The 57671-nt window shown below is 62.4% G+C and carries 53 protein-coding genes, 1 tRNA gene and 1 pseudogene; 39 read left to right on the top strand and 16 right to left on the bottom strand.

The genetic code is table 11. The features are described 5' to 3' along the window. Positions 1–522: 522 nt before the first annotated feature. Entirely contained in the window at positions 523–1503 is a 981-nt protein-coding gene (locus U0177_RS16690) for a toll/interleukin-1 receptor domain-containing protein (protein WP_409571785.1), read from the bottom strand. Then, positions 1500–2048, bottom strand: a complete 549-nt coding sequence (locus U0177_RS16685) for a hypothetical protein (RefSeq protein ID WP_409571784.1) — start codon at positions 2046–2048, stop codon at positions 1500–1502. The genes U0177_RS16690 and U0177_RS16685 overlap by 4 nt, the downstream gene beginning before the upstream one ends. Before the next feature lie 327 nt (positions 2049–2375). Between U0177_RS16685 and U0177_RS16680 the strand changes: the two genes are divergently transcribed. Genes U0177_RS16680 through U0177_RS16670 form a run of 3 tightly spaced genes read left to right on the top strand, consistent with a single transcriptional unit; the run spans position 2376 to position 3241 of the window. After that, positions 2376–2597: a DUF4160 domain-containing protein gene (locus U0177_RS16680; RefSeq protein WP_409571783.1), complete on the top strand. Its 222-nt coding sequence runs from the start codon at positions 2376–2378 to the stop codon at positions 2595–2597. A 14-nt stretch (positions 2598–2611) separates the two neighbouring features. Further along, entirely contained in the window at positions 2612–2902 is a 291-nt protein-coding gene (locus U0177_RS16675) for a DUF2442 domain-containing protein (RefSeq protein ID WP_409571782.1), read from the top strand. A 24-nt stretch (positions 2903–2926) separates the two neighbouring features. Continuing rightward, positions 2927–3241 carry a hypothetical protein gene (locus U0177_RS16670; protein WP_409571781.1) on the top strand — a complete coding sequence of 105 codons (315 nt, stop codon included), beginning with the start codon at positions 2927–2929 and terminating at the stop codon, positions 3239–3241. A 202-nt stretch (positions 3242–3443) separates the two neighbouring features. Here the strand turns inward: U0177_RS16670 and U0177_RS16665 are convergent, their stop codons facing one another. Next, positions 3444–3839 (bottom strand): pentapeptide repeat-containing protein, encoded by a 396-nt coding sequence (locus U0177_RS16665; protein WP_409571780.1) that lies wholly within the window; start codon positions 3837–3839, stop codon positions 3444–3446. Between the two features lie 524 nt (positions 3840–4363). On the opposite strand from U0177_RS16665, the gene U0177_RS16660 reads away from it, so the two are divergent. Both U0177_RS16660 and U0177_RS16655 read left to right on the top strand, forming a co-directional pair. Then, positions 4364–5911 (top strand): nitronate monooxygenase, encoded by a 1548-nt coding sequence (locus tag U0177_RS16660; protein WP_409571779.1) that lies wholly within the window; start codon positions 4364–4366, stop codon positions 5909–5911. Positions 5912–5934: 23 nt separating this feature from the next. After that, on the top strand, positions 5935–6165 hold the full coding sequence (locus tag U0177_RS16655) for a hypothetical protein (protein ID WP_409571778.1): 231 nt from the start codon (positions 5935–5937) through the stop codon (positions 6163–6165). A gap of 16 nt (positions 6166–6181) precedes the next feature. Here U0177_RS16655 and U0177_RS16650 read toward each other — a convergent pair whose 3' ends face one another. The 6 genes from U0177_RS16650 to U0177_RS16625 form a co-directional block, all read right to left on the bottom strand. Further along, positions 6182–6397, bottom strand: a complete 216-nt coding sequence (locus U0177_RS16650) for a hypothetical protein (protein WP_409571777.1) — start codon at positions 6395–6397, stop codon at positions 6182–6184. 379 nt (positions 6398–6776) lie between these two features. Beyond that, a complete protein-coding gene (locus U0177_RS16645) occupies positions 6777–7856 on the bottom strand; it encodes a fatty acid desaturase (protein ID WP_409571776.1) in 1080 nt (359 codons plus the stop codon). 78 nt (positions 7857–7934) lie between these two features. Then, a complete protein-coding gene (locus U0177_RS16640) occupies positions 7935–8429 on the bottom strand; it encodes a hypothetical protein (RefSeq protein WP_409571775.1) in 495 nt (164 codons plus the stop codon). A gap of 399 nt (positions 8430–8828) precedes the next feature. Continuing rightward, the gene (locus U0177_RS16635; protein WP_409571774.1) at positions 8829–9185 is read right to left on the bottom strand and encodes a DUF983 domain-containing protein; all 357 of its coding nucleotides are present in this window, start codon (positions 9183–9185) and stop codon (positions 8829–8831) included. Positions 9186–9272: 87 nt separating this feature from the next. Further along, positions 9273–10187: a universal stress protein gene (locus U0177_RS16630; protein WP_409571773.1), complete on the bottom strand. Its 915-nt coding sequence runs from the start codon at positions 10185–10187 to the stop codon at positions 9273–9275. 268 nt (positions 10188–10455) lie between these two features. Continuing rightward, a complete protein-coding gene (locus U0177_RS16625; protein ID WP_409571772.1) occupies positions 10456–12489 on the bottom strand; it encodes a hypothetical protein in 2034 nt (677 codons plus the stop codon). Between the two features lie 685 nt (positions 12490–13174). Here U0177_RS16625 and U0177_RS16620 point away from each other — a divergent pair. Next, a complete protein-coding gene (locus tag U0177_RS16620; RefSeq protein WP_409571771.1) occupies positions 13175–14341 on the top strand; it encodes a M20/M25/M40 family metallo-hydrolase in 1167 nt (388 codons plus the stop codon). A 325-nt stretch (positions 14342–14666) separates the two neighbouring features. Beyond that, positions 14667–16580 carry a VanW family protein gene (locus U0177_RS16615; RefSeq protein ID WP_409571770.1) on the top strand — a complete coding sequence of 638 codons (1914 nt, stop codon included), beginning with the start codon at positions 14667–14669 and terminating at the stop codon, positions 16578–16580. Between the two features lie 195 nt (positions 16581–16775). Here U0177_RS16615 and U0177_RS16610 read toward each other — a convergent pair whose 3' ends face one another. The 4 genes from U0177_RS16610 to U0177_RS16595 all read right to left on the bottom strand — a co-directional run bounded on the left by U0177_RS16610 (position 16776) and on the right by U0177_RS16595 (position 23610). Continuing rightward, a complete protein-coding gene (locus U0177_RS16610) occupies positions 16776–20402 on the bottom strand; it encodes a beta-propeller fold lactonase family protein (protein WP_409571769.1) in 3627 nt (1208 codons plus the stop codon). Positions 20403–20929: 527 nt separating this feature from the next. Continuing rightward, positions 20930–22045, bottom strand: coding sequence for a glycosyltransferase family 4 protein (locus U0177_RS16605; RefSeq protein ID WP_409571768.1), 1116 nt, complete (start codon positions 22043–22045; stop codon positions 20930–20932). A gap of 78 nt (positions 22046–22123) precedes the next feature. Next, the gene (locus U0177_RS16600) at positions 22124–22357 is read right to left on the bottom strand and encodes a hypothetical protein (RefSeq protein WP_409571767.1); all 234 of its coding nucleotides are present in this window, start codon (positions 22355–22357) and stop codon (positions 22124–22126) included. Positions 22358–22470: 113 nt separating this feature from the next. Next, entirely contained in the window at positions 22471–23610 is a 1140-nt protein-coding gene (locus U0177_RS16595; protein WP_409571766.1) for a glycosyltransferase family 4 protein, read from the bottom strand. Positions 23611–23957: 347 nt separating this feature from the next. Here U0177_RS16595 and U0177_RS16590 point away from each other — a divergent pair, with 347 nt between their 5' ends. The 5 genes from U0177_RS16590 (at position 23958) to U0177_RS16570 (ending at position 28141) form a co-directional block, all read left to right on the top strand. After that, positions 23958–24566, top strand: coding sequence for a TetR/AcrR family transcriptional regulator (locus tag U0177_RS16590; RefSeq protein WP_409571765.1), 609 nt, complete (start codon positions 23958–23960; stop codon positions 24564–24566). Next, a complete protein-coding gene (locus U0177_RS16585) occupies positions 24563–27142 on the top strand; it encodes a PEP/pyruvate-binding domain-containing protein (RefSeq protein WP_409571764.1) in 2580 nt (859 codons plus the stop codon). Before U0177_RS16590 ends, U0177_RS16585 begins: the two co-directional genes overlap by 4 nt. A 269-nt stretch (positions 27143–27411) precedes the next feature. After that, on the top strand, positions 27412–27843 hold the full coding sequence (gene fabZ, locus U0177_RS16580; protein WP_409571763.1) for a 3-hydroxyacyl-ACP dehydratase FabZ: 432 nt from the start codon (positions 27412–27414) through the stop codon (positions 27841–27843). A 14-nt stretch (positions 27844–27857) separates the two neighbouring features. After that, positions 27858–28007 carry a hypothetical protein gene (locus U0177_RS16575; protein ID WP_409571762.1) on the top strand — a complete coding sequence of 50 codons (150 nt, stop codon included), beginning with the start codon at positions 27858–27860 and terminating at the stop codon, positions 28005–28007. A gap of 48 nt (positions 28008–28055) precedes the next feature. After that, positions 28056–28141, top strand: a tRNA-Leu gene (locus U0177_RS16570). Between the two features lie 84 nt (positions 28142–28225). Here U0177_RS16570 and U0177_RS16565 read toward each other — a convergent pair. Then, positions 28226–28810, bottom strand: a complete 585-nt coding sequence (locus tag U0177_RS16565) for a site-specific integrase (RefSeq protein ID WP_409571761.1) — start codon at positions 28808–28810, stop codon at positions 28226–28228. A 313-nt stretch (positions 28811–29123) separates the two neighbouring features. Here U0177_RS16565 and U0177_RS16560 point away from each other — a divergent pair, with 313 nt between their 5' ends. The 4 genes and pseudogenes from U0177_RS16560 (at position 29124) to U0177_RS16545 (ending at position 32165) form a co-directional block, all read left to right on the top strand. Beyond that, on the top strand, positions 29124–29288 hold the full coding sequence (locus U0177_RS16560) for a winged helix-turn-helix domain-containing protein (RefSeq protein ID WP_409571874.1): 165 nt from the start codon (positions 29124–29126) through the stop codon (positions 29286–29288). Positions 29289–29554: 266 nt separating this feature from the next. After that, positions 29555–29872, top strand: coding sequence for a transposase family protein (locus U0177_RS16555; protein ID WP_409571760.1), 318 nt, complete (start codon positions 29555–29557; stop codon positions 29870–29872). 15 nt (positions 29873–29887) lie between these two features. Next, positions 29888–31213, top strand: a pseudogene (locus U0177_RS16550) (ISL3 family transposase); the annotation flags it as partial. Positions 31214–31415: 202 nt separating this feature from the next. Beyond that, the gene (locus U0177_RS16545; protein WP_409571759.1) at positions 31416–32165 is read left to right on the top strand and encodes an IS982 family transposase; all 750 of its coding nucleotides are present in this window, start codon (positions 31416–31418) and stop codon (positions 32163–32165) included. An 8-nt stretch (positions 32166–32173) separates the two neighbouring features. Here U0177_RS16545 and U0177_RS16540 read toward each other — a convergent pair whose 3' ends face one another. Further along, positions 32174–32515, bottom strand: a complete 342-nt coding sequence (locus U0177_RS16540; protein WP_409571758.1) for an IS3 family transposase — start codon at positions 32513–32515, stop codon at positions 32174–32176. Here U0177_RS16540 and U0177_RS16535 point away from each other — a divergent pair. From U0177_RS16535 to U0177_RS16475, 13 genes are all read left to right on the top strand, one after another. Next, positions 32514–32750: a hypothetical protein gene (locus tag U0177_RS16535; protein WP_409571757.1), complete on the top strand. Its 237-nt coding sequence runs from the start codon at positions 32514–32516 to the stop codon at positions 32748–32750. The two genes, U0177_RS16540 and U0177_RS16535, sit on opposite strands and share 2 nt — an antisense overlap. A 152-nt stretch (positions 32751–32902) precedes the next feature. Then, on the top strand, positions 32903–33847 hold the full coding sequence (locus U0177_RS16530) for a DUF4007 family protein (protein WP_409571756.1): 945 nt from the start codon (positions 32903–32905) through the stop codon (positions 33845–33847). Continuing rightward, entirely contained in the window at positions 33840–37310 is a 3471-nt protein-coding gene (locus tag U0177_RS16525; RefSeq protein WP_409571755.1) for a hypothetical protein, read from the top strand. Before U0177_RS16530 ends, U0177_RS16525 begins: the two co-directional genes overlap by 8 nt. Further along, the gene (locus U0177_RS16520) at positions 37303–38136 is read left to right on the top strand and encodes a phosphoadenosine phosphosulfate reductase family protein (protein WP_409571754.1); all 834 of its coding nucleotides are present in this window, start codon (positions 37303–37305) and stop codon (positions 38134–38136) included. The genes U0177_RS16525 and U0177_RS16520 overlap by 8 nt, the downstream gene beginning before the upstream one ends. 1033 nt (positions 38137–39169) lie before the next feature. Next, positions 39170–40447, top strand: coding sequence for a hypothetical protein (locus U0177_RS16515; RefSeq protein WP_409571753.1), 1278 nt, complete (start codon positions 39170–39172; stop codon positions 40445–40447). Beyond that, positions 40428–40631 (top strand): hypothetical protein, encoded by a 204-nt coding sequence (locus U0177_RS16510; RefSeq protein WP_409571752.1) that lies wholly within the window; start codon positions 40428–40430, stop codon positions 40629–40631. Before U0177_RS16515 ends, U0177_RS16510 begins: the two co-directional genes overlap by 20 nt. A gap of 250 nt (positions 40632–40881) precedes the next feature. Next, positions 40882–41151 (top strand): hypothetical protein, encoded by a 270-nt coding sequence (locus tag U0177_RS16505; RefSeq protein ID WP_409571751.1) that lies wholly within the window; start codon positions 40882–40884, stop codon positions 41149–41151. A gap of 242 nt (positions 41152–41393) precedes the next feature. Further along, positions 41394–41789: a DEAD/DEAH box helicase family protein gene (locus U0177_RS16500; protein WP_409571750.1), complete on the top strand. Its 396-nt coding sequence runs from the start codon at positions 41394–41396 to the stop codon at positions 41787–41789. 69 nt (positions 41790–41858) lie between these two features. Further along, positions 41859–42413 (top strand): DEAD/DEAH box helicase, encoded by a 555-nt coding sequence (locus U0177_RS16495; RefSeq protein WP_409571749.1) that lies wholly within the window; start codon positions 41859–41861, stop codon positions 42411–42413. Further along, on the top strand, positions 42410–43558 hold the full coding sequence (locus U0177_RS16490) for an ATP-binding protein (RefSeq protein WP_409571748.1): 1149 nt from the start codon (positions 42410–42412) through the stop codon (positions 43556–43558). The genes U0177_RS16495 and U0177_RS16490 overlap by 4 nt, the downstream gene beginning before the upstream one ends. Next, positions 43555–44019 (top strand): hypothetical protein, encoded by a 465-nt coding sequence (locus tag U0177_RS16485; protein WP_409571747.1) that lies wholly within the window; start codon positions 43555–43557, stop codon positions 44017–44019. Before U0177_RS16490 ends, U0177_RS16485 begins: the two co-directional genes overlap by 4 nt. 100 nt (positions 44020–44119) lie before the next feature. Further along, on the top strand, positions 44120–44314 hold the full coding sequence (locus U0177_RS16480) for a hypothetical protein (RefSeq protein ID WP_409571746.1): 195 nt from the start codon (positions 44120–44122) through the stop codon (positions 44312–44314). 456 nt (positions 44315–44770) lie between these two features. After that, on the top strand, positions 44771–45298 hold the full coding sequence (locus U0177_RS16475) for a transposase (RefSeq protein WP_409571745.1): 528 nt from the start codon (positions 44771–44773) through the stop codon (positions 45296–45298). Positions 45299–45700: 402 nt separating this feature from the next. Here U0177_RS16475 and U0177_RS16470 read toward each other — a convergent pair whose 3' ends face one another. Then, positions 45701–46393, bottom strand: a complete 693-nt coding sequence (locus U0177_RS16470; RefSeq protein WP_409571744.1) for a hypothetical protein — start codon at positions 46391–46393, stop codon at positions 45701–45703. A 421-nt stretch (positions 46394–46814) separates the two neighbouring features. Here U0177_RS16470 and U0177_RS16465 point away from each other — a divergent pair, with 421 nt between their 5' ends. The 10 genes from U0177_RS16465 (at position 46815) to U0177_RS16420 (ending at position 57571) form a co-directional block, all read left to right on the top strand. Next, a complete protein-coding gene (locus tag U0177_RS16465; RefSeq protein ID WP_409571743.1) occupies positions 46815–47858 on the top strand; it encodes a LacI family DNA-binding transcriptional regulator in 1044 nt (347 codons plus the stop codon). 123 nt (positions 47859–47981) lie between these two features. After that, entirely contained in the window at positions 47982–49151 is a 1170-nt protein-coding gene (locus tag U0177_RS16460) for a histidine kinase (RefSeq protein ID WP_409571742.1), read from the top strand. Then, positions 49148–49789, top strand: a complete 642-nt coding sequence (locus U0177_RS16455) for a response regulator (protein WP_409571741.1) — start codon at positions 49148–49150, stop codon at positions 49787–49789. Before U0177_RS16460 ends, U0177_RS16455 begins: the two co-directional genes overlap by 4 nt. Before the next feature lie 342 nt (positions 49790–50131). Next, a complete protein-coding gene (locus tag U0177_RS16450) occupies positions 50132–50503 on the top strand; it encodes a response regulator transcription factor (protein ID WP_409571740.1) in 372 nt (123 codons plus the stop codon). 24 nt (positions 50504–50527) lie between these two features. Beyond that, positions 50528–51730, top strand: a complete 1203-nt coding sequence (locus U0177_RS16445) for an ROK family protein (RefSeq protein ID WP_409571739.1) — start codon at positions 50528–50530, stop codon at positions 51728–51730. A gap of 233 nt (positions 51731–51963) precedes the next feature. Further along, the gene (locus U0177_RS16440; RefSeq protein WP_409571738.1) at positions 51964–53397 is read left to right on the top strand and encodes an extracellular solute-binding protein; all 1434 of its coding nucleotides are present in this window, start codon (positions 51964–51966) and stop codon (positions 53395–53397) included. A 72-nt stretch (positions 53398–53469) separates the two neighbouring features. Further along, positions 53470–54411 (top strand): carbohydrate ABC transporter permease, encoded by a 942-nt coding sequence (locus tag U0177_RS16435; RefSeq protein ID WP_409571737.1) that lies wholly within the window; start codon positions 53470–53472, stop codon positions 54409–54411. Next, positions 54408–55301, top strand: a complete 894-nt coding sequence (locus U0177_RS16430) for a sugar ABC transporter permease (RefSeq protein WP_409571736.1) — start codon at positions 54408–54410, stop codon at positions 55299–55301. Before U0177_RS16435 ends, U0177_RS16430 begins: the two co-directional genes overlap by 4 nt. A gap of 100 nt (positions 55302–55401) precedes the next feature. Further along, a complete protein-coding gene (locus U0177_RS16425) occupies positions 55402–57210 on the top strand; it encodes an alpha-amylase family glycosyl hydrolase (protein ID WP_409571735.1) in 1809 nt (602 codons plus the stop codon). A 4-nt stretch (positions 57211–57214) separates the two neighbouring features. Further along, positions 57215–57571 (top strand): hypothetical protein, encoded by a 357-nt coding sequence (locus U0177_RS16420; protein ID WP_409571734.1) that lies wholly within the window; start codon positions 57215–57217, stop codon positions 57569–57571. The last annotated feature ends 100 nt before the right edge of the window (positions 57572–57671 follow it).

Below are 57671 nucleotides of genomic sequence, written 5' to 3'. Positions count from 1 at the left end.
AACTTATTTCTGTACTGCCACTATTATGAGTTTTAGTCGGTAGTATAACTCATTCCGTAATTTCAGTTATGGTTGGATGAGAGTAACAACCGCTTTGAGATACCCCGTCAGTTCAGGTCTCCATACTATGATTATACTGGCCATCACTACGAAAAGCCACCACCATTTCTGGGAGGGCAGATCAACGTTAAACTCAAGGTTGACGGACTGATTAACAAGGATGATCCGTAGGGTGGTTCTCTTCAGGCCCTTTCTTGGTGTGGTCATATACGTCCCTCCTTCTTGATATGCGAACGTGTGTTCTGGTGGAAGGATACAGAACATGGGTTCGCATTTCAAGCGGAAGAGTCGAAAATCCGAATACGTACGAATTCGGATGAGACGAGATGCCGTCCAACGAGTGGCGCATCAGCCGCCGCCGAGGCGCGCCGCATCAGAATGCATCAAAATAGCAACGATCTCGCGCGAAGCGGTCAACTGCAATGCCGTGTTGGACGGCAGCTTGATGAAGAGTTTTGTATATTACTCGTTTTTATTTTTTACGAATCGGCGGGTTGCACTAGTGGCTTGAACCTCAGCGAAATCATAAGGACTGGTTCCCAATGCCCGAATAACCTTAATAATACCGTAATCGCCAAGATAGCCTACAGCAAAGTTTATGCGCAGAGGCGGTAGATTGAGATCCCGCGCAATTGTCAGCCCATCTGCCTCTCCTCTTGAGGCTATACACGCCGCTACTTGTCTTACATCCGCATCCGGATCGAATTGATCCCTAAGGAACTGCGCAAACTCATAATAGAGTGCGTATGTTGGTTCGACCCATGCAAAATCAAAGGGATGTGTTCCCATCATTTGTCTTGCCTTTACAAGACCACGCGTGGCTAGTTCATCCACAGCATCATTGATCTGCTCGGGGGTTAGGTCTAAATCATTTTCAATAGCCTTCCCTTCAAAGAACTGCTGTGAAGTTGCTGATGTATCGAGGCTTCTTGCGATAAGTACGCCAATATTAGTCGCCTCCTGAGAAAATCCTTGTTTTGCCGCAATCATTTGTGCAACTCTATCTGGAGCGGGTTGAATAATTGGTTTCCGAGACTTCTTCTTGTAGGCTACATCGACAATGGAGCGGATAACATCATTCATCCCCTCCTTCATATTCAGCCAACGTAGTGCGCGAAGCGCAACAGGTATTTCGCATTCTTCCGCCAACACAGGGATTACTTGAGTAATCTTTCTGATGCGATTAATCACAGCTGTATCTAATTCTTGCTTTACCCAAGGTGACAGCACACTAGCGGAAGATAAAACGATCACAAAAACAGCACAATCTTTGAGACCCTCTTCGAATACTTTTTCGACGAGGGAGTCTCCAGCGTTGATTTCCCAAACGTCTATCCACGGATCAATTCCGTTCTTAGTTAACGCTTCGGCCAAATTGATAGCAAGCTGTTTATCCTCGTGAGCATAACTTATGAATGCTCGTGGGTAAGGTTGATTGGTCACGGCTTAGTTACCTCTTGGGCAAATTGGAGTAAATCAGTTTCAGTCAACAACAGCGAGGCAGATAATTGTGATAGATGCACTTGATTTTGCGAAAGTTCATTCTTGTGGATAGGCGCTATCCACAAGGGCTTACATTGATAAAGCAACGGCCCAAGTACGCGCTCCACTTTTACTATTCCTAAACAGCCTGTGCCTCGCTCCGTTGTTCGTAATACAGTAATTACCTGCCCAGGGTCTAAAGGAACGACCGAACGCACCTTAAAGACTTCCGGATCGGTGGCTGAAGTTGCTGGGATGCATGCCTCGACTGATGGGGAATTATGAGCGTTAGAATACCATTTGTACCCACTTGCCACAACTGAGACTGTTAGGAACAATAGAGCAGAGAATGCAAATATTATCAGAGAGATTTGTCCATTGGTAAGTGTGATAGACGCCCCTGTTAGACCAAATAATGGTAGAAATCCAACAACACCAGTGATCGCTGCCCACCACCAATTAAAAAATACCCTTGTGATATCTCGAAGATACGACCCAACGGTCATGATTACCTCCGTAACTCTGACAGCGATGCGTTGTTAAGTCCTTAAAATTATATCACCAATCGCAGGCACAGTATTGCTACAGCGCTGATGGCTGCCACCCAACATGAATTCGGCGGTTGTCTCTACCCACGAACTGCTTTGTAGCCAAATCATCTCGTCTCCGTGCGGTCCTTCTGCCTACCAGCAAGCTACAATTCTTCATATACTGGTTTGCTTGTTTCTGCTCCTCGCTTCGTCCCTCGCTGTGCGATACTTTTGCCATTAAGATGTTGCGGAGGAGTATGGCTGTATGCCTCGGATTAGTGCTTTTTCGGCATTGTGATTTGGATGTACTACAACGACCATCAGCCTCCTCATTTCTATGCCGAATATAACGGCGAGGAAGTGCTGATTCTGATTGGTTCTGGGGATGTCTATCAAGGCCAGGTTTCTCGTCGGGCGCTTCGGCTTATTCAGGAATGGGAAGAGTTGCACCGTGCTGACCTGATGGAAGATTGGGAGTTAGCGCGGCAACGGCAACCGCTCAATCCGATTGCACCACTCACCTAACCCAGGAGGTAATCATGGCGCAATTCATTCGAGTTCAATCAATCGAGCCGCTAGAACCACCCGTCATGCGGGTGCGGTTTACAAACGGTGAGCAACGCGATATCAACTTGGCACTCTATATTGCGAGCGGTGCGATCTTTGAGCCAGTACGAAACGACGCAGTTTATTTCCGCTCAGCCCAAGTCGAAGGCGGCACCATTGCGTGGCCAAATGGCGCAGACATTGATCCTGATGTCCTGTTTTATGAAGGTACGCCGCCTTGGGCGCAAGAAGATCCGATACAGCCGGGCCAAGCACATCACTAAGTGTAGAGAAAACACCGCTGGAGTGTGCAAAAGCCGATTGAGCGTGCCGCCCAGCCTGATGACGAGGAAATTGCACGCTGGAGAGCGGAAGAATGGCCAGCGATCAAAAAAGCCCACGACGAGCAACGGACAATCTTCTACGTAGACGAAGCAGCATTCTATCTTCTGCCAGCAGTCGTCCGTACCTACGCGCCAGTCGGACAGACGCCCATCTTGCGTGCTCCGAAGCCTTATACGCATCTGTCGGTGATCAGCGGTGTGAGTGAGACGGGCAAGCTGTATGTGCAGCAGCAAGCGTGTGCGTATCGAGGAGATACGATTGTCGGCTTCGCGGTATGAACTGCGCTTGGCGATTGCTCGATTACGGCATAAGGCGAATGTGCTCGCTGGTGTGATTACTCAAACCGGGCTTGAGCACTCAACGCAGAGGTCAGTGCGACGCCAGGCAGCAAAAAGCCCCCAGGCATTGCATCCTGAAGGGCTAAGACGGCGGGTAGAGCAGTTTCAGCCGAACGAGGGCGCCGCAGATGCCGGTGCTGTGCTACTCGTGCGTGGTGCCATCGGGCATGGTGGCCGCCGTCAAGTCGACCCCCGACAGTTGGGCATACGTCACAATCGCTTCGCTCAGGTTGGCGCACATTAGGCTAGCGTCTGTCAGGGTGGCCCCCGACAGGTCGGCCTTTGTCAGGTCGGCACTCATTAGGTTGGCCTCCTTTAGGTTGGCCCCCGACAGGTTTGCCCCTGACAGGTTGGCCTCCCTTAGGAAAGCCGTCGACAGATCGGCCTTCGTCAGGATGGCCGCCGATAGGTTGGCCTCTGTCAGGTCGGCCCCGTGCAAATTGGCCCCCGACAGATCCGCGCCCGACAGGTTGCGTCCCGACAGGTCAGCCCACGACAGCTTAGCCCCCGGCTCGATCTGGTACCCATTGACGATCATGGATGTTCCTTTCATCAAGCGCTAGGATGTGCGTCTCCATTGTCCGCGCCGCTGGCCGCCGCGATTTCGGCGCACACCGAGCCAGCGGACGAAATGCGTTGGTCCGTTCAGGCGGGCTCTGGCCCTGAAAGCTGTTCAGCAGGCTGCGTACAGCTGTAGTATACCGGAAAAACGATAGAGTTCAAGGTGGTGCGTACGCCCTTCTGGGATCGTGTACCGGGCTGTAACCCCATGTGTGGTATACTGAACCGGTACCACTTCGCCCGCCCACCGACCTCTTTGCCCGAGCGACGCGCTCGACCCGATCGCCCAGCGCCTGACGAGCACTCACGCGGTTCGCGATAGCCAGGATCATTCCGGATCGCCGCGCGGTCTGTCTGCTGGTCGCCCGCCGTCGTGCAGGCCGGCGCACGCCAAGCGTTTCCCCGCAAGCAATCATTACCGCCTCGTCTGGGGGTGCCTACGCCCCCGTTTGGTTTGCGTGCCGCACCGCACGCTCCGGCGCAATGCGCAGGAAGGCAACTGTGATGCAGTTCCTCGAGAATATCAGGCTTATCCAGGGCGGCATGGGCGTCTACGTTTCCAACTGGCGGCTCGCCCAGGCTGTCGCAGCAGCCCGCCCCGGCCAGGCCGCCGGCACCGTCTCGGGCACGGCCCTCGACGTAGTCTATGTGCGGCTGCTGCAGCTGGGCGACCCGGGCGGCCATGCCCGCCGCGCCCTGCGTGCCTTCGACGCCGCGTTCGGCGCCGGCATTGGCCAGAAGATCTGCGATCGCTACTTCATCGACGGCGGCAAGGCGCCCGAGGCGCGCTTCGCGCGCGCGCCCATGCAGCTTGTCCACACGCTGCCGGGGTGGTCGGCCCTGCCCACGCCGGCCGGCGACCGCGCGCCTGCGCCGCTTAGCCTGGACGACGACGTGATCGAGCTGCTGATCGCCACGGGGTTTGCCGAGGTGTGGCTCGCGAAAGACGGCCATGCCGGCACCGTCTTCATCAACTTCCTGAACAAGATCGAGCTTCCGCTGATCTATGTCATGTATGGCGCGATGCTTGCTGGTGTCGACGGCGTGATCGTCGGCGCGGGCAACCCCGACGGGCTGCCGGCGATCTGCTCGCGCCTGGCGGCCCACGCCGCAGTGACGCGCACGCTGCCGGTGTTGTACCAGGAGGCCGGCGAGGAATTTGCGCTCGCCTTCGACCCGCAGCAGATCGCCGGTGGCGCCTTCGCCAGGCAGCCGCTGAAGCGGCCGGCCTTTCTGGCGATTGTGTCGTTGGACGGCCTGGTGCAGGCCCTGGCGGCCAGCGCCAGCGAAGCCCCCGACGGCTTTATCATCGAGCACCATACTGCCGGCGGGCACAACGCCAACCCGGTGGGCCCAATGCACAAGGACGAGCAGGGGCAGCCGATCTACGGCGACCAGGACACCCCCGACCTTGCGGCGATCCGCGAGGTCGGGCGCCCGTTCTGGCTGGCCGGCGGGTATGGCAGCCGCTCGAAGCTAGCCGAGGCGCGCGCGGCCGGGGCGGCCGGCGTGCAGATCGGGTCGGTCTTCGCGCTGGCCGAGGAATCCGGCATGCAGCCAGAGTACCGCTCGGCGATCCTGCAGCAGCTGCGCAGCGGCGCCGACGACGGCTCGCTGGTGCGAACGACGCTGTTCTCGCCAACCGGGTTTGCCTTCAAAGTCGTGCAGCTCAAGGGAACCCTGGCGGATCAGGCGGTCTACGAGCAGCGGCGGCGTGTCTGCGACATCGGGCTGCTCCAGCAGATTGGGGTGAGCACGGCGGGCGACGACGGAACGCGCACGATCTTTCAGCGCTGCGCGGCCGCGCCGGTCGAGGGCTATGTCAACAAGCGCGGCCTGAGGCGCAACACCGAGGATCGCCGCTGCCTGTGCAACGGCCTGCTGGCGTGCGTCGGCCTGGGCCAGGTCGGCGAGCGGCACGGCGAGCGCCACGAGGAGCCGGCGATTGTCACACTGGGCAACCACCTCGATGGCATCCGGCGGCTTTCGCGGCAGGGGCAGAGCCACTACTGGGCCAGGGACGTGGTTGCCGATATGCTTGGCGAATGACGAAGCATCAGCGAGGAGCAGATATGAGTGATGTGCAGATTTTAACCTACCGCGAGCCGCGCTGGGGCGCGCCGGTGAGCGGCGTCGCCCTGATCCACAAAGACAGCCAGGGGCGCTACTATGTCGATAATGCCAGCGTAGCAGATAAGCGGGTCGTCGGGCTGTTCACGATCCTGACGTGCGCTGACGCAACCACGCACAATGTCCTGACGGCCTTCTTCCGGCTGATCGACCGCGAGGCGAACGCGGAGTAGGCTGGCCCAGAGGCCGCTATTTCGCGCCGTTGTGCGCGATCAGCTTCTGCTGGAGCGCGTCGCGCACCTCCAGCGCCGTGCGCCCGCTGCACTGCGGAACGTGGGGCGCGCCTTCGACGCGGCCGTGAAACTGCTTGCCGAGCTGCCAGATAAAAGCTTTGTGATCGACCTCGTCCACCGAAAAATGGTAGATCCGTCCGGATCGCTGAACACGGTCGTACTTGGTACTCATTCGCGCTACCTTCCACTGTATCTGTGTGCGGTGTTTCAACGCAGATCGCAGAAACACCGTACATAGCTGCCCCAGGCAAAAGCGCCCGACTGCGTATGTCGTTTTGCGGAGCTGCCCCCAAGTTTCGTTTTGTGCTGCACTCCGTGGCGAAGCCACGGAGTGCAGCACAATCTTAGGACATACGCAGTTACGCTGTTCGGCTTCAGGAAGCCGAGTAATTTGCCTGCGGCAGCAAGGTACTTTGTGATCATCGTGTGCGGTTTTCCGCGCGGAGCGCGGAAAACCGCACACGTCCAAAAGGAAAGTACCGCTCTGCCGAAGGCTGAGCACGCCAACTGCGCATGTCCTACATCTATGAACTGATCAAGCGAACAGCGTATCAATCGCCAACCGGGAACGAGCGGCCACCCGGCTGTACTCGCTCGCGGGCCTCGTGGGCCTGCTGCGCCGCCCGCACCTGCCGGAAGCTAACCAGGCGCTCGGCCTCCTCGTCCCACAGATTGAGCCTGAGCGAATGTAGGCTGCTGCGCAGTGTGATCGTCGTGACATCCTGAAACATCGGGTTTTCGTCCATGCACTGCTGCAGCGCGTAGTTGGGAATGCGCGAGCTAAGGTGGTGGATATGGTGCAGCCCGATGTTGCCGGTGAACCACTGGAGCACCTTGGGCAGCTTGAAGTACGAGCTGCCGCGCAGGGCCGCCGTGACGTAGTCCCACTGCTCGTGGCGCCGCCACGAGGTTCCCTCGAACTGGTGCTGAATGTAAAACAGCCAGACGCCGGCGAGGCCGGCTACGAACATGACTGGCAGCTGGATGAGCAGGTACGCCTTGATCCCGATCGTCGCCCACATCAGCGCCAAGACTGCCACGATCGCGAGGTTCGTGCCGTAGACGCTGGCGCGCTCGCGCATGCGCGAGTGGGCGCTGCTGAAGCGCTGGGCCACCAGGAACATGAACCACGGCCCGGCGCCAAGCAAGATGAGCGGGCTGCGATAGACCCGGTATTTGAAGCGCTCGCGGGGCGATAGCGCCAGGTACTCGCGCACCGTCATCGTGTAGATATCGCCGGTTCCGCGGCGATCCAGATCGCCCGACGTAGCGTGGTGGATGGCGTGGTCGAAGCGCCACTGGTAGTAGGGCGTAAACACCAGCAGCCCGCAGATCGTCCCGAGGATATTATTTGCGCGCTTCGAGCGGAAAAACGAGCCGTGGCCGCAGTCGTGAAAGATGATAAAGATCCGCGTGAGCAGGCCGCCGGCCGGCAGCGCGAGCGCCAGCACGATCCAGTACGAGTACGATAGGGCGACATACATCAGGGCCAGGCAGGCCGCGTAGGGAACGAACGTATTGATCACCTGCCAAAGGCTGCGCTGCCAGCTGGGGTTCTGGTATTTCGCCACCACCTGCTGCCAGGTTGGGGATTTGCCGCCGTCGCGGTGCTGCGGGGATGATTGCATCATACCTCCATGCTAAGCTGAAAATACATCGTTGCGAGCGCGCCGGCAGAGCTTGCCCGTGCGTAGGGCCAAAGCCGCTGCTCAGCTATCGCCCGCAGTTGGCGGGCCACCCGGATCCTTGCCCGAATCCAGAACCATGCGCCGCCGGGCCTGCAGCGCGCGGATGATCGTAGGAATCTCGTCGTCGGATAGCCAGACCGCCTGACATAATGGGTCGCACTGGCCGCGATCTTCCGCGGCCGGCGCCTGGATAAACACGCCGTGGCCGCCGAGCGCCGGCTTGACCTGCACCAGGCGGCGGAGGCCATACAGCTCTCGCAGGGCGCTCCCGCCCACGCTGGTGTAGTCTTTCACGGCCGCCTGGCCTAGTGGGATCAGGCGATGATACATATCGGCGGTCAGGAGCGCATCCTCGACGGCCACCTTCCCGCCCTGGTCGAGCGGTATCTCGGCGAGCGGCTCCTGCCACACGAACCGCGCGCGCCAGGCCGTCCGATCCCAGAAGAGGTAGACCGGCTGTTGGTGAAGCTGGTCGAAGTACCACCCGGCGTCGACAGCGTTCTGGTCGGTGATCATAATCGTTCCTCGTTTGCCCCCAAGAACCCGCTTCCCGGTACGGCCAGGTGCAAGAGGGCTGCCAGGATATAGTGTGCGCGCTGTCGACGCAGGTGATGGCGCTACAATAAGCATAAAGAGGGATAGCGAACACTCGACTAGTGTGAGCGTTCGCTGTCCCTCATCGTACTCACTAGGAACGGGGCCGAGCCCTAGTATAGCACGTCATGGCCCGGCGTGCCAATTTTCAGCCCACCCCGACTGAGCGAGGGAGCGAGGGAGAGCGGCGCGCACGATGCGCGCCCTACGGGAAGGCCGTGCCAGCGGCGACGCCAGGCGCACATGCCTCGGGGCCAACCATCACCCGTATCCGCGCCACGAGGCATGCGCCAGCGGCATAGCGACAGAGACAACATTCATTTAGTCTTCGAAGATCGACCCCGTAAGGTAGAGGATGCTGGTCCACAGGCCGCGCGCGTGGCGGTAGAACAGCATGCCGAAGCCGGCGGTAGCCAGCCCCAGCAGCACGATCAGCTCGCCGGCCGGGATGTCCGTGGCGATGCCCAGCACGCCGCCCGCCACCAGCGCAAAGGTCGAGGTCAGGGTCATGTTGATCGCCATGCCGCCGGTGACCTCGCCGGCGTCGCGCTCGAAGATCACGCCGCACACCGGGCAGCGCACGTTCATCACGAACAGCGAGCGAAACATGCGCCCGTGCCGGCAGGCCGGGCACGTCAGCAGCAGGCCCAGCAGTAGGATCCGCAGGATTCGTAGCATCGAGCTGTCTGTTTCCGAAGAATACGGGGCTCGCGGCGGCGCGCTCGCGGCATTGTACCACGGCGTGCCGATCCATGCCGGGGCGGGCTATGGCCGTGGCGGCAGCAGCAGCAGCGGCGCGTCCACCGCGCGCCTGAGCACCTCGATGTCGGGCGCGGCGGCGCGGCGGCGCGTGCCGCCATTGCGCTGGCGGGCGATGATCACCAGCTGGGACTGGTGGCGGCCGGCTTCCTCGACGATCGCGTCGGTGGGGTTGCCGATGCCGATCTCCGCAGAGAATCGCGCCCGCGCCGCGCCCGCGCCGAAGTGCGCGGCGTACGCCTGCTGCACGTGCGCGCCCAGCGCGGCGCGTTGGGCGGCGGCGGGCGCCTCGCCTGCCAACAGCTCCTCGATCGAGGCGGCGACAGTGTGCAGCACCACCAGCTCTGCGGCGGCGCTGTGGGCCAGCATCAGGGCGTAGGCCAGCACGTGCCGGCTGTACACCGAGCAGTCGAAGGGCGCCAGGATGCGCGCGAGCGCGGCCGGCGCGCTCAGGCCCGGCCGCAGCAGCAGCAGCGGCAGCCCGGCGCTCAGCACCAGCTGCTCGGTGACGCTGCCGCTGGCCCAGCGGCGCAGCCGGCCGTAGCCGTGGCCCGCGAGCGCGATCAGGCTGGCGTGCTGGCGCTCGGCGGCGCGCAGGATGCCGGCGGCCGGCAGCCCGACCTCGACATCCACTGTGGCCTCGATGCCGGCGGCGCGCAGCGGCGCGGCGTGCATCTCGAGGTAGGCTTCGATCTCGCCGCGCTGCGCCAGCCAGCGCTGGTGCTGCTGGTGCGCCCAGCGCGCGCCGGCCGCGCCGGGGGCGTCGGCCGGCGCGCTGATAACGCTGTACTCGTGCTCGGGGTCGGGGAATACCTGCAGCAGCACCACGCGCGCGCCCAGCAGCGGCGCCAGCAGGTGCGCGAACGGCAGCGCCTGCTCGGCCAGCGCCGAGCCGTCGAGCGGAACCAGCATGGTCTGCATAGCGCCCTCGCTACAAGATTGTCGCTCGTGGATCGCGAATGCCCGGCTCGTCGCGTGGCGGGCCGTGGTTGTACGATGGCGCGTGTGGCATGTTGGCGATGCGACTTCGATCGTAGCAAGCCGCGCCGCGCGGCTGCGTGGAGATCCCGCAACTGAGGGTGAAGGTTGGCGGCATGAGCCGTACGCTTTATGGTGGGGGGCTGGGGGCGGGAAGGAACGCGCGAAAAGCGCCTGCGGGCGGGGTCTATTCCCGCCCGCCTATGGCGCCCTAGCTTTTGCCGGCGGTCGAATCGGGCGGCTGGAAAGTCTGCCGCAGCGCGGGCAGCGTCTGGTCGTCGATCGGCGCGAGCGAGGCGATCAGCGCGCTGAGCCGCGCCTGGCGCTCGGCGTCGGTGGCCAGCTCATCGTTAAGGATGACGCCAATCGCGCGCGATGGCGCCTCGGGGCGGTACACCAGCGCCGCCAGCGCGCCGCCGAAGCTGCGGTTGGCCACCAGGCGGTAGCGGAACGCGCCGGCGCTCTGCTCTTCGCCAAGCTGCTGGCTCGCGCCCGGCCGGAAGCGCGAGAGCAGGATGATGTTCTGGAACTCGCCCTCGTACAGCAGCACGATGTCGTCGCTGGTGGGGCCGCCGTTCTTGAAGGCAATGCCGCGCATGCGCGTGTCGGGCAGCGCCAGCGGCGCCAGCAGGCTGCCGGGCTGGCGCAGCGCCAGCGCGTCGATCGTCAGCTGCTCGTTGCCGTCGATAAACGGGAAGCGCACGCTGCCAATGCCGATCCGCGACGCCACGCCCGGCTCGGTCGGCAGGGTAAAGGGCGCGGCGCCGGCCTGCGCCAGTAGCTCGACCTGCTGGGCGCGCACGGCGTGCACCGCCGTGCCCTCGGCGGCGCCGATCGGCAGCACCGAGGCGTCGAGCAGCGCGTACATCTGCGTGTCGAGCGTGAGCACGACGCGCGCCGGCTGGCTGAGCCGTGGCTGCCCCGGCGGTGCGTCGGTCTCGTAGGTCAGCAGCGCGGCCGGCCGGCCGAGCAGTGTCGTCTGGCCGAGCAAGCGCGCGCCGCTGGCGCGGGCCTGCGCCAGGAACAGCGGCCCGAGATCGCCGGGCTGGTCGCTGTCGCGCGCGAAGCTCGAGACGATCGGCTGGCCGCGCAGCAGCGGCACCACCGCCTGCGCCTCGCCCTGCGAGAGCTGGATGTCGACCGACTCCTCGCCAAACGAGCGCGCGTGGTCGTAGCGGAACTGCACCAGGCTGCGGCCGTCGCTGCTCACCTGCATCAGCGGCGGGCCGTCGCTGCCCTCGGCGCTGATGCGGATGGCCAGCCGGTTGGGGCTGGCGTAGTCGTACCAGCGCTCGATCAGCACGGCCGGCTGGCTGTCGCGCTCGACGCGGTACAGCTCGTGCAGCACGCCCTCGCTCACCGGCGGCCGGTCGAAGCGGTGGATGGCGGCCTCGATCATGTCGGCCGGGGCTGTGGCGGTGGCCGGGGCGCTCGGGCGCGCCGCGCGGCCGGCCAGCCACGAGGGCACGGCGACGATCGCGGCGGCGAGCAGCAGAATGCCGGCCGCCAGCGCCAGCTGCGCGCGGCGCGCCGGCAGGTGGCGCGCCGGCAGGCGGCGCGGCTGGGCGAGCTTCAGCAGCTTCTCGGTGAGCGTGTGGGGCGGCGCGGCGGCGAACAGCGCCGGGATGGCGCGCGGCAGCAGCTCGCGCGTGGCCAGCAGCCCGTCGCGCACGGCGCGCAGATCCGCGCGCTCGATCAGGTCGCGCCGCACGGCGAGCTGGTCGGCCTCGTTCAGCTGGCCCTCGGCCCAGCGGTCGATCCGCTCGACCTCGGCTATGTCGGCGTCGGGCGGCAGCAGCCCTAGCGCGCGCGCGGCAGCCGCGCGAAACGCGGCCAGCTCGGCGGCGGCGTCGAGGCCGGGGTGCGCCAGCAGCGCCTCGATCTCGTCCGGCGCGCTGCCGGCGATATAGGCCAGGCCCAGCGCCAGGCGCGCGGCCGGGGTGCGTGCGGCCAGCTCGGCCAGCAGCCCGGCGGCCTGCGTAGCGCCCAGCGTGGTGTGGCTCAGGTCGGGCGTGGCGAAGGCCCAGCGCTGGCGCGGCGGCTGGCCGGCCAGCAGGGCGCGCAGCAGCGCCGGCTCGGCGGCGTCGGCGGGGGTATCGGCGGGCAGGCGGCGAAACGCGGCCTCGGTGAGCGCGGCGGCGGCCTTGGGCGCGCCGCTCAGCAGCAGCGCAAGGCGGTACAGGCGCTCGTGGTAGCGGTACACCAGCCTGCTACGGTCGGGCGTGTGATCGTCGGCGATCGACATGAAAACAAACCTTTCCAGGATGTATGGTAATGCGCGGCGCGGCGCGCCGGCGCGACTGTTCGGGCGAGGAGCCATGGGCAGTTGCTTGAGTAAAAGCATAGCATACCGGCGGGGTGGCGGCAAACCTTGCGGCGCGCGCCGGGCGTGCGTTTTTGGCCGTTGCAATGCGCTAAAGCGCCGATGCGCCGCTGGCCTGTTTTCTCACCATCGCTTAAGCTTGTGAGCAAGAGCAGGGCCGCTGGGGCGGGTTTTGGGGCTGCGCAAAGGGCGCCGCCGCACATTATGCCGCCGTGGCGCATGCCTCGGAGCCTATCTGCAAAGCCTGCGTACCACAAAGGCACCAAGCGGCCGTACGCGGAGCAAGCATCACCACGACATACACGCTCTTGGTGTCTCCGTGTCTTGGTGGTTCCGTCTCAGAAGCTGTCTGAAAAGGGTGGTTTGGAGGGACGAAGTCCCTCCAAATATCCACTTTTTCTGGCGGGTGGCGGCCACATTCGTGGCCGCCACCCGCCAGAAGGGAAATGCGAGGGGCATAGCAATCCTAAATGAGTCATAAAAAGCAGGGGCCAGGGGGGCGCAGCCCCCCAAAGAACATCTTCTCCCCTTTATGAAGCCGATAGGATTGCTATAATAGGCATCATCAAAGTCTACGCGTTCCGCAAATCGCAAGGGAGCATTTACCATGATCACAACCCCCGAGGCCCAGGCGCTCTCGGCGTACCTCGCGGCGCGCCAGGGCGCGTATATCGGCGAGCTGCGCGCGCTGTGCGCGATCGAGTGCCCCACGGCGTCGAAGCCGGGCGTCGACGAGGCCGGCGCCTGGGTGCGGCGCTGGGTGCAGGCGCGCGGCTGGGAGCTGCGCGAGTGGCCCGACGCGCAGGCCGGCGATAGCCTGGTGGCCACGGTGCGCGGCGCCGGGCGGCTGCGTGTGCTGCTGGCCGCGCACCTCGACACCGTCTACCCGGTGGGCGTGGCGGCGGCGCGCCCGCTGGTGGCCGAGGGCGATGTGCTGCGCGGCCCCGGCAGCGCCGACAACAAGAGCGGCCTGCTCTCGGCGCTGTACGCCATGGCCGCGCTCGAAGACCTCGGCCTGCTCGGCCCGGTCGGCACGCTGAGCCTGATGTGCGGCGGCGACGAGGAGACCGACATGCGCGCCTCGCTGGCGCTGATGCGCGAGCTGGCGCCGCAGTACGATCTGGCGCTGGTGCTCGAGTGCGGGCGCGAGAACGGCGACATTGTGGCGGCGCGCAAGGGCGGCGGCAACTTCGTGCTGGAGGAATTCGGCAAAGCCGCGCACGCCGGCGTCGAGCCCGAGAAGGGCGCCCACGCGGTGCTGGCGCTGGCGCACCACACGATCGCGCTCCAGGCGCTGAACGGCTTTCGCCCCGGCGTCACGGTGAACGTCGGCGTGGTGCAGGGCGGCACGGTGCCCAACGCCGTGCCCGACTACGCGCGCGCCACCGTCGACGCGCGCGTAGTCGACCCGGCCGACATCGAGCCGCTGATCGCGGCGCTGCACGCGGCGGCGGGGGCCACGGCGGTGCCGGGGGTGCGCGCCGAGCTGAGCGGCGGCTGGGGCGCGCCGCCCATGGCCCGCACGCCGCAGATCGCCGCGCTGGCCGAGCTGGCGATCGCCTGCGCTGGCGAGCTGGGCTTTGCCACGCGCGCCGCCTCGACCGGCGGCGTGTCGTATGCCAACTACTTCGCCAGCATGGGCCTGCCGGTGCTCGACGGCCTCGGCCCGGTCGGCGGGCTCGACCACAGCCCGAGCGAGTATATTCTGGCCTCGAGCATTGTGCCGCGCACGGCGCTGCTGGCGCTGCTGGCGCTGCGCGCGGCTCAGCAGTAGGGCTGGGCAATCGCTCCATCTGCCGCGCGCACGAGCCGCATGTAGGGCTCGTGCAACGTCTTTCGACCCCTCCCCCTACTCCCTCCCCTGTCAGGGGAGGGGAAACACATCTGGCTGTGTGGTGCGGTCGCCGCCGCGACCTCACCCCCTTCCCCCCTCTCCCGCACGCGGGAGAGGGGGGTGAGGGCCAGTGTTGCACGAGCCCTGGAGCCGCATGCGCCATTCTTGACAGCCGCATGTAAACGTGATAGGCTTTACAAACGCTCTGCGATCATGCACTACCAAAGCCCGATTCCTCGATCGATACGTCGCCGGTGAGGCGCCTATGCCCGACAAATACTACCAGGAGTATGGCCCGATCAGCCGCCGCCGCGCCGGGCAGCGTGCCGACGCGCCGCCGCCGACGGTCGAGCCGCTGGACGACGACGAGCGCCCGCTGCGGCGCGAGTGGCAGCGCCGCGAGCGCCGGGCGATCCGGCCGCGCCGCCGCGGCCTGGGCGTGCTGCTGGCGCTGGTGCTGCTGGGGCTGGGCGCGTTCGCGCTGCTGCCGTACGCAATCGGCCTGTTCGCGGGCGACCAGGCGCTGGCCGGCGTGAGCCTGCAGGGCCAGCCGGTGGCAGGCCGGAGCCGCGCCGAGGTGCGCGCGCTGGCCGAGCAGCGCTACGCCGCGTTCGTGCGCGCGCCGCTCACGCTCAGCTTCGAGGGCCGCACCTGGTCGCCGACGCTGGCGCAGCTGGGGGTGCGCTTCGACCCCGACGCCGTGGCCGGCGACGTGCTGGCGGCCGGGCACCGTGGCGGGCCGGCCGAGCGCGCGCGCGAGCTGTGGCAGATCTGGCGCGGCGGACTCGACATCGCCCCGCGCCTGAGCGTCGACGCGCGCGTGCTGCAGGGCTACCTCGCCACCGTCGCCGCCGCGATCGAGCGGCCGCCGCGCGACGCGGCGCTGAGCATCGCCGAGGGCCGCGTGCTGCCGACGCCCAGCCAGCCCGGCCGCCAGGCGCTGGCCGACGACACCGCGAGCGAGATCGTGCGCGCGCTGGCGACGCTGGCGCCGCAGCAGGTGGCGCTGCGCACCCGCGCGCTGGCGCCGCGCCTCGGCGACGCGGCGCTGGCCCCCGCCGCCGCCGAGGCGCGCGCGCTGCTGAGCCAGCCGCTGACGCTCGCGCGCGGCCAGCAGCGCGTGACGTGGGACGCCGCCAAGATCGCCACGCTGCTGGCCGTCGACGCTGCGGGCGGCCAGATGCGCGTGCGCGTCGATGCCGAGCGGCTCGGCAAGGCGGTGCAGCAGCTGGCCCAGGTTGTCGACTCGGGCAGCAGCGAGCCGCGCGTGGCCTTTCGTGGCGGCAAGCTGAAGATCACCCAGCCCGGCCAGGACGGCTGGCGGCTCGACCAGGCCGCCGCCGCGCAGGCGATCAGCGCGACGTTGCGGCTCAGCCAGCGCGAGCTTGCGCTGCCGGTGGCGCAGCTGACGCCGCAGGTCACCGCCAAGACGCTGCCGGCGCTCGGCATTGCCGACCTGGTGGGCGAGGGCAAGAGCAGCTTCGCCGGCTCGGCGTCCTACCGCATCGCGAACATCAAGGCCGGCGCGGCCAAGCTCGACGGCGTGCTCATCCCGCCGGGCGCCGAGTTCTCGTTCAACACCCAGATCGGCGCGATCGACGAGAGCAATGGCTTTGTGCAGGGCTACGCCGTGATCGGCAACCGCACCCAGCTCGAATGGGGCGGCGGCGTCTGCCAGGATTCGACCACCGTGTTCCGCGCGGCGTTCTGGGCCGGCCTGCCGATCACCGAGCGCCACGCCCACCCGTTCTACATCAGCTGGTACGACGACTTCAGCTTTCCCGACCAGGCCGGGCCGGGCATGGACGCGACGATCTACACCGGCGTGCTCGATCTGAAGTTCGTGAACGACACCGGCCACTGGCTGCTGATGGAGGCCAGCGTCGACGACGAGGCCCAGGTGCTGGCGGTGCGGCTGTACGGCACCAAGCCCGACCGCACGGTTGAGGTGCGCGGCCCCGACATCGGCCGGGTGATCGCCGCGCCCGACCAGCCGGTGTACGTCGACGACAGCACGCTGCCGCTTGGCACGGTGAAGCAGACCGACCACGCCCGCCGGGGCATGGATATTACGGTGTACCGCGTGATCAGCGAGCAAGGCCAGCAGCGCGCCCCCGAGACGTTTTTCACTCGCTTCAAGGCCTGGCCGAATGTGTTTGCGCGCGGCACCGCGCAGTAGCGCCGGCGCTGGCCTCCCCATCCAGTGGGAGGTTTGGAGGGTCGCAGACCCTCCAAAGGTATTCGTTTTTCGCGCTGTGGCAGAGCCGCCGCTCTGCCACAGCGCCGAAGAGCATCTCGGGGGCGGCGAAGCCGCCGAGATGCTCTTCTTGTGCGGCGCCCGGCGCGGCGCACAAGCTCTAAAATCGTGCTGGGGCTAGCGCTGCGCCACCGGCACAAACAGCTCGGGGATGCCCTCGATGGCTGCCTGCTGCGCCGGCGGCCCCGCCACGATCGGCGTGGGCGTGGTCGCGGCGAGCGCGCTGGTGTCCGCCGCCGGCCGCGCCGCAGCTGCGCCGGCCGACACGCCCGCGGTGAAGCGGCTGTTCACCACCGCGTGCACCTCCACCTGGAACAGCGTCCCGTTCGCCGTCGAGCTGAGCGTGACGCTCTCGGGCTGCGTGCCGCTATTCGCGCTGCTGCTCTGGAAGCTGCCATTCTTGAACAGCAGCACGTCGATATCGCCAACCGACGGCGTGAACGTCAGCGTCAGCGACTGCCCGGCGTCGAGCGTGATGCGGAATAGCCGCGTATCGTTGCGCTCGAGCGTGAACACCTTCGCCCCCGGGATGTAGCTGATCACGTCGAAGCCGGGCCGGCGCGAGATATTGCCCGCGCCGTCTTTCACCCACACAAACGCGTAGGCGGTGCCGACTCTGTCGGGCAGCTGCGCGTCGATCGTGAAGGTGTCGCTGCTGCCGGCGTCGGGCGTGACCGCCCTGAACCGGCACTCCTCCTCGACCCAGCGGCGCTGGCGCGCGTCGTACGAGTAGCGCACCACGCAGGCCGAGGCCACGCCGCTGCCGCCCGAGTCGCTGGCCTGGAAGCGGATCTTGACGTTGCGCGTGGTCGCGATCGGGTCGTTGACGGTGAACGGGTTGTCGTCGCTGATGTTCACGCTGCCGGCCGTCACCGCCGGCGGGGTGGTGTCGGGCGTGGGGTTCTCGATCAGCACCCGGCGCGTCGCGCTGTTGTCGCGCTCGTTGGCCTCGGGGATGGCGCCGCCGCTGCTGACTGTGACGGTCACCGGCACGCGGCCGGTGCTGTTGGGCACATTCCAGCTGGTTGTCACGGTGGCCTGGCCGAAATCCTGGCCGAAGTCGGCGGCAGTGATGGTTTTGCTATCGTTCAGGCCCGGCGCGCTGAACTGCACGGTCAGGCTGCCGCCATTCAGCAGGTCGGCCAGGTCGGCCTTGGTGCCGAACAGCGACACATTCACGCCCACCGTCACGGTTGTGCCGCGAATGAGCTTGGGCGGGTCGAAGAAAATGTCGTGGCGGTTGACGTACAGGTTGCTGGGGAAGGCGGTCGCGGCGTCGAGCGACTGCAGGAACGCCACGATCTGGGCCTGGTCGCTGGCGCTGAGCGCCGGGCGTCCGGCCACGCGGTGGTTGGTGTCGGCCAGCACGCAGGCCAGCGTCTCGCAGCCGCCGTTGTGGTAGTAGGGCGGCAGCGACCAGATGCCCAGCAGCGAGGGGATGTTGAAGCCATCGCCCTTGCCGTCGAGGTTGTGGTCTTTGCCGAGCGCGTCCTTGGCGTCCTGGGTTTTTTCGGCCGCGCCGATGCCGGCGGTGTTGAAGCCGAACGTGCCGACGTTGCGCAGCTTCTCGAACAGGTACTGCGCGCCGATTGGGCTGACGCCCGCCGGCGCGGCGGGGTTGGTCTCGGTGGCGATCGCGGCGCCGGCCGGCGGCGGCGCGAAATCGCGGCTGCTGACCGTCCACTTCGTGCCGCCGTGGCATGTCTGGCAGCCCGAGCGGAAGAACAGCCGGCGGCCGGCGCTGATGTCGGCGCTGCTGATGCCGCCGCTCACCACGCTATCGTCGAGCGCGCCATTCGGCGTGCGCACGGCGAAGCGCACCCACTCCTTCATGGCGTCGAGCGCCGGCCAGGCGGTGCTGCTGCCGGGCAGCGTCACCGTCTGCTGCGGGCGGCCGCCGTTGGGCTTGGCGAAGGCGACGATGTCCGTCAGCGCGGTGGTGTCGGGGATGATCAGGCCGTGGTCGGGGTCGAGCGCGCCATTCTTCGCGCCGGGGCCCGAGACATTGCGGATGTTCAGCTCGAAATCCTGCACCTCGTCGAAGATCGCCGAATAATTCAGCACGCGTTGGTCGTCGGGGTTGTGCGGGCTCCAGGTCGCGTTCAGCGGCACCGACTTGCGCGGGCCGGCGTTGAAGCTCCACACCACGCTGTCGGTCAGGCCGTTGAAGTGGCAGCTGGCGCAGTTCTGCCAGCCCTCGCTCGAGAGCCGGTTGCGGCTGCCGTTGTCGAAGACGCCGCGCGACGAGAAGAAGATCTCCTTGCCGACATGCAGCTGCTCTTCCTGGGTGCCGGGCGGCGGCAGCGCGCTGGCCGACTGCACCGCCACCACCGTGTCGGTGTTGGTATCGACGACCGAGACATTGCGCGAGACGTAGTTCATCACATACGCGCGGCCGGCGCACGCGCCGCTGTCGCAGATCGCGATGCCGAGCGGATTCTTGCCGGCGTTGGCGCCGCTCGTCTGCGGATTAGCCGGGTCGTGCAGGTCGATATAGCGGGTGGTGGCCGAGCCGGCGCCGCCGGTGAAGCTGATCGTATTGGCGGCGTCGACATTCAGCTTCACCAGCAGGTCGCTGCCGGCCGACACGACATACGCCGCGCCGGCGCCGCTCTGGTTGGTGAAGGCGATCGCCCAGGGGTTCGCGAAGAACAGCTTGGTTTTGTTCGCCTCGGGGGTGCGCGCGCCGAGGTGCAAGTTCAGCGCGCCGCCGTCGGCCTCGGCGCTGCCCACGCCGCTGATCTGGCTGACGAACGCCTGGGTATCGACGTTGAACTTGAGCGGGCCAGTGGGCGAGGCGGCAATATTCGGCAGGAACGCCCGGTCGCCACGGATCACAACGCTCTGCATCTGGTTGGGGTAGGCGGTGGTATCGGTGTCGGGCGTGCCATCGGCATTGGTGTCGATCTTGAAGCCGGTGATCTGCGGCGCGAGCGCGATCTTGCTGGGCGCGCTCAGCACCGCGGCGGCGCTGGTGGCGGCGGTGTTGACGCTGAAGCGGCAGACCACGCCCTGCTTGCCGTTGTCGGTGGCCTGCTTGGGCGCCGCGCCGCCGGTGAACGAGAAGAAGCGCGTCACAAACAGCCGCGTGCTGTCTTGCGTCACGGCCAGGCCGCGCGGCTGGAAGTGGTAGTCGGGGTCGCCCACATTGTCGCCGGTCTGGTCGTTGCAGGGAGTGGTGGCGACGTTCACCGAGCCGAGCAGCGCGTTGGTGTCGGTGCGCAGCACGCTGATCGTATCCTGGGCGCTGTTGGCCACGAACACGCGGTTGCCGTCGGGCGAGATCACGATATTCCACGGCTCGGCGCCGGTGATGATCTCGCCGCGCGGGCCGACGCTGGTGTCGGGCGCGGCCAGAAAGCTGTTGACATTGGCGCTGGTGATCTTGATCACCGTGATGCTGTTGCCGGCGGCGTTGGCCACATAGGCGAAGGTGTTGTTGGGGTGCAGCGCGATGCTCTGCGGCTCGTCGCCCACCGCGATGTCGCTGATCACCTTGGCGTTGTCGCTGGTGCGGAACACCGAGACGGTGTCGCTGTCGGGGTTCACGACCCACAGCAGCTCGTTGTTGGCCGAGAGCGCGATCGGGCTGGAGGTGGTGGGCTTGCCGAACGCAGCTGGCCCGGCCGCAGGCGCGGCCGGCATGGCGCTCGCGCCGCGTGCCACCGCGAACCCGAGCACAAGCGCCAGGTATACCGCCATCCCGCCGAGCATCCAGCCCAGGCTTCCTCGAAATCGTTTCATCGTACCTCCCTTACCTTCTTGAGTGTCCAGGCTTGAACCGTAGGCGATGGTCGCGCGCGTGGATCGCCCTCCTTTCGCGAATGCCGTGCAGAATGCGCCACCCTGCGGTGTTTCCACGCGAGATGTGCGCAGTCTACCGAGCCGATCTCTTAGGAGTATCGATCGGCAGGCGCGCGCCGGGCACTGGTACGACATTTTTTTTGGCGCGGGGTGGGCGGCTTGTGGCGTATGCTGGGGCTCGGGGCGGCAGTGCCACCCCCAAAATTTCTTTAGAAATTGCCTGAGACGCAGCCACCAAGACATGAAGGCACCAAGAGCGTGTATGTCGTGCTGGTGTTTTCTCTGTGTTTTCTTGTGCGGCGCCCGGCTTTGCCGGGCGCGCAAAAAGAAAGTTCGGGGGCGGCGAAGCCGCCAGACCCCACCATAATCCAAGCGATCAGCCTATACGTGATCGAGCGAACAGCGGATTAGGCAGGGCGTGCCTAAAAGAAAGTGGTCAAACGGGCTGTGTTGGCGGCGCTCGGGCGCTAGCCGAGCATCGAGCGGTATACCTGGTAGTAGCTGCGCGCCAGCGCCGCCTGCGTGTAGTGCGCCAGCACGCGCGCGCGGCCACGGCGGCCCAGGTCGGCGCACAGCGCGGGGCTATCCGCCAGCCGCGCGATCGCCGCAGCCAGCGCGGGCACATCGCCCTCGCGGAAGATCAGGCCGGCGTCGCCTACCACATTCGGGATCTCGCCCGACGACGAGCCGATCACCGGCAGGCCGCAGCTCATCGCCTCGGTCAGCACCCGGCCGAACTGCTCCTTCCAGCGGGGCGTGGTATGCGACGGCAGCGCCAGCGCGTCGAGCCGGCGCAGCTCGCCAGGCACGTCGGCGCTCCAGTCGAGCAGCTCGAGCCGCGCGCCCACGCCCAGGGCCGCGGCGCGCGCCAGCAGATCGGGCCGCTGCACACCCGCGCCGATCAGGCGCACGCGCACACGCGCGGGCAGCAGCGCCAGCGCCTCCACCAGGTCGAGCACGCCCTTCTGCGGCACCAGCCGGCCCAGGTAGCCCACCACAAACGGCGCACCGGCGGGCGGCAGGCTCTCGCCGGGCTGGCGCGCGGCCGGCGAAAACATGCCGGGGTCGACGCCGAACTGCGGCAGGATGCTGATCGGCCCGGCGTAGCCGTGCTGGCGGATGATCGCGGCGGCCTCGGCATTGCCGGCGATCGCGTGCGCGGCGTGGCGGAAGTTATACTGCTCGAACCAGCCAAACGGCGGAGGGTAGCGCCGCGCGACATTCGCCCAGTTGTAGAAGCAGCAGCGCGCGCCATAGCGCACGCCCGCGCGCATGGCGTGGAACGTGGCGAAGTTAAACGCCTCCTCGTCGATGTGCAGCACGTCGGGGCGCGTCGCCGCCACAAGCCGCGCGATGCCGGGGTAGAAGTGCGAGTGGTGGCGGCCGTTCAGCCAGATCGGCAGCTCGACCAGCCGGTAGCCATAGGTGAAGCGGCGCTCGAGGTGCTGCTCGGCCGCGCCAGGCTCGCGCCAGCTCGGCGGCACCGCCACGGTAAGCTCAACCCCAGGCAGCGCGGCCAGGGCTTCGGCTTTGGTCTGGTAGGCGCCGACCACCAGCGCCTTCGAGAGCATGAGTACACGCATAGCTGTTCTATATGTACTTTGTCAACTACCAATTTCCAAGTCCCTGTCAGTGGAACCAGCCAGCTCGCCGCGCCGGGGCTAGCCGGCGTTGCGGCGCTGCTGGCGGCGCAGGCGCGCGCGCAGATCGCGGATCGAGCGCTCGATCCGCGCAATCTCGGCGCGCACGTCGTCCTGCGCGAGCTGCAGGTGCAGCGGCACGTCGAGCGGGCCGTGCTGCGCGATCTGCAGCTCAAGCGCCCGCAGGTTGCGGCGCTGAATACGCAGCAGCGCCTCGTGATGGCTGATCTCCTCGACCAACTCGTCTTGATTCATTGTAGCTCTGCTGGCTGGGCGAGCCCAGTAAAGAAACGGTGAAGCCGAGTGTACTACAATGAACGATATACGAACAAGTGTTCGTAGATTACAAGACGGTGACACGGGCTGCGCTAGCCGCGCGCCCGCGCGTAAATCTCCAGGGTAGCGCGCGCCGCGCGGTCGTAGCCGAACTCGGCAGCGCGCGCCAGGCCGCGCTGTCGCAGCTCGGCGCGCAGCGCCGGGTCGGCCAGCAGCCGCCACAGCGCCGCCACCCACGCGGGCAGGTCGCCGGGCGCGGCCAGCAGCGCCGCGTCGCCCACCACCTCGGGCAGGCTGCTGGCGTCTGAAGCGACCACCGGCGTGCCGCAGGCCATGGCCTCGAGCGGCGGCAGGCCGAAGCCCTCGTAGCGCGACGGGAAAGCGAAGGCCGTGGCGGCGCTGTAGAGCCACGGATTGTCGGCGTGCGGCACGTCGAGGCGCGCCACGCTGCGGCCAATGCCCAGCTCGGCAATCAGCGCGTCGATATCGGGAAACAGCCGCGGGTCGCCGCCAAGCGCGCGCCCGGCCAGCGCCAGGCTGGCGGGGGGGCCGCCGGCCTGGCGCAGCGCGGCCCAGGCGCGCAGCAGCATCGGCACGTTCTTGCGCGCGTCGAGCCCGCCGACGTAGTACACAAACGGGCCGCGCAGGCCGTAGCGCTCGGCTGCAAATGCCGCGGCCCGCGCCGGGTCGAGCGGGCGGTACTGCTCGCCCGCCGCCAGCGGGATGGCGGCCACGCGCGCGGGCGCGCAGCCGAGGTGGCGAATAATATCGGCGCGCGAAAACTCCGAGATCGCGATCACCTGCCGGGCGCGGCTGGCCGCGCGCGTCACCAGGCGCATATACGCGCGCACCGCCGCGCCGCCGCGGTACTCGGGCAGCCGCAGCGGGATGATGTCGAGCACGCTGGCGACCACCGGCACAGCCGAGGCCAGCGGCGGCGCGAAGTACGGCACGTGCAGCACATCGGCGCGCCAGCGCGCCGCCGCCAGCGGCACGCCTACCTGCTCGAACCACAGCTTGGCCACGTTCGCGCCGCGCCGGTCGAACGGCGTCGGCACCACCAGCGTATCGCCGGCCGAGAAGCGCGCGCCGCCTGCAGCCCCGGCCGGCAGCAGCAGCGCGTACTCGTGCTCGGGCGCGGCGCGCGCCAGGGCGCCCAGCAGCCCGCGCAGGTACTGCCCGCTGCCGACATTCGGCTGGCCCCAGAACATACCGTTGATCGCGATCCGCATCGGCATCTCCTCCGGCGCGGATTATACGCGCTGGCGCGCGGCCGGGCAAACCGGCAATCCCGCCGAGCGCGCGAAAGGCAGCGCGGCGGGGGTTCGGTGCGGCGAAGCCGCCCCCGAAAACTTCCTTAGGTGCGAAAGGCAGCGCGGCGGGGTTCGGGGGCGGCGAAGCCGCAGCCGGTCGCGGCCACAGCGGTGGCCGCGGCCGGCCAAAAAGAGTGATTTTGGAGGGCGCAAGCCCTCCAAGCCTCCCTGACGGAAGGACACCGCGTAAGTCTTGTCATTGACAAGCGACCACCGGTCGCTCTATACTAAAGCGAACGCTGGTCGCTTTTTTTTGGGAGACAGCCATGCCCAAGGGAAAACCGCTCACCGAAGCGGAGCTGTGCAGCCGCCGGCGCGAGATCGCCCATGCCTCAATCGACCTATTCCTGACGGCAGGCTTCCCCGAAACCTCGATGCGCGCGATCGCCGAGGCGGCCGGGATGGGCAAATCGAGCCTCTACGACTACTTTGCAACCAAGGACGACATTCTGCTGTTCATGCTCGACGAGTTCACGCTCGCGCTTGCCGAGAGCGCCGAGGCGATTGCCAGGCGCGACGCGCCGCCCGACGCGCGCATCAGGCAGATCATGGAGGTGCAGCTGAGCTACCTGCAGGCCAACAACCAGCTGTTCTGGCTGCTGAGCGCCGAGGCGCAGCGCCTGCGCCCCGAAAGCCAGCAGCGCATTCACCAGCGCCGCTATGCATTCCAGGATCTGGTGGCATCGCTGATCGAGGCGGGGATTGCCGAGGGCCGCTTTCGCCCGGTGCAGCCGCTCAACGCGGCGCGCCTGCTCACCAACTCGCTCATGACGGTGCTGTACACCACGCGCCCCGCCGGCAGCCCCGAGGCCATGCTCGGCGAGGCGGTCGATATCTTTTTGCGGGGGATCGCCCCCGAAGGAGCCCAGGGATGAACACGTTTGTTATTGCGCTGTCCGACGCCGCCGCCACGCTCGAGAACGTCGGCGGCAAGGGGATGTCGCTGGCGAAGCTGCTGTCGGCGCAGCTGCCGGTGCCGGGCGGCTTTCACGTCACAACCGCCGCCTACCGCCAGTTTGTGGCGGCGAACGGCCTCGCGCCGCGCATCGCGCAGGCGCTGGCGGGGCTGAGCCCTACCGACACGGCCGCGCTCGACGCGGCCTCGGAGCAGATCCGCGCGCTGTTCGCCGCCGGCGCCACCCCGCCCGAGATCGCCGAGGCCGTGGCTGGGGCCTACGCCGCGCTGCGCGACGCCGCCGTGGCGGTGCGCTCGTCGGCCACCGCCGAAGACTTGCCCGGCGCGTCGTTTGCCGGCCAGCAGGAGACCTACCTGAACATTCGTGGCGCCGGCGCGGTGCTGGCGGCCGTGAAGCAGTGCTGGGCCTCGCTCTGGACGGCGCGGGCGATTGCGTACCGCATCAACAACGCGATCGACCAGACCGCGGTGGCGCTGGCGGTTGTGGTGCAAGAGCTGGTGTTTGCCGACGCGGCGGGGATCATGTTTACGGCCAACCCGGTGAATGGCAAGCGCGACGAGCTGGTGATCAACGCGGCCTGGGGCCGGGGCGAGGCGGTGGTGTCGGGCGCGGTGACGCCCGACACGCTGACGGTGCAGAAGGGCAGCGGGCGGGTGCTGCGCCGCGAGACCGCCGAGAAGGTGCTGATGACGGTGCGCGCCGAGGGCGGCACCCGCGAGCAGCCGGTGCCGGCGGCGCAGCGGCGCCAGCCAGTGCTGGGCGATGCCCAGGCTGGCGAGCTAGCGCAGCTGGGCGCGCGGATCGAGCAGCTCTACGGCACGCCGATGGATATCGAGTGGGCGCTGGCCGGTGGCCGCTTCTTCATCGTGCAGGCGCGGCCGATCACCGCGCTGCCGCCCGAGTGGCGGCCGAGCGTGCCGGATGCGCTGTACACCCGCAACAGTCTGGCCGAGCACGTTCCCGGGCCGGTCACGCCGCTGTTCGCCACGCTGGGCCTCGAGATCGCCAACCGGGTGAGCTACCAGTTCATGGAGCGGGTGGCCGGCAGGCAGATGGCGGCTGGCCTGGTGCCCAACCAGGCCGAGTACGAGGCGCTCAACGGCTACCTGTACCGCCGCAACCACCTGAAGATTGGCGTCACGCTGCGGCTGATGGGGCGCTACATCCCGCAATTCATGCGTCTGGCGCGCGAGAGCGTGGCGCTCTGGCAGGACGCGCGGCAGCAGTTCGGCGGCGTAGTGGCCGAGTGGGAGCAGAAGCCGCTGGCGGCGCTGCGGCCCTCGGAGCTGCTCGATGGCGTGCGCGCGATCTTCACCGCCGCCATCCGCTACTACAACGAGATCCAGGCCACGCTGCCGATCGCGGCCGTGAGCGAGGCGCTGTTCACGGCGGTGTACGATCGCCTCATCCGCCGCGAAGGCGACCCGCCCGCCAGCACGTTTATGCTGGGCCTCGATACCGTGTCGCTGCGGGCCGACAAAGCGCTGTTCGACCTTGCCGGCTGGCTGCGCGCGAACCCGGCGCTGGCCGGCTATGTCGCGAGCAGCGCCAGCGCGCGCCTTGAGGCCGATCTGCGCCAGGCCGAGGCGCCGGCGGGGCTGCCGGGCGGCGCGTGGGCCGAGTGGCGCGCGCGCTTTGATCGCCACCTGCACCAGTTCGGCCGCACCGCCTACGAGTTCGACTTCGCTAACCCCACGCCGCAAGAGCAGCCCGGCCCGGTGCTCGACGCGTTCAAAGCCTTTGTGGCAGGAGCGGCCGGCGACCCCTACCAGCGCGAGCGTGAGGCCGCCGCGACGCGCGAGCAAGCTACCCAGGCGGTAATGCGCCGGGTTGGCTGGCCGCGCCGTGGCTGGTTTGCCGGCCTGCTGCGCTGGGCGCAGGCCACCGGGCCGATGCGCGAAGACAGCCTGTTCGACATGGGCATGGGCCACCCGCTGATGCGGCGCATGCTGGCTGAGCTGGGCCGGCGCTTCGCCGAGGGCGGGGCGGTCGCCGAGCCAGGCGCGATCTACTGGCTTGAAAAGGCCGAAGTGATCGGCCTGGCCGAGGCGCTCGAGCGCGGCATCGCGCTGCCCGACCTGGCGGGGCGCATCCCGGCGCGCAAAGCCCAGTGGCAGGCCGCGCTCAGGGCCAGCCCGCCCGTGCTGCTGCCCGAGAACTCGCGCTGGGCGCGCTTCATGCACGGCGGCCCGGCCAAAACCCAGGACGGCAAGCTGGTGCTGAGCGGCGTGGGCACCAGCGGCGGCCGCGTGACCGCGCCGGCGTGCGTGCTATTCGGCCCCGACGATTTCGGCAAGCTCAGGCCCGGCGATGTGCTGGTAGCCGTCACAACCACGCCGGCCTGGACGCCGCTGTTCGCGCAGGCTGCCGCAGTCGTCACCGACATCGGCGGGCCACTCAGCCACAGCAGCATCGTCGCGCGCGAGTATGGCATCCCGGCGGTGATGGCGGCGGGATCGGCCACGCGCGCCATCCACAGCGGCCAGCTGGTCACGGTCGACGGCACCGCCGGCACCGTGACGGTCGAGGGCTAATACCATTAGGACAAACGCAGTTAGCGCGCTCAGCCTTCGGCAGAGCAGAACCATCCTCCCTATCGTGTCCATTTTCCGCGCTCCGCGCGGAAAATGGACACAGAAGATGTAAAAATACCATGCTGCCGCAGGCTCAATCGCGTCGCTTGAGGAAGCCGAATCACGCAAGTGCGTAGCTCCTAAGCATGCCGCATTGACGCCTGCGGCGGGCAATGCTACCATACGCGCGTTGTTCGGCCCGCCGCAGGCGCATCACGAAGGGAAGGCATATGCTCAACGCGCAAGAGATCATGGGCATCATCCCGCACCGCTACCCGTTCCTGCTGATCGACCGGATCCTCGAGGTCGAGCCGGGCGTGCGCGCGGTTGGCGAGAAGCTGGTGTCGATCGGCGAGCCGTTCTTCCAGGGCCACTTCCCCGACTTCCCGATCATGCCTGGGGTGCTGATCGTCGAGGCGCTGGCGCAGACGGCCTCGGTGGCCGCGTTGATCCTGCCCGAGAACAAGGGCAAAATCGGCCTGTTTGCCGGGATCGACAAGGTGCGCTTCAAGCGGCCGGTGCGCCCCGGCGACACGCTGCGCCTCGAGGTGCAGTTCGAGAAGATCCGCATGGGCATTGGCCGCGGCAAAGGCACCGCCACCGTCAAGGGCCAGCTCGCCTGCGAGGCCGAGCTGATCTTCGCGCTGGCGAACCGGCAGTAGCGCAGGAGGCAGCTATGGCGCGGCGGCGCGGACGGCGGCCGAGCTACCGGCAGATACTCGCGATCGTGGCCATCCTGCTGGCGCTGCTGGCGCTCAGCGGGCTGGGCGGCGTGCCGTGGCTGCCGCTCGCAGTGATCGTGCTTGCGCTGAGCATGCTGGTGTAGCCGGGCTATTGCCCCGGCCCGCGCGGCATGCTATGATGAGGGCGCCGCGCCGGAGTGGCGAAATGGCAGACGCTACGGTCTTAAAAACCGTTGGGGGCAACCCCGTACGGGTTCGAGTCCCGTCTCCGGCACCATTGCAATGCGGTATTTCGCTATTTGGCGAAGTGCCGCATTTTGCATTCAGCATCTCAGGATGGAATTCTGGAAAATGTCGCATCTTATGCGCTCCTCTTCAGAAGCTGATCGAGGGCTTCCAAGTCCTGGCTGTGCCCCTGGTAGAGATGGCCATAGCGATCGGCAGTCATGCTAATCGTGCTGTGACCCATCTGGCGCGAAAGCGTGTAGATATCCACACCGGCCGCGATCGAGAGTACAGCATAGGTGTGGCGTAGATCATGGAAACGCACGTCAGGTAGCTCATTCCTGCGCAGCAGGGTATCGAACTGCTCGCCGATCATCTTCGGATTCAATGCGGTACCAACCTCGCAACTGAAGACCAGATCGCCGGCGTTCCAGCCTTTGCCACTGATGCGCCGCTCCTGCTCTTGGTTCTGTTGATGCCACTTGAGTACGCGTATGGTTTCGGCCGCTATCGGAATAGCTCGATGGGCGCGCTTGGTCTTGCCACGAGCGCGCGTGCCGCGCTGAATCTGGCCTGCAACGCGCAATTCCTTGCGCTCGAGATCGGCATCTTTCCAACGCAGGCCGAACAACTCGCCCTGCCGCAACCCGCAATAGATCGCCACGTGATAGAACGGCATCAGGCGATCAGGGCTGCGACCACCACTGGCTTTGTTGAGCACGAAGAGCGTGAGCGCGAAGCGGGATGTTTACCTCAGCCGGTGTAAGCGGGTGAATCTCTTCGTCGTCGGGCCTGGGCAACTCCACGCCCTTGCACGGGTTAATCGTGGCCAGCTTGGGGATTGTCATAGCGTTGCCAGCATTGTCGGCCTCCATCGCAACAGCATCAAGCACTGATCAAGCGCTACAATGCCGGCGGTTCGGCTGCTGTCAGCGACGGTCGCGCCAGCAATCCCGGTTCACGGCAGCACTCCTTGAGCGACGAGCAACAGGACGCCTTACGCGCCGCACTGCCCAGCCACATCCGACGGCGGCCTGTGGAATGGCGCCCGTGTCGCCCGCTGGATTGCTCAAACGACCGGCCGCAAGCAGGTCTATCGCCAGTATGGCTGGGCAGTGCTGCGTCAGTTCGGCTTCACTCCACAAGTGCCGCGGCCACGTCATCGCCAGGCTGCCACACCCGAGCAGCAAGACAAGTGAAAAACTGAGCGCCACCGTCGCCGAGGTTCAAGCGGCACACCCGCACAATACTGTCGAAGTCTGGAGCCAGGACGAAGCCCGGCTTGGCTTGTTTGCGATCGTGCGCCGGGTCTGGGCGCCGCGCGGCAAACGTCCGATTGCAATGGTTCAGCCCAAAAACTGGGTCTTGCTCAACTTCCGTGCAATGGCAAACCAGCTTGACATTTGGTATGCTTCATGGTTTCTGTATACCTGCTTGAAAAGCAACTACTCTAGAAGCTAGTGGTGTGTTTACTTCCCTGTTCGCCTCTGTGTTTTTTGGACTCACGGTGTCTGATGTACATTTGGACTCACAAACGCTGATCGTCTCTGCTCACGCTTCAGCCCGAAGCGCGATCTGCCCACGTTGTGGCCAAGCCTCGTCAAGCGTTCATAGTTCCTATACACGCTCGCCTCGTGACCTGCCCATCCTTGAGTACGCTGTTCGTCTCGTTCTTCAAGTACGTCGCTTTCGTTGTGCCAATCCTGTTTGTCCTGCCCGAACTTTTGCCGAACGTTTGGGTAATTATCTTCGACCCTATGCTCAATATACGAGCCGTTTGTAACAGACACTCCAGCAGCTTGGTCTCGCTCTTGGTGGCGCCGCTGGTGCAAGGGCAAGCAAAACCTTGGCTATGCCATCAAGTCGGCATACGCTGCTGCGCCTCGTTCGGCAAATTCCCTCACCATCTGCCGTTCAACCTCGGGTTCTTGGTGTTGACGATTTCGCGCTTCGTAAAGGTCAGAAATATGGCACCATTCTGGTTGATCTTGAACAACGACGCCCGATCGACCTATTGCCTGAGCGTAGTGCGACAACACTGGAAATGTGGCTCAAGCAGCATCCTGGCATCGAGATTATCGCTCGTGACCGCGGCCCAGAGTATATTCGTGGTGCAACAGCAGGCGCACCAGCTGCTGTTCAGGTTGCAGACCGCTTCCATCTGCTGTGCAACCTTCGTGAAGCGCTCGAGCGTACCCTTGAACGCACACATACGAACCTTCGCACACGACTAGCAGATACACCACCGAGTGGCGGGGAAAGCGGCACCTCGCCACTGCCTCTACGCCGTCGGAAACGTACAGGAACCGAGGCCAAAATGCCAGCAGAGCGGCGGAAGCGTCGGCTCGCCTTGTATGAACGTGTTCGACTGCTCTACCAGCAGGGCAAGAGTAAGCGCTCCATCGCGCAAGAGTTACACATCAGTGCTTGGTTAGTGCGCCGATTCATTCAAGCTGACACGTTTCCAGAACGAGCGCCAAAACAACCACGCTCGACAATTCTCAGACCCTTTGAGCCGCTGTTACGCAAACGCTGGCAGCAGGGCGAGCGAACAACAACCAGGCTGTTTCGGCTCTTGCAAGCCGAAGGCTACACTGGCTCAATCTATACGCTCCGTCATTGGGTACAGAGCCATCGACAAGAACCAGCACCAAGGACAAAACCAGCATATCGAGCAAGGTACACTGTTGCAGCGCAAGCACTCCAAGCACGAATGGCAGGAGAACGGCGCTTGCCATCTGCACGTCGGCTGGTTTGGTTACTCCTGAAAGGTGAAAGTGAGCTTGGTAGCGATGAGCAGCAGTTGCGCTCGATTCTCCTCCAAGAACCTAGTGTAGCCACAGGACATGGGCTCGCACAACGCTTTCTTGAAATGGTACGGCAGCGCAATGAGGCGACGCTTGATAGCTGGCTCAAAGACTGCTTGACAAGTGGCATTCGAGAAATGGCGAACTTTGCAAGCGGCTTACAGCAGGATGAAGCTGCTGTTCGTGCAGCTCTTCGCCTGCCTTGGAGCACGGGCCAAGTCGAGGGCCAAATTACGCGACTGAAGCTCGTCAAGCGCCAGATGTACGGACGAGCCAACTTCGACTTATTGCGGCAGCGTGTACTCCATCCCGTATAAGGGCTGTGCACGGAAGTTGAGCAAGACCCAGTTTTTGGGTCGCATGTCACACATATAGGGATACCTTGATTGCTAGTTGATGCCCATTGATTCTTCCGCCAGGATTATGGTTCCTACGCCGTAATCCTGGCGGAAGAATCAATGGACGCCACCTGGATTATAACGGCCTTTGTCCTAATCGACACGTTGATGGAACACCTCAATGCATCGTAGTGATGTGCGTGCGCAGGTGCCTGACTCGGAGGTCATCCTGATTGCGGTCGCCGCTGCGAAGTACTTCCACAACCATCATGAACGAGCGGTCTGCATTCTGCGCGAGAATGGCTATTTGTCCGGCTGGATTGATGTCAAGCGCTTCAATCGACGCTTGCACAAGCTGGCCGATTGGCTGGCCTTCATCGCTACGACCTTGGGCAAGCTTGGATTGAGTGGTGAGGTGTTTGTCATTGATAGTCTGCCTGTTCCAGTCTGCCGCCGCGTACGCGCTCGCTGCTGTAAAAAGGTGCTTGGACGAGACTACTGTGGCTACTGCGCTGCGAAAAAGGAGAAGTTCTTCGGCTGGCGCTTGCACCTGATCTGTACGCCGAGCGGTCTGCCGGTGAACTTCCACATGGAGCCGGCTGCGTTTCACGATTTGACACCGCTGCACGAATTGGCAGTCGTCTTGCCACCTGGAGCGCGACTGTTCGGCGACAAAGCCTACAACTGCGCGGCTGATGAGGCGAGCATACTGGCTGAGACGGAGGTGCGGCTCATTCCGGCACGGCGGGCCAATATGCAGCCACACGAGTGGTTTCTCGATGAGATCGAATTGCGAGAGTATCGTCATACGATTGAAACCGTCAACAGCCAATGCGAGAAAATGGGTCTTGAGCGCTTGTATGCCCGCACAAATGGCGGCTTCGAGCTGAAGGCGCTGGCGTCAATCATTGCCTGGCCTGTACGAACCTGAACTAGCAATCAAGGTAGGGATAGATCCGATGCTCCGAAGCACGTTTGCTCAGAGTTGGGTCTTGGACTGATGCCAGCAATCCTCATTTCGCGCATATAGCGCTGGATCCGCTTGCGATTAATCGGCGCAAATTCTGGCTCAAGCAGCACTGTCAGCTTGCGCGAGCCATAGAACGGGTGCGCGGTGTAGAGTTCGTCGATGCGATGCTTGATCGCCACCTCCTCCGGCGGTGGCGGTACCGGCTGATAGTACAAACTGCGCCGAGAGATGCTGAGCAAGTCAGCTTGGGTCGTAAGCGGCAGCGCGTCGGGATTATGGTCGAGAAGCGTGTGCCGTTCGGTATGGCTCATGACGGCAATCTTTTTTCAGAAAAGTGACGTGGGTGGTCAGGCGACCAATCTCAGCGTACAACTCCTCCAGTTGCTTGGCGTGGGCAGCCTGGGCGCCGATGAGACTGTCGCGCTTCTCAAAGGCAGCAGGCAGCAATTTGACAGCCTGATCGCGCCAGATGCGCAGCACGTTCGGATGCGTCTAGTACTCGGCAGCCAACTCGCCGATCGTCTTGGTTTCCTTGAGCAGCTCTAATACGAGCTGGGCTTTGAACGTGGTGGTGTAAACTTTTTTCATGCCTCATTCTACCGAACCCTAGTCGCTTCGTTGTGCAGATTTCTGGGTCCACTTATGCTATAATGGCGATTGATACATATGTTCATCTCGTATCTCGGAGCACAGACATCATGTCTTTCCCCCTTACAACGCTGTTTCCCTCTGGTACAGTACCAACTTTTAGTGGCCACGAAACCTTTGCCCTGCGTAGCAATTGGCTAAAGAAGGCATATGATATTTTGCGCTTTACGCCTGATCTGTTCTACCAGGAAGATGCCTTTGTGCAGCTCGGGGTAGGGAAGAATATGGCGCAGTCAATACGATTTTGGGGCAGGGCATGTGGCATTTTCGAGCGCGCTGCTTCGGGTGAGGGGCATACCATAACACCACTTGGACATATGCTCTTAGGCGAAAACGGATGGGATCCTTTTTTGGTGACGCCAGCTAGTCATTGGCTATTACACTGGCAAATTGCCTCACGACCTGAGGCGGCGTTTACTTGGTTTTACACTTTTAATTTACTGAAAGGCGGTGAGTTCACAGCCGCCGAGTTGGCGTATCAACTGCGCTCATTTGCTGCAGTCCATGATCTGCGCATTCCTTCCGAGGCGACAATCGGCCGCGATGTGGAGTGTATGTTGAACTGTTATTGTCGTGCCGAAGTGCGCCAACTCACTTCAGCGATCGAAGATTTGCTTGCCTGCCCACTGGCCGATCTCGGAGTCATCCAAGCGCTGCCGGGGCAACATATCTACCAACTTGTATCCGGCACGCAGCCTGAACTGCCGGATGCCCTGATTGCCTATGTTATTCGTGAAATGCTGTGCATAATCAAGCGACAGAACATTTCCTTTAGTGATCTAGCCTATGCGCCACGATCGCCGGGTCGCGTGTTTCGTTTGGATGCCGACTCGTTGCTGAGCCGCCTTCAGCGGATTGGTGAAACGACCGAAGGGCGCGCATACTACACCGATCAGGCTGGAATTCGGCAAGTTGTCTGGCCTGATGTGGAAAACTACAGTGAAGCCGATGCGCTGCTCGCGAAGGCTTTTATGAGCGAGGTGCGCTATGTCTAGCGCTGATATGCCGCTCGCGATCCAGCCACGTTACACGCGCTCAATTCACCTTCAGCGCGATTATGCTGATCACAAGGTTGGCATCAACGATTATCAGGCTACTCCGCTAGTGCTCCAAACAATCGAGCGGATCATGCAGGGACTTGCACCTGAATCGAGAGCGCGAGCTTTTTCGCTGATTGGGCCATACGGTTCTGGTAAATCAGCGTTTGCGGTATTTCTCGCGCATTACCTGAGCAATTCCCACATCGTTCGCCAACGGCTTATTGCTAAGCACAGCACCGAGGGCATTCCAGAACACACATCCGAACCACGCCCAATGCTTCTGCCGTTGCTGGTAAGTGGAAATAATGACTCGTTGCGGCAAGCGGTGGTGCAACAATTAAAGCGGCTGTTCGAGACAATGGAGGTGTTTCGCAACAAGAAGATACCTTTTGTGAAGCAACTCGTCGATGCCGCGATTGATCCTGACATCGATCCGCAACAGGTCGCCGATCTCTTGGCTGAAGCGTGTGTGATAGTTCGCAAGCGCACTGCCTTTGCTGGCATTGCCCTGATGATCGACGAACTAGGGCAGTTTCTTGATTATGCAGCACGCCAAGGCGATGATCGGGATTTGTTTGTGCTGCAAACACTGGCGGAAATGGCAGCACGTAGTGCTGAGACACCCTGTATTATTCTAACCATACTGCATCAATCTTTTGATAGTTATGTCGGCGCGGCCGGCGCAACGCGCCGCGCTGAGTGGGCTAAGGTACAGGGGCGTTTCGCCGATCTGCTGTTTCAGGAGCCGCCGATTCAAATGTTGCGAATCGTGGCGCATGCCCTTTTTCCTGAAACGAAGGATCCGTTTGTGGCCGCTCGCCGGCGTTGGGCCGAGAAGGTTGCCCCTCTTGGCGAAAAACTAGGATTACGACCGCCCGATGTCAGTAACGATGAGTGGCACTCGCTGATCGCTCACGCTTACCCGCTCCACCCTACTGTGCTAGTGGCATTGCCGTTGCTGTTTCGTCAGTTGGCGCAGAATGAGCGTTCACTATTCGCATTTTTGACTTCGCGTGAGTCGTGGAGCATTCAAGATTTTTTGGCGACAGAGCGAGCTAATTCGAGCGAGCTGCCGATCTATCGTTTGCCTCATCTATACTCTTATATTCATGCGACGCTTGGTGCAAGCTTATTTGGCCGGGCGCGTGGCCAACGGTGGGCCGAATTGGCTGAGGCGCGCGCGCAATTGCCTGCTACTAATGGAATACTATTGGATGTACTGACAGCAATTGGGACGCTCGGTGCGTTGGGTCAGGTACAGGGACTGCAGGCCAATGCGGCCCAAGTTGCGTTTGCTCTCTGTGATCAGATTGATGATGTGGCGGTTGAAGGTGCTCTTCAAGAACTGCAAACACGCAAGCATATTGCGTTTCGCCAGTACAGCGATAGCTTTGTTATCTGGGAGGGCAGCGATCTCGATATTGATGGTATGACACAGATCGCTCGGCGCGAGGTTGGCGACCGTGTGACGTTGGTCAAGTTGCTCCAGGAATATTCGAATAGTGTACCGTTGGTTGCTCGCCGCCATAGCTATGAGACTGGTGCGGTGCGCTATTTCTCTGTGCGCTTCATCGATGCCATTGATCTGACAGATACTTTGGAGATCACACAAGAGGCTGATGGTGAGGTGCTATATGTTGTGGCTGCAGATGAGGAAGCCCTCAGTGCGTCGCGAGTTTGGGCTACACGCTCAGAGCGCACAGATGATATTCGACGAGTCGTAGTTCTTCCACAACGTGTGCGAGAGTTACGTGATCTGTTGCTGGATGTTGCAGCACTCGAACATGTGCTTGACAACCAACAGGATCTGGAAGGTGATCGGGCAGCCCGACGTGAGCTATCTAGTCGATTGATTGAGGCGCGCCAATACTTGGCAACGGCGATTGCAGAAACATATGGCCCCGGCTGGAATCAATGGTATTGGCGTGGGCAGACGGTTGGTGTGCGAACGGCACGACAGATCGATGATTTGCTGTCTAGCGCCTGTGATACAGCCTATAATGCTACCCCAAGAATATGGAATGAGCTGATTGTGCGACGTCAGCTTTCTTCGGCAGCAGCAAAAGCGCGTCGTAATCTGATCGAGGCGATGCTTGACCATGCCCAAGACGATGTATTGGGAATTTCCGGCTATCCACCCGAGCGTGCAATTTATGAAAGCGTCCTACGCAGTACAGGTATTCATCGGCAAGAGGCCGATGGAATTTGGCGGTTTGGCCTACCACCCATGACCGATCCATTTCATGTGATTCCGGTTTGGAATGCGATACAGCAGTTCATCGATGCAACTGAGAGTCAACCGCAGTTAGTTAGCGAACTCTACAAACTAATTGAAGCACCGCCGTTTGGCATCAAAGCTGGCCTTCTTCCATTATTGGTAATGGCTGTTTATATGGCCAATATTAGTGAGATCACTTGGTATGAACATGGTAACTATGTGACAATGCCCGACACAGCTATGTTCGAGCGGCTGCAACGTCAACCCGGCTATTTTGCAATCCGTCGCAGTCGTGTAACCGGTGCGCGTGTGGTTATTTATGAGCGTTTAGCGCGTGCCTTGGCACCACGCGCATTGACTAAGCCAGCGCAGCTTGGTATCCTTGATGCGGTGACGCCGCTGCTGAGGCGGATCGGTTCACTTCCTGCTTACAGCCGTACCACACGACGGATTAGCCAACGCGCCCAAGCCATTCGCCAAGCAATCCTTGATGCGCGCGCACCTGACGAGCTGCTGTTTGAGAAGCTGCCGATGGCCTGCGACCAGATGCCATTTGTGGCCGATGCTCCAGTGGATGAGCAGCAGGTCGAGATGTTCTTCGCAGAACTCAATGCAGGCCTTCAGGAGCTTCAAGATGCTTATGCGCGGCTGCTTGTGCAAGTGGGAATGTATATTCGCAATGCATTCGGCGTATCGATCAGCGAAAACGATATGTTGCGCGCCCAGTTGACCGAACGTTACCGCGCTGTTGCCGACGTGACGAGTGACAGCCAAGTGCGCGCGGTGGGCGTGCGTTTGGAAAACGCTGAACCCGGCGGTGCTTGGATCGAAAGCGTGGCGGCGTTGGTGGGGCACAAACCATTAGATTCGTGGAATGATGCCGATCTGTCAAGCTTTGAACTAAACATTACTGATCTAGGGCGGCGCTTTCGAAGGATTGAAGATGTTGCTGTTGCAAGCCACGCCCTTTCACCCGATACCTCTCTTTTGCGCGTTGGGATAACTAATGGTAAAGGGGAAGTCAGTACAGTGGTTCAAGTAAAAAAGCGACATCTGCATATGCAGCAACTGTACGACGAATTACGAGAAACACTTGCGCGGTATGATACACTCTCTATGGAAGACAAAGTAGCCATTCTAGCGGAGTTGTTACAGCCAGAGCTTCAACCAACACTGAATGGGAATGGGAACCATGAATAATCATGAGGCAAGTTTCGCAGATTGGGCGGCTCGGCCCGGTAGACATATTGTGAGCTTGAGTGGTGGGAAAGATAGCACAGCTCTTGCTATCTATCTACGCGGGAAACTTCCACAAGTCGAATATATTTTCTGTGATACAAGGAAAGAACTGCCAGAAACGTATGAGTACCTGGATAAGCTCGAAGCGTATCTGCAACGTCCAATCGTGCGTTTAGATGATCATCGGGGATTTGATCATTGGCTTGAAATGTACGGTGGAATGTTGCCATCAGCTCAGGTTCGCTGGTGTACACGCAAACTCAAAATCGAGCCATTTGAAAAGTATGTTGGCGATGATCAAGTATGGAGTTACATCGGCATCCGTGCTGATGAACAGCGTAATGGCTATATTTCTGCCAAGCCAAATATCAAACCAATCTATCCGTTCAAGGAACACGGCCTTCGAATTGCTGATGTGGAGCGGCTGTTGGAGGAAAGTGGGTTAGGCTTGCCGGAATACTACGAGTGGCGCCAACGAAGTGGGTGCAGCTTCTGCTTCTTCCAACGCACAGGCGAATGGGCTGGTCTCAAAGAACGCCATCCTGCCCTATTCGAAGAAGCCAAAGCGTATGAGACTGACCGTGGCGGCGAACACTTTTACTGGCGACAGCGTGAAAGCCTTGCCGAGTTAGAACAGCCTGATCGCATGAAACAGATCAAGCGCGAACACCTGATACGGTTGGAGGGAGAGCGTCTGCGGCGCCCGAACCGGCCGCTAATCGAGCTTGTGGGGGCAGCGTTGGATAGCGAGGATGACGATAGCGGGTGCGATATTTGCCATCTGTAGTTTGTTAACATCTAAGTTGAGATCTTGTCTACAATCCGCTTACATTTCCATCTCAACTTCTTGGCTGTTCTAGAATAGAATACCTTGCGGCGTAAGCCTGTCAAGTCTTCGGCAGGCTTGCGCTGAGCGTTTATTTTATATACATATCAATATTTGCTAAGTAATGATGCTTCCAAGCGCCCGAAGCCTATATCTTCTGGGCGCTTTGTGTTGGTCGGAAATTTAAACAAAGAGAATTTCTTTCGACGATATCGATTTAAAGATAAAATTTTTATCTTTTTCGGTGCCTTCGTATTTCCTCAGTTTATAAGCGTGCATCTCTTAGCGATGATTTAGATTGTTCTGCAATAAGTATTCGGAAATACTTAAGGAGAATATCATGACTGATATATAATTCAGCGGTTCTTTAGTCCCATGGCACAATCGATCTGGGAGTTTTATGAGCGACCCGGTGTTGCATATTATGTTCCTCTTTATCAGCGAGAATATAGCTGGGGAAAAGATAATATTGATCAACTAATGGAAGATATCTTTCAGGTGTCGAGATGTTGCTGCAAGATCCTGAGACGATCTGCTTTATGGGCACTGTCATTCTTGTAAAGCGAGAATAACTCCGAAGGTACTATCTCTCCGAAAGAAACGCGCGCTCTGCCGCCAAGGATCGACAATGTAATTGATGGTCAACAAAGGATATCTACGCTGTACTATTAATATGTCTTGTATATAGCAGATTAAGTGAAGCCGCAAAAGATTTGCCAAAAGATGGTTGGTTCAACGAGTTACGCGAAGAAGTTGGCATAAAGCAGTTAACTTATTAGACATAGTTTTCTTCGATCTGCGTCTTGGCAAGCCCAAACGGAAGCCTATTATTATTCGTGGTGCAGATGATAACCGGACTGTTAGTGGCGGCGAGTCTTTAAATTGCCAAATCCGACATAGCATCGTATATAGCCTCCGCAATCAGGTTAATTGAAGAGGTAAATCATCATTTCGTTTTTCTGGTAGTTCTCTGATTGGTGGCAATCTTGCATTGATGGATGATTGGCTTGATAAGGTTTACTATGCCCATGACTCGACGAAATTTAACACGAAACACCAGGAGAAAGATGACTTCCCTACTGCTCGGGAAATACTACAGTCAAACACCCGCCTTGATACTCGCAGTTTTGATTGGCCTGAGATGTCATCTATAGTTAATAATATCTCAATTCCTGTTACTAAGATCGAGAGCAGTGTCTGCTCAATCGTACAGCTCTTCGCATTTTGTCACTTTTTACTGGAGCGGTGCTGTTTTACGACTATTACACCTATTTCGGAAGAAAACGCATTTGACATGTTTCAATCACTTAATGCCACAGGAACGCCTTTAACAGCAATAGAGACTTTTAAGCCGTTGGTTCACCATAAGGCTGAAGATGATGGTGGATACCAGGGTTCACTATCGAAGAAGTATTTTGACACTGTAGATGAGCTTTTCGAGAACAGCTCTACCTTTCCTGAGAAGACCAAGCTTACGAATGAATTTCTAAATACCCTTGCACTAGTACAAAATGGCAATGGACTACCAAACCAATTTAGCAAACAAAGGCGATGGTTAAAGACGCAGTATGATCTATGTGATACTAAGTCTAAGAGGGAGGAGTTCATTCGAAGAATGAGTGATTTAGCTAACTATTGGGAGCAAGTTATCGACTTCGATCCACAGATTTCAGTATCAATTTCAGGTACGGAAGAGGTTCCTGAATCTGATCGGAGAGAGGCAGCACTATGTGTATTATATCTCAGGGATGCTAATCATGTACGGGCGAATACCGTTCTTAGTCGTTTTTATGCGCTTATGTCCCGAGGAAAACCAGGCTATGATTATGAGTTTGTCTCTGCCTGTCGAGCGATCGGCGCCTTCTATACTATATGGCGAGCCGCCTACTCTAATACAGGTCTTGATGCTGTATATGAAAGATTATTGCAATCACAAATGTCATGGGAACGTGGTGATGTTGATGTGAATAGTGCGTATTTGAAAGGGTATTTACTACAAGAGCTGCATAAGAAGAATATAGATACCAAACAAAATTGGATGATAAGAGCCAAACAAGAACTGCGATACGATCTCTCTCAGAGAGTATGTAAGTTTGCTCTTTTTGTTGCGGCACATGATACAGTTCCTGATAGTATTACGCCTGGATTAATGAAGGCAGGCTTAATGAACACTTATCCGTATCTCGATCCGATAAAATGGCGATCTGGGGACTTTAAGAGTATAGAAACATATTGCTCCTCAAAAACCCTCAATGAAACAATTGGGAGATGAGATCTATAGGAGTGGCGATGAACAGCGTGTTGGTAATCTGACATTGTTACCTGTTGAGATCAATGCCAAGGCAGGTAACAAACAATGGGTTCAGAAGTGGATCTATTATCGTCATCTCGCTGAAACAGATCCTTCTCTATTGGGAAGCTTGGAGCGAGAAGCTAGAAAAAGGGGTTTCAACTAGATGATAGGACACAAAAAATGCCAGAAAGCTGGGTATAATCATCATATGCTTCCAATAGTCAATATTGGTATAGATGGTTCTTGGAATAGGCAGGTTGTTACTCTGAGAACAGAGCGAATCTGCGATATGTTGTGGGATAAAGTTTATCCTTGGCTCACTTAAATAGAGACACTCTACATGCGCTTCTCCGATCTCCTCTCGCGCCGACGACGCGACCCTACAAGCCCTGCTCGGCGCGCCGGTTTTGCGATTGCTGCGGCTGCTTGATGTGAGCATGGTCGCGCCGGCGCGACTGCGAACACTATTGACTGAACTGCGTGGCGAGGCTGGGTTGCTAGCGGATTTCCAGTGTCGGGCGCAATTAATAGATCTGCTTCGCCGTGGCGAAGCCGAGCATATTGCACGCGCCCTGAATTTGCCTACCAATGGCGATGTCTACGCCGCGCTGCGCAATATCTCATTGCGGCGTGGCTCCGAACGCGAACAGACGCTGTTCAATCTGTTTGCGTTGGTGCCATAAACGCCCGAGGTACGAGCTGTCTCTCCTCCACAGGGTGAGATATCGGCTGTACTGCCTCTCTTCGACCATCGCGCCAAGCCGCGCGCAAGGTGAGCCGCGTTGGCGGAAAACCGCGCCGAGTACTGTTGCATGTACCCCTGGAGAGTGCGGTAAAACGCGCACGGCTATGCATATCATCACCGACCACCTACGCGCCGCTGAGCCAGGGCTTGTGATCTGGCTGGCCTATAGCGAGGAGCTGTGTGAACAGGCTGCCGGTGGAATTCGAGCAGGCGTGGCATACTCTGGGCGACAGAGCTGTGGCGGTACAACGGTACTGGGGTGGGTATACGCCAGATCTGGCCCAAGCCCGCGATGGCGATTGTCGCCCCAGCCTCTCCAAGCTATACCGCGCCGCAATGGATAATCTTGGGCTAATCAGCAATTTGGCTGGTCGCTGCTCCCTAGTCGTGATTGACGAAGCGCATCAGGCCATCGCCGAAACCTACCAGCTTGTGTTGAACACGTTGGCAACCCAAGGACGTACCGCCGCACTGTTGGGGTTGACAGCGACACCTGGCCGGACATGGAACGATGTCGATGCCGATGCCGTGTTGGCTGCTTTTTTCGGCAGTCGCAAGGTGGTATTAGGAAATTGATGGCTACATCAATCGGTCGATTTTCTGATCGCTGATGGCTATCTTGCACAGGCTACGTTCCGCTCGCTGTTGCGCAACAGCATCCAACTTTCGACCGCTGATCTGCGGCGCATTGAGCATGATCTGGATATTCCCTCCGCCATTTTGAAGCGCCTTGCCGACGACGAGCAGCGGAACCTGATTATTCTGCTTGAAGCGGAGCGGTTGGCCTTGCGGCATCACCGACTATTAGTATTTGCCGCCTCAGTTGAGCATGCCGAGCTGCTGGCAGCTGTACTGCGTGCGCGCGGGTTACACGCCGCCGCTATTAGCGGGGCAACCCCGGCGGCCGAGCGTACACAACATATTACTGCCTACAAAGCTGCCTCTGATGAGCCACGCATCCTGTGTAACTACGGTGTGCTGACCGGCTTTGATGCGCCGCAGACTGGCGCGCGTCATTCTTTCGACCGACAAAATCATTGGTGCTCTACAGCCAAATGGTTGGTCGGGCAATGCGTGGCCCACGAAGTTGGTGGCAATGCCACTGCCGAGATAGTCACCGTCATTGACGCCAATTTGCCAGGCTTTGGCGCGGTGTCTGATGCTTTCACTAATTGGGAAGACGTTTGGAGGAACCTATGAACAACGACATTGTACCCGCGTCCCTCGCCGTCCAAGCTATGCGCGATAATGGCTATAAGAATGCCGCCTACGCAATCGCCGAGCTGATCGACAATTCCATTCAGGCGGGGGCCAGCCTAGTTGAACTGCTGTGTGCCGAACGCCGTGATCTGGTAAAGGAACGTGTGCGCCCGCGCATCTACCAAGTTGCCGTATTGGATAATGGCAAAGGTATGGATACCGATGTGTTGAAGATCGCGCTTCAATTCGGTAATGGTACTAACCTTACACCCGAACGCCAGCGTGGCATGGGTAAATTCGGTATGGGTTTGCCAAGTGCCTCGATATCACAATGTACCAAAGTCGAAGTCTGGTCTTGGCAGGATGGCCCGGAAAAAGCGTTATACACCTATTTGGATGTTGAACAGATCAAAAAGCAGCAGCAAACCGAGCTGCCTGAGCCGGCACCGCGCCAGATCCCATCGCTGTGGCGCGAAGTCAGCGATAACTTTGGCCCCACCGGAACATTGGTTGTGTGGTCAAATCTTGATCGCATCTTCTGGAAAACCGCGCGCTCGATCATTGAAAACTCAGAGTTGCTAGTTGGGCGTATGTATCGGCGTTTCATCGCCAATGGACGTACCAGGATCGTGCTGGCAGATTTTGACGTTGACAGCCCAGTCCTGACCTTTACACCGCGCGATGTATTGCCAAATGATCCGCTTTACTTGATGCCTCGTACATCCTGCCCTGAGCCTTTCGACAACAAACCAATGTTCGAGGCCTGGGGCGGCGAACATTATGAACTGACGTACCAGATCGAATTTCGTGGTAAAAAGCACCCTGTGACGGTTCGCTTTGCAGTTGCGAAAAATGAAGCGCGGCCAGGCCGCAACCCTGGCTCGCTACCGCATGGTCAGCACGCCGCCAAAAATATAGGTGTGTCAATCATGCGCGCCGATAGGGAGTTAGAGTTAGATCAGTCTTGGACGATTCAGTATGATCCGGTCGAGCGATGGTGGGGTATCGAAGTGGAATTTCCGCCCGCGCTCGATGAGGTATTCGGCGTTACTAACAACAAGCAGGCTGCGCGCAACTTTGCCGAACCAGTAAGCTGGATTTCGATATCCTGCTCAAAGGTGGGCGTTCGATACGCGAGGCTATGAACGAAATGGAAGCCGACGAAGATCCGCGTGCTCCATTGCTCGAAATTGCCCAGCGCATCCGTACAAACCTGAGTGAGCTACGCAAATGGCTGACTCGCCAATCGCAGCAAAAGAGTGCCGAGAAGCACACTCGCCATGATGTCACTGCGCCAGAAGCTGTCGCTACTGATGTCACGCGTGTTCTTCAGCAAGAAGGACATGTTGGCAAAAGCGATCGAGACGAAGGATTACCGGCTGAGCAGCGGCAGCAAGCGATTGAGCAGACCTTGGTCGATCAGGTGTTCCTGAACAGGAAGCACAGGGATTGGCTGCGACCACTGTGTCCGAGGGCTACAAATACCTGTTCACACATGCTAGCCTCGATACCACCGCCTTTTTTACGGTCAAAATGCAAGGTGGCGGCATTCAAATCATTCTCAACAGTGAACATCCGGCCTATCGACATCTTCTGGCTGTTCTAGAACGCGAAGAGGCAACTGACGATCCCGCGACATTACGCGAACGCCTCAGTCGCGCCGCCGACGGCTTAAAGCTGCTACTCTCGGCTTGGGCGCTACGAAGATGAGCAGCCTGACGGTGCGCCGCGCAACCGCGCTCAGCAGGCGCGCTCAGTTGGGGCAGCATGGCGCGGCGCTTTCTGGAGCGCGAGGATTGATCAAGCTCGGCACACAGTTGGAGCAACTCTGCAAAACAGGGCGACGAGATATGCTGCTCGTCGCCCTGTTTATCAAAGTGGGTGCATTTCAGTGGCTCTAGCTAGCGTTGCTGATACAGTGTCAATTAGCTGTGTTACTCGTTGGCGTCCCGAAGAAATCGCCGCCGGTGTCAGCGACTTGAAATCTGGCCGTTATTGCGCGACCGACCGCATTCGTCACTGTGGCTACGTCCCGACTTGCACGCCAGGTATTACCGCGTCGACAGTCTATGCCTAGTAGGCTCGGCAAATCTCACTGGTACAGCGCTTGGGTGGATGTCACATGCCAATTTGGAGCTATTGGTTGCGCTACCTGCTCAGGATGCTGCAATTATGCAAGCATTCGAAGCCGAAGTATTTCGCGAGTGCTTACAGGTCGATCAAAACATCTTTGAGCAAGTGTCGAAGCTTGTCGTCCTGCTCGAGCCGCATATCAGGTCAAAACCGCTGATTATCCACGAAGCCCTCGGTTCTTTATATGAACTAGACGCGCTAGAGTTGCCTCTTATCAGCGCCAATTGGCTACCGACGTTGCGACAACCGACAGTTGCTTCACCAATGCCGAGATCCTCAATCATATCGACAGCAACCAGCGGTTATATGTCGGCGACCTGAAGTTCAATCGCACGATCACCGTCGATGGCAAAGACTGGAAGGCGAGTGAGTGGGTCAAGACGCAGTTAGAGCCATTGTGTCGCCGCAAGACCACCATCGCTGGCAAAGAGCAATGGTACTTCACCAAGAGCATTCGTATTCCAGGCATCAGACACGTGATACGAATCGTGGAGCTCTGGAAGCAGCAGCGCGATGCCGAACCACGCAAGATGCTGATCACCAACCGTACCTATTGGGAAGTCCATCGCATTCTCAAGACCTATCGCAAGCGCTGGACAGGGGCAGAGACCTTCCATCGGGATGGAAAACAACAGGTGGGCCTGGGCGCGTGTCAGCTCAGGAGCGGGGAGAGCCAGATAAGGCATAGGTATCTCGTGTTCCTGGCGTATAGCGCTTTGATGACCCAGTTGCGGCACGACCTTGCGCAGTAAGGGACTCACGCACGCCTGACGACCATCAGCGAGTCCTGTCGCGCGATGTTCCGCGAAACCTTGGGCAAAACGATCGCCTGGATAGTCGAGCAGATTCAGCAGGGCAGAGTCTGCCCGAAATCAAGGCCCATTTAGCTCTACCCTACCTTTGCAAAACCACAGTTTCATTGTGCGCTGCCCGGCGAAGCTGGGCAGCGCACAATGAAATTAGGATCTATGAACTTACGTGATTTGGTTTTCTCACGGTACGAGATTGAGCTTGCGGCAGCTGGTCGTACAGGCTTTTCTTGCGCTGGCCCTGCAAGTTGCCCTGCCGATACTCGCTCACCGGCGAGCGGTAACGACCGTATGGCGGCCGATACACGGCTGGGGCGACGCAGCCGACCCATCATAATGTAGCGGCTATTGATCCCGGCAGAGCACGCGCCAATCGGCGAAGCGCGCGCTGCCCAGAACCAGCTCGGCGTTGAGCCGATCACTGCTCGCGATACGCTGCTCGGCCTCGCTGCGCGCCATACCCCAGGCGCGCATATGCCGAAGCGCCAGGCGCTCGAGGGCTAGCTCCAGCGGCGTATCAAGATACCAGCGCTCGTCGAACAGCGCGCTGATCGCTTCCCAGCCGTCGGCGCGGTGGAGCAGGTACAGGCCCTCGACGAGCACCAGGCGCGTGGACGCAGGCACCGCGTACGCGGCCTCCACCGGATCGCCCACCTCGTGCTCAAAACCGGGCCAGGGAATATCGGCCCGGCCTGCCGCGGCGCGCAGGTCGTGGAGGCGCCGCAGGAACGCGTGGGTGTCGAATGTCCACGGCGCGCCGCGCCGCGCAAAGGCCTCGGCGGCGTTTGGCAACTGCCGCAGCTGCGCTTTGCTGAGGTGGAAGCCATCCATGCCGAGCGCAACCAGCGTGTTGGGCGCGGTGCGCGCGTTGACCTCGGCGGCCAGCTGCGCCGCCAGCGTGCTTTTGCCCGCCCCAGGCACGCTGGCCAGCCCGATCGTCCAGCGGAGCCGAGAAGCATCCAGCAGCGAGACAAGCCGCCGCACGGGGTCCGCAAGGAGTGGCGGCGTGCCGGGTGTGCGTTGGGATTCGGTCGTCATCGTCGACATGCTCCGTTTCTGTGTGCTTGCCCTTTATACCACATCCGGCAGAACACTTGCTTTACGGTGTGCGCGGGGGCGGCAATGTCGCCCCTGAAATTTCGTTTATCAAGGGAGTGGGGCGAGGCCGACGTTGCACGAAGCCCGAGGGCAGGCGCGGTGAGCTTGACAATCGAAAGTGTTGATGCTATAGTAATTCCAATTAATAATTCTAATTATTACCTATATGGTTGTAGTTGGCAGGACGTACGCGGTGCGCGTTTTTGCCTTCGGCAGAGCGGTACTTTTTCACGGATGGTGCTCAGAAGGTGGCGCAAAGCGCCACCTTCTGAGCACCAAAGAAAGCGCACTGCCACGCTGCCGCAGGCAGAACAAGCCCATGCCGCAGGCGGCTGCGTAAGTGCTGTAGTTTGAGAGAGCCATGGCTACATCGCGCAAAAGCACCAGGCGCAAGCCGCCCTCGATGTACGATGTCGCGCGCGCGGCTGGCGTTTCGCAGACGACGGTGTCGTTTGTTGTAAACGACACGCCGAACATCAACATTCCCCAGGAAACCCGCGACCGGGTATGGGCGGCGATTGAGGAGCTCGGCTGGCAGCCAAACGCCCTGGCGCGCGGCCTGCGGATGCGCGCGTCGCACACAATCGGCCTGATCTCCGACGAGATCGCCACATCATCGCACGCCGGCAAGATCATCCAGGGTGCGCAGGACGCAGCCTGGGAGCATACGAATATGCTCCTGGTGATCAATACGAGTAATAACCTCGAGATCGAGCAGGCCGGGCTCAAAATGATGCTCGAGCGCCAGGTCGAGGGCCTGATCTACGCCACGATGTACCACCGCGAGGTTGTGCCGCCGCCCGCACTTGCGCAGGTTCCCACCGTGCTGCTCGACTGCTACGCCGCCGACCGCTCGCTGCCCTCGGTGGTGCCCGACGAGGTGCAGGGCGGGCGCTCGGCCACCGAGCTGCTGCTGCGCAAGGGGCATCGCCGGATCGGCTTCCTCAACGAGATCGGCCCGCTGCCGGCGATGTTTGGCCGCCTTGAGGGCTACAAGCAGGCGCTGGCTTCCTACGGCGTGCCGTTCGAGCCGAACCTGGTGCGCGCTGGCACGGTGGTGGCCCCCGAGGGCTACCGCCTCGCGCTCGATCTGCTGCAGATGCCCGATCGGCCTACCGCGCTGTTCTGCTACAACGACTCGATGGCCATGGGCGCCTACGACGCCGCCAAACAGCTTGGCCTGGCCATACCGGGCGATGTCGCTATCGTCGGGTTCGATAATCTTGAGGTGATCGCAACTCAGCTGCGCCCGACCCTTACGACGATCGAGCTGCCGCACTACGCGATGGGCCAGTGGGCCGTGCAGTACCTGCTCGATCAGGCCAGCGGCCAGGCCGAGGGCGCGCACCCTACCCCGGTTCAGTGGACGATCGCCTGCCCGCTGATCGAGCGGGCCTCGGTATAAACTCAGCACGTACATTTTGAAAGCGGGGCGAGAGCGCGAGCCTGGCTCATTCGCATTGATCAGGCGCATTCAGGCTGCTGGTGGTTTGCCCGCTTTTCAATCGCGATGCGAAAGGAGCTGAGCATGTACGCTCGGCATCAGGCCGCAATTGTAGAGCTGACGCAGGCGGTGTTGTCCAACAGCCCGCCACCCGTGCTGATGCACCAGGCTGCGCAGCTGGTGGCGCAAACGCTGGCGGTGCCATTCAGCAGCATCTGGGAGGCAAGCAGCGACCGCGGCTCGCTGGTGCTGCGGGCCGGGTTCGGTTGGCCGGATGCCGATGCGGGGCTCACCACGGCGCTCGAGCCGGCCACGCCAAGCGGCGCGGCGGCGCGTGGCACGAGCCCTGCAATTGTGCTTGATTGGGCCAGCCGGCCGCCGGGCCAGCCGGCGCCGGCGCAGCCGGGGATTGTCAGCAGCGCGTATGTGGCCATACCCGGCCCGGGTGCGCCATTCGGCAGCCTGGGCGTCGATGTGACCGCGAGCCGCCGCTTCGGCGAGGAGGAGCTGGATTTCCTGCGGGCCAGCGCGAACGTGCTGGCGCTGGCAAACGAGCAGGCGCGGCTTGCGCAGGGCCTCGAGCAGCGCGTCGAGGAACATACGCGCGCAATCGAGCAGCAGCAGCTGGCCGCCGCGCAAGAGCAGGCGGTGCTGGAAGAGCGCCAGCGCCTGGCGCGCGATCTTCACGACTCGGTAACCCAGGCGCTCTACAGCGTCACGCTGCACGCTCAGGGAGCGCGGCGGCTGCTCGCGCTGGGCGAGGCAGCCAGCGTCGCCGAGGCGCTGCGGGCGCTGCAGGACACGGCGCAAGAGGCGCTCGACGAGATGCGGCTGCTGATCTTCGATCTGCGGCCGCCGGTGCTCGAGCAGGTGGGCCTGGTTGCCGCCGTCCAAGCCCGGCTCAACGCGGTCGAGGGCCGCGCCACGCTCTCGACCAGGCTGCTGGCCGACGAGCTTGGGGCGTTGCCGGCGGCGGCCGAGCAGGCGCTGTACCGGATCTGCCAGGAGGCGCTGAACAACGCGCTGAAGCACGCCCGCGCCCACACTATCACGGTTCGGATCCAGCAGGCCGCCGGCCGTATCGTGCTTGAGGTCGCCGACGACGGCGTGGGCTTCGTGCCCGGCGGCGTGGGCGAAAGCGGCGGCCTGGGGCTGCGCGGCATCGCCGAGCGCGTGGCGCAGCTGGGCGGAACCATGGCGCTGCAGAGCGCGCCGGGCACCGGCACCACGCTGCATGTGGAGATCGGAGTATGACATCACCGATACGACTGCTGATTGTCGACGATCACCTGGTGGTGCGCGCCGGCCTGCGCACGCTGCTTGCCGCCGAGCCCGAGATCGAAATTGTGGGCGAGGCCAGCGACGGCGCCGAGGCGCTGGCCGAGATGCGCCGGCTCGCGCCGGATGTGATACTAATGGACCTGACCATGCCGAGGATGGATGGCATCACCGCGATCGAGCAGATCCGCGCCTGCCAGTCTGCGGCGCGCATCCTGGTGCTCACCAGCTTCGAGGCCGACGACAAAGTCTTTCCAGCAATTCGCGCCGGGGCGCTGGGCTACACGCTCAAAGATTTCGGCCCGGCCGAGCTGCTGCACTCCATCAAGCGCGTGCACCGCGGCGAGCTCTCGCTGCACCCGGCGATCGCGCGCAAGGTGCTGCACGAGCTGGCGCATCCCCCGCGCCGCCCGCCCACCGATGAGCCGCTGACCGAGCGCGAGATAGTGGTGCTGCGCCTGATTGCGCAGGGCCAGAGCAACCAGGAGATAGCCGTGGCGCTGGGCATTGGCGCGGCGACCGTCGGCAAGCACGTGAGCCATATTCTGGCGAAGCTGCACCTGGCCAGCCGCACCCAGGCCGCGCTGTACGCAGTGCGCGAGGGCCTGGCTTGATCTTCCTATTTTGTGGTATGCGCGCGTTCGCATTTTTGGGTATGGCCAATGCTCATTATTTGTGATGACAAAGTCCCCCGCAAGAAGCATACTTAGTCCATCCTGCGATCAATACGGCAAGCTATGCAGTAGGCTTCGGCAAGGCATCGCCTCGCCCGAGTAGCTTCCCCATGCCCTTTTTTGGCTGCTGGCGGCCCTATTCGTGGTGGCCGGCGGCTGCACAGGCGGGGATTTTGGGCGCTACCGCTCATACCTGCCGCGCTGCTGATCGCGGCGCGGGCGGCAGCGCCCGCAGCAGCATTGAGTATCGCGCACCCCAATGGTAGGTGCAGGGGGGCGGTAGTGGCACACCCAGTACGAGTGCTGATCGCCGACGATAGCGCGCGCGCGCGCGAAGGATTGCGCGCACTCTTCGCGACATGGCCCGAGCTTGCGGTGGTTGGCGAAGCCGCCAACGGCCAGGAGGCCGTGCGGCTTGTGGCCGAGCAGCGCCCGGATATTGTGCTGATGGATGTGCACATGCCAGTTCTCGACGGCCTGCAGGCGACGCGCCGGATCAAGCAGCAGTGGCCTGGCGTCGCCGTGGTGCTGCTTACGATGTATACCCTCGAGCACAGCCAGGCGCTGGACGCTGGCGCCGAGGCGCTGGTGCTGAAGGGCGGCCCGCCCGAGCGGCTCTTGGCCGCCCTGGGAATCGATGTAGGAGTTCAGTAGGCCGTGCTTACCGGAACGATACCAATGCAGCCGAAAGCCGACCTCGCGCTGATGCGCGGCATGAATGAGCGCATCGTGCTGAGCCTGCTGCGCCAGGAGCAGCGCATCTCGCGCGCCGAGCTTGCGCGCCGCAGCAAGCTCAGCCGCTCGACGATCTCGAGCATTGTGGCCGAGCTGCTGGCGACTGGCCTCGTGCGCGAGACCGGCGTCGGCAGCTCACACGGCGGCCGCCGGCCAATCATGATCGAGCTCAACTACCAGTCGAGCTACCTGCTCGGCGTCGAGATCGATAGCTCCGCGCTGCGGCTGCTCGTGGCCGACCTGGCGTCGAATGTGCTGTGGCGCACGAAGCAGCCATTTGCGCTGGCCGCCGGCCCGGCGGTTGGCATCCCGCGCATGGCCGCACTGGTGCAGCAGTGCCTGGCCGAAGCCCAGATCGCGCGCGAGCAGATCGTTGGCGTCGGCGTCGGCGCGCCAGGCTGGCTGGCAAGCGCGCCAGGCAGGCTGATCGTGCCGGCGCTGCTGCCCGGCTGGCACAACACGCCGCTGCGCAGCGCGCTCGAGCAGGCGCTCGGGCTGCGTGTGTGCGTCGAGAACAACGCCAACCTGGGCGCGCTGGCCGAGATGCGCTCGGGCGCCGCCCGCGGCGGCCAGAATGTGGCGTATGTCCACGTCGGCGACGCGGGCATCGGCTGCGGCCTGGTGATCAATGGCAGCCTGTACCAGGGCCACCTGGGCGCGGCCGGCGCGATCGGGCACCTGGTGGTCGACGAGGCCGGCCCGCCGTGCGTGTGTGGCCGGCGCGGCTGCCTCGAGGCGGTAGCCGGCGCACGGGCGCTGCTGGCGCGCGCGCGCGCGCTTGGCCTCGATTGCCCGCAGCTCGAGGACCTGCCGCGGCTCGCGCGCGCTGGCGACCGGCGCGCGGCCGAGCTGATCGCCAGCGCTGGCGCCAGCCTTGGCACGGCGATCAGCAGCCTGTTCAGCATTATCAACCCCAGCCGGGTGATCCTGGGCGGCGGGCTGGCCGGCAGCGACGAGCTGCTGCGCGCGGTGCGCCAGACCGTACGCCGCCGCTGCGGCACCGCCGACGACGCGGTCGCCGTCGTGGCGGGCGGCCTGGGCGACGACACAATCGCGCTGGGCGGGGTCGCGCTGATGCTGCGCCAGCTCTTCGATACGCCCGCGGCCGACAATCGCGGCGCCTTTGGCGCGCTGGAAAGGGGGTGATAGCGCCTTTCATCGGCAACGCTGGCTTATCGCCGTTGGTTCGTCAGAATTGTAGATAATTTCCTCAGAGCCTGTTTGAAAGGGGTGCGCGAGGGGCTGTGCCCCTCGCTTCTACTGGCGGGTGGCGGCCACGATGTGGCCGCCACGCCGCCAGAAAAAGTGGATATTTGGAGTGACGAAGTCCCTCCAAACCACCCTTTTCAGACAGATTCTCAAGCAAAGGAGCGACTGGTATGCAACGAATGCTCAAGCTGTTCAGTCTATTCGGCCTGATGGCGCTGCTGCTGGCGGCCTGCGGTGGCGGCACCGCCGCGACGCCCACGGCGGCGCCTGCCGCTGCGGCCACTGCGGCCCCGGCGGCGGCTGAGGCCACCAAGGCCCCCGAGGCCACTGCGGCCCCGGCGGCAGCCGAGGCCACCAAGGCCCCCGAGGCCACCGCTGCCCCGGCGGCGGCTGGTGGCGCAGCCAACTGCGCCGTCAGCGGCCCGAAGATCGACAAGCTGGTCTTCTGGACGCGCTCGAAGGACGGCGACCCCGACTACGCCTCGATCAAGGCCGTGGCCGAAGCCTACACCAAAGCCTCGGGCTCGCCCGTCGAGCTTGTAACCGTGCCCGACGCCGACTTCAAATCCAAGATGTCGATCGCCGCGCCAGCCGGCGAAGGCCCCGATGTCTACGGCCCGATCGCCCACGACTGGATCGGCGAGTTCGCGATTCAGAAGATCGCCCTCGAGGTTCCCGATAGCGCGATCAAGGAGAAGGACGACATCATCCCTGCCGCGCTCGACGCCGCCCGCGTCGACGGCAAGCTCTACGCGCTGCCGCTGTTCGTCGAGTCGGTCGCGCTGATCTACAATAAGGCCATGGTGCCGACCCCGCCCAAGACGTGGGATGAGTTCGTGAAGATCGCCCAGGATCAGACCAAGGGCGACGTGTACGGCTTCGGCTTCCCGATCCTCGAGCAGTACCACGCCGGCGCGTTCTTCATGGGCTTCGGCGGCTACATCTTCAAGTACGAGAACGGCAAGTTCGACACCAACGATATTGGCCTGAACAACGACGCCAGCGTCAAGGCGGTCGAGTTCCTGCGCGATATGTACCACAAGAAGCAGCCGGCTCTGCCCGAGGTTGCGATCGACCGGGCGAACATGCACGGCGCGCAGGAAGGCATGATGGAGGCCGGCAAGCTGGCCATGACGATCAACGGGCCGTGGCGCGAGGCGCCGCTGAAGAAGGCCGGCATCGACTATGGCGTCGCCAAGCTGCCGAGCCTGCCCGACGGCAAGCCGATGCGCCCGTTCCTCGGCGTGCAGGTGTACGGCGCCAGCGCGTTCAGCAAGAACAAGGACGCCGCGCTCGACTTCATTAGCTTTGCCACCTGCACCACCAGCGCAATCGAGCAGTACAAGGGCTTCATCAAGGTGCCGGTGCGCACGAGCGCCGTGCAGAGCCCGGAGGTGCAGGCCAACCCGAACATCCCGGTGTGGAAGGCCCAGGCCGACGACGGCGTGCCCATGCCGAACATCCCGGCGATGAGCAACGTGTGGAAGCCGTGGGGCGACGCCATGGACGCGATCATCCCGCCCAACACCCCCGACGATCAGGTCAAGGGGTTGCTCGATAACGCCGTGACCCAGATCAAGACGGCGATCGAGCAGACGAAGTAAGCCTAGTATCCGCACGGGCCTGGGCGCGGCGCTGCTGTCGCGCCCAGGCCTGCTCACGAGAGGAGGGCTGATATGGCCGCCAAAGTCGCTGTCCCAGCTGCCCGAGCGCCGCGCGCGCACCCGACCGACTGGTCGGCGTACCTCTACCTTGCGCCGGTGCTCGTCTCGACGCTGCTGTTTATCATCCTGCCATTCCTCTACACCGTCTACATCTCGTTCACCAACTACAGCCTGTTTCACTTCCTCGAATTTCAGTGGGCCGGCCTGCAGAACTACAAGCAGATCTTCGCCACCGGCAGCGCGTTCTTCCCGGTGCTGGGATGGACGATCGTGTGGATGCTTGCCTGCACCGTGCTGAATGTCGGCGTCGGCATGGGCCTGGCGATGATGCTGAACAACCCGCGCCTGCGCGAGCGCAACCTGTACCGCACCATTCTGATCATCCCGTGGTCGATGCCGTTTATCCTGACCTCGCAGGTGTGGGCCGGCATCTACAACACTCAGGGGCCGCTGAACCTGATCCTCGGGGCGATCGGCATCGACCGGATCAACTGGCTCAATAGCGCCGGCCCGGCACGCGTCGCGCTGATTATCGTCAACCTGTGGCTGAGCTACCCGTTCTTCATGACGGTGTGCCTGGCGGCGCTGCAGGCCATCCCGGCCGAGCTGTACGAGGTGGCCGACCTCGACGGCGCCAGCAGCTGGCAGCGCTTCAAGGCGATCACCTGGCCGTTCATGCTCTCGGCGATCACGCCGCTGATCATCACGCAGCTGGCGTTCCAGTTCGGCAACGCCGGCGTGATCATCCTGATCACCAACGGCAACCCGCTGGCCTACCCCGGCGCGAACTACGGCGCCACCGACACGCTGGCCACCTACGCCTACAAGCTGATCTTCCAGCTGCGGCTGTACGGCCTGAACGCGGCCTACAGCATTATTATCTTCTTCATCCTGGCGGCGCTGACGATCTTCAACGCGGTTGTCACCGGGTCGTTCAAGGAGGCAGAGCGATGACAAGCGGAACCCAACCGACTGCGGCGGTGCAGCCTGCGCCACGCCGCTCGCTGACCGAGTCGTATCGCTTCCGCCAGGCGCTGGGGCTGTGGGCCGTGCGCATCGCGCTGATCGTGATCACGCTGGTCTCGCTCTTCCCGACGATGTACGTGGTGCTGTACTCGCTCAAGGGCGGCGGCAACAGCCTGTATAGCCCGACGCTGATCCCGCAGAAGCTGACGCTCGAGAACTACACCAAGCTGCTGAGCAGCCAGTTCCCGCTGTGGGTGCGCAACAGCCTGATCCTCGGCGGCGTCAGCGCGGCGGTTTCGGTGATGCTGGCGACATTTGCCGGCTACGCGTTTTCGCGCCTGAACTTCGCCGGGCGGCGCTACGGCATCCTGATCCTGCTGATCATCCAGATGCTGCCGACCGTCGGCTCGCTGGTGGCGATCTTCCGCGGCTTCCAGATGCTGAGGCTGCTGAATACGCTCACCGGCCTGATCTTGCTGTTCGGCTTCGGCGGCAGCGCACTGGCGGTGTGGCTTATGAAGAATTTCATGGACAGCATCCCGAGGGAGCTCGACGAGGCCGCCTCGATCGATGGCGCGAGCAACTGGCAGATATTCTGGCGCATCCTGTTTCCGCTGCTGCAGCCGATGCTGGTGGCCCAGTTCATCTTCGGCTTTATTGGCGTGTACAACGAGTATATCGTCACAACCGTGTTTTTGTCGGACACCAAGCTCTACCCGCTGGGCGTGGGCGTGCGGCTGTTCTCGACGCAGTTCAACACGAACTGGACGCAGTTCTGCGCGGCGGCGGTACTTGGCTCGCTGCCGATCATGCTGATTTTCTTCCTGGCGCAGCGCTTCCTGGTCGAGGGCCTTACCAAGGGCGCGCTTAAGGGCTAGCGGCTGGCCGCGCTGTGTGACGCCGCAGCAGGATCGCGCCGGGCGCCTGTGATATAACTATGCCAGCACGTATCGCCACCTGCTCAGATCGGAGAATACCATGACCCGTACCACCAGGCTGCGCGCGCTGGCACTGACCTTCACCCTGCTGCTGGCCGCATGCGCCGGCCAGCAAGCCACGGCGCCAACAGCCGCCCCGGCCACAGTCGCCGCGCCCGCCCCGGCCACAGTCGCCGCGCCCGCCACCGCCACAGCCACCGCCGTGCCCGCCACCGCCACAGCCGTGCCGGCGGCCACGCCCACGCGCGACCTACCCACCCAGGCGCCGACGATCACCGCCGCGCCTACGGCCACGCCATTCGCGCTGCAGGCCGGATGGTGGGATAACGCCGTATGCTACGAGGTGTTTGTGCGCTCGTTCTACGACAGCAACGGCGATGGCATTGGCGACCTGAACGGCCTGATCGCGAAGCTCGACTACATCAACGACGGCAACCCCAAGTCGCAGAGCGACCTCGGCGCCACGTGCATCTGGCTGATGCCGATCATGGAGTCGCCCAGCTACCACGGCTACGACGTGACCGACTACTACAACGTGAACCACGAGTACGGCACCAACGACGACTTCAAGCGGCTCGTGGCCGAGGCGCACAAGCGCGGCATCAAGGTGATCCTCGACCTGGTGCTGAACCACACGTCGAGCGAGCATCCCTGGTTCAAAGACGCGCTCAAAGGCCCCGAATCGCCCTACCGCGACTGGTACCTCTGGTCGAAGGACAAGCCGGACTACCAGACGCCATGGGGCAGCGAAGGCTGGCACCAGTCGCCGGTGCGCAACGAGTACTACTACGGCATCTTCTGGGAAGGCATGCCCGACCTGAACTATCGCAACCCGGCCGTCACCGCCGAAGCCCAGAAGATCAGCGCGTTCTGGCTGAATGACATGGGCGCCGACGGCTTCCGGCTCGACGCGATCAAGCACCTGATCGAGGATGGCCCGCTGCAGGAGGGCACGCGCGAAACGCACGCCTGGCTGCGCGGCTACCGCGCGTTCCTGCAGCAGACCAAGCCGGGCACGTTTACGGTTGGCGAAATCTTCGGCGCGAGCCCGACCGTGCTGCTGCCGTACTACCCCGACCAGCTCGACGAGTACTTCGCCTTCGAGGCCGGCGACAAGATCATCAGCGCGGCGAACACCGGCCAGGCGCTGGGCTTCACCATCGCCATCGCCAATAACTACGCCCAGCTGCCGTTTCAGCGCTGGGCGCCATTCCTCACCAATCACGACCAGAACCGGGTGATGACGACGCTCGGCGGCGACGTTGGCAAGGCCAAGATTGCCGCCACCGCGCTGCTGACGCTGCCTGGCCTGCCGTTTGTGTACTACGGCGAGGAGATCGGCATGCTCGGCGCCAAGCCCGACGAGCAGATCCGCAACCCGCTGCAGTGGGCCGCCGACGACACCACTGGCGGCTTTACGTCGGGCAAGCCCTGGGAGGCGCTGCAGAAGAACTACAAAGAGGTGAATATCGCTGCGCAGAATGCCGACCCGGCCTCGCTGCTGAACCTGTACCGCCGCCTGATCCACCTGCACACTCAGCACCCCGCGCTGGCCCAGGGCAGCTTTGTGCCGCTGAAAAGCAGCAGTACCGCGCTGAGCGCGTTTGTGCGCAAGGCCGCGGGCGAGACGGTGCTGGTGGTGCTGAACTTTGGCAAAGACGCGGTTGGCGGCGCGACGCTCTCGCTCGAGGCCAGCGACCTCGCGCCCGGCACATACCGCGCCGCGCCGCTGCTGGGCGATCAGCCCGGCGCCCGGCTCACCGTCGGCGCGGGCGGCGCGATCAGCGGCTACGCGCCGCTGCCGGAATTGGCGCCGCGCACCGGGTATATCTTTCAGCTCGCGCGCTGAGGCGATGCGCGCTGCCCAGCAGAATGGCGCGCCCGCCGCCGGGCGCTGGCGGCGCGGCTGCCTGCTGGCGCTGCTGGCGTGCGGCCTGGCGCTTGTGCTGGCGGGCGCCGTGGTGGCCGCCGAGGTGCGCGCGCAGCGCCTGCGGCTCGCCCTGCCGGCCGAGATCCTCAGCGCCGGGCCGCTGTGGGTTGGCGATTTCTGCCGCTACAACGTAGCCCAGGGCCGCCACCCGCCCGGGTGGTGCCCGCGCGACTATACCGTGTATGTCATTCTGAGCCTGAGAGATCGTGGGACGATCTTCCCGCTCGTCAGCATTCCCTATGATCCGCCGCTGCCGCGCGCGAGCACGCAGCAGCCATAGCACGCCCGAGGCAGCCCCATGGCCGATAACGTATCGCCGGATTTTGTGTTTGGCACGCTCGCGACCGACGATCTGCGGCTGGCGCAGCTGCGCGCGGCGC

The organism is Kouleothrix sp. (genome assembly GCF_046328425.1).
Taxonomy (GTDB): Bacteria; Chloroflexota; Chloroflexia; order Chloroflexales; family Roseiflexaceae; genus Kouleothrix.
Note: the sequence above shows the minus strand (reverse complement) of the source record. Positions and strands in the feature narration are given on the sequence as shown.

Excerpts from the sequence above, each read along its gene's own strand:
- U0177_RS16685 (WP_409571784.1), bottom strand. The coding sequence starts at position 2,048 with ATGACCGTTGGGTCGTATCTTCGAGATATCACAAGGGTATTTTTTAAT.
- U0177_RS16680 (WP_409571783.1), top strand. The coding sequence starts at position 2,376 with ATGTACTACAACGACCATCAGCCTCCTCATTTCTATGCCGAATATAAC.
- U0177_RS16675 (WP_409571782.1), top strand. The coding sequence starts at position 2,612 with ATGGCGCAATTCATTCGAGTTCAATCAATCGAGCCGCTAGAACCACCC.
- U0177_RS16665 (WP_409571780.1), bottom strand. The coding sequence starts at position 3,839 with ATGATCGTCAATGGGTACCAGATCGAGCCGGGGGCTAAGCTGTCGTGG.
- U0177_RS16655 (WP_409571778.1), top strand. The coding sequence starts at position 5,935 with ATGAGTGATGTGCAGATTTTAACCTACCGCGAGCCGCGCTGGGGCGCG.
- U0177_RS16650 (WP_409571777.1), bottom strand. The coding sequence starts at position 6,397 with ATGAGTACCAAGTACGACCGTGTTCAGCGATCCGGACGGATCTACCAT.
- U0177_RS16645 (WP_409571776.1), bottom strand. The coding sequence starts at position 7,856 with ATGATGCAATCATCCCCGCAGCACCGCGACGGCGGCAAATCCCCAACC.
- U0177_RS16640 (WP_409571775.1), bottom strand. The coding sequence starts at position 8,429 with ATGATCACCGACCAGAACGCTGTCGACGCCGGGTGGTACTTCGACCAG.
- U0177_RS16635 (WP_409571774.1), bottom strand. The coding sequence starts at position 9,185 with ATGCTACGAATCCTGCGGATCCTACTGCTGGGCCTGCTGCTGACGTGC.
- U0177_RS16630 (WP_409571773.1), bottom strand. The coding sequence starts at position 10,187 with ATGCAGACCATGCTGGTTCCGCTCGACGGCTCGGCGCTGGCCGAGCAG.
- U0177_RS16625 (WP_409571772.1), bottom strand. The coding sequence starts at position 12,489 with ATGTCGATCGCCGACGATCACACGCCCGACCGTAGCAGGCTGGTGTAC.
- U0177_RS16620 (WP_409571771.1), top strand. The coding sequence starts at position 13,175 with ATGATCACAACCCCCGAGGCCCAGGCGCTCTCGGCGTACCTCGCGGCG.
- U0177_RS16615 (WP_409571770.1), top strand. The coding sequence starts at position 14,667 with ATGCCCGACAAATACTACCAGGAGTATGGCCCGATCAGCCGCCGCCGC.
- U0177_RS16610 (WP_409571769.1), bottom strand. The coding sequence starts at position 20,402 with ATGAAACGATTTCGAGGAAGCCTGGGCTGGATGCTCGGCGGGATGGCG.
- U0177_RS16605 (WP_409571768.1), bottom strand. The coding sequence starts at position 22,045 with ATGCGTGTACTCATGCTCTCGAAGGCGCTGGTGGTCGGCGCCTACCAG.
- U0177_RS16600 (WP_409571767.1), bottom strand. The coding sequence starts at position 22,357 with ATGAATCAAGACGAGTTGGTCGAGGAGATCAGCCATCACGAGGCGCTG.
- U0177_RS16595 (WP_409571766.1), bottom strand. The coding sequence starts at position 23,610 with ATGCGGATCGCGATCAACGGTATGTTCTGGGGCCAGCCGAATGTCGGC.
- U0177_RS16590 (WP_409571765.1), top strand. The coding sequence starts at position 23,958 with ATGCCCAAGGGAAAACCGCTCACCGAAGCGGAGCTGTGCAGCCGCCGG.
- U0177_RS16585 (WP_409571764.1), top strand. The coding sequence starts at position 24,563 with ATGAACACGTTTGTTATTGCGCTGTCCGACGCCGCCGCCACGCTCGAG.
- fabZ (WP_409571763.1), top strand. The coding sequence starts at position 27,412 with ATGCTCAACGCGCAAGAGATCATGGGCATCATCCCGCACCGCTACCCG.
- U0177_RS16575 (WP_409571762.1), top strand. The coding sequence starts at position 27,858 with ATGGCGCGGCGGCGCGGACGGCGGCCGAGCTACCGGCAGATACTCGCG.
- U0177_RS16545 (WP_409571759.1), top strand. The coding sequence starts at position 31,416 with ATGCATCGTAGTGATGTGCGTGCGCAGGTGCCTGACTCGGAGGTCATC.
- U0177_RS16535 (WP_409571757.1), top strand. The coding sequence starts at position 32,514 with ATGACGGCAATCTTTTTTCAGAAAAGTGACGTGGGTGGTCAGGCGACC.
- U0177_RS16540 (WP_409571758.1), bottom strand. The coding sequence starts at position 32,515 with ATGAGCCATACCGAACGGCACACGCTTCTCGACCATAATCCCGACGCG.
- U0177_RS16530 (WP_409571756.1), top strand. The coding sequence starts at position 32,903 with ATGTCTTTCCCCCTTACAACGCTGTTTCCCTCTGGTACAGTACCAACT.
- U0177_RS16525 (WP_409571755.1), top strand. The coding sequence starts at position 33,840 with ATGTCTAGCGCTGATATGCCGCTCGCGATCCAGCCACGTTACACGCGC.
- U0177_RS16520 (WP_409571754.1), top strand. The coding sequence starts at position 37,303 with ATGAATAATCATGAGGCAAGTTTCGCAGATTGGGCGGCTCGGCCCGGT.
- U0177_RS16515 (WP_409571753.1), top strand. The coding sequence starts at position 39,170 with ATGGATGATTGGCTTGATAAGGTTTACTATGCCCATGACTCGACGAAA.
- U0177_RS16510 (WP_409571752.1), top strand. The coding sequence starts at position 40,428 with ATGAAACAATTGGGAGATGAGATCTATAGGAGTGGCGATGAACAGCGT.
- U0177_RS16490 (WP_409571748.1), top strand. The coding sequence starts at position 42,410 with ATGAACAACGACATTGTACCCGCGTCCCTCGCCGTCCAAGCTATGCGC.
- U0177_RS16485 (WP_409571747.1), top strand. The coding sequence starts at position 43,555 with ATGAACGAAATGGAAGCCGACGAAGATCCGCGTGCTCCATTGCTCGAA.
- U0177_RS16480 (WP_409571746.1), top strand. The coding sequence starts at position 44,120 with ATGAGCAGCCTGACGGTGCGCCGCGCAACCGCGCTCAGCAGGCGCGCT.
- U0177_RS16470 (WP_409571744.1), bottom strand. The coding sequence starts at position 46,393 with ATGACGACCGAATCCCAACGCACACCCGGCACGCCGCCACTCCTTGCG.
- U0177_RS16465 (WP_409571743.1), top strand. The coding sequence starts at position 46,815 with ATGGCTACATCGCGCAAAAGCACCAGGCGCAAGCCGCCCTCGATGTAC.
- U0177_RS16460 (WP_409571742.1), top strand. The coding sequence starts at position 47,982 with ATGTACGCTCGGCATCAGGCCGCAATTGTAGAGCTGACGCAGGCGGTG.
- U0177_RS16455 (WP_409571741.1), top strand. The coding sequence starts at position 49,148 with ATGACATCACCGATACGACTGCTGATTGTCGACGATCACCTGGTGGTG.
- U0177_RS16445 (WP_409571739.1), top strand. The coding sequence starts at position 50,528 with ATGCAGCCGAAAGCCGACCTCGCGCTGATGCGCGGCATGAATGAGCGC.
- U0177_RS16440 (WP_409571738.1), top strand. The coding sequence starts at position 51,964 with ATGCAACGAATGCTCAAGCTGTTCAGTCTATTCGGCCTGATGGCGCTG.
- U0177_RS16435 (WP_409571737.1), top strand. The coding sequence starts at position 53,470 with ATGGCCGCCAAAGTCGCTGTCCCAGCTGCCCGAGCGCCGCGCGCGCAC.
- U0177_RS16430 (WP_409571736.1), top strand. The coding sequence starts at position 54,408 with ATGACAAGCGGAACCCAACCGACTGCGGCGGTGCAGCCTGCGCCACGC.
- U0177_RS16425 (WP_409571735.1), top strand. The coding sequence starts at position 55,402 with ATGACCCGTACCACCAGGCTGCGCGCGCTGGCACTGACCTTCACCCTG.
- U0177_RS16420 (WP_409571734.1), top strand. The coding sequence starts at position 57,215 with ATGCGCGCTGCCCAGCAGAATGGCGCGCCCGCCGCCGGGCGCTGGCGG.